The following is a 56,604-nucleotide window of genomic DNA, read 5'->3' as shown; positions in this document are numbered from 1 at the left end:
GTGAACAACTCAGATTGAACACATATGCGCCGGACCATCCGGCATTTCAGGCGCCGCGCCCTGCCCGGCTTGTGCGGGCGGACGAGGCACTGAGCCTACGCGAGGGCCTTGACCACGGCCTCGCCCATCTGCTGGGTGTTGACCTTGGTGCAGCCTTCTTCATAAATATCGGCGGTGCGCAGACCTTGCGCAAGCACTTTCTTCACGGCGTTCTCGATGCGGTCGGCCTGTTCGGCACGGTTCAGCGAGAAACGCAGCATCATCGCCGCCGACAGGATGGTCGCCAGCGGATTGGCGATACCCTTGCCAGCGATGTCCGGTGCCGAGCCGTGCGAGGGCTCGTACAGGCCCTTGTTGTTGGCATCCAGCGAAGCCGAGGGCAGCATGCCGATGGAACCGGTCAGCATGGCGGCGGCGTCGGAGAGGATGTCGCCGAACATGTTGCCGGTAACGATGACGTCGAAGTTCTTCGGTGCCTTCACCAATTGCATGGCGGCGTTGTCCACGTACATGTGCGACAGCTCCACGTCCGGGTATTCCTTGCCCACTTCGGTGACGACGTCTTTCCAGAACTGGAAGGTTTCCAGCACGTTGGCCTTGTCCACGCTGCACAGGCGCTTGCCGCGTTTGGCCGCGGCCTGGAAGGCGACATGCGCGATACGGCGGATTTCCGGTTCCGAATAGCGCATGGTATCAAATCCTTCACGTGCACCCTTGAAAGGACCGTCCGGCGCTTCGCGCATGCCACGCGGCTGGCCGAAATAGATGTCGCCGTTCAGCTCGCGCACAATGAGGATGTCCAGGTTGGCCACCAGCTCGGGCTTCAACGAAGAAGCACCGGTCAGTTCCGGATAGCAGATGGCGGGACGGAAGTTGGCGAACAGCTGCAGGTGCTTGCGCAGGCCCAGGATGGCCTGCTCGGGGCGCAGGGCGCGCTCCAGCTTGTCGTACTTCCAGTCGCCGACTGCGCCGAAGAGGATGGCGTCCGCTTCCTTGGCCAGCTTCAGGGTGCCATCCGGCAGCGGGTGGCCGTGGGCCTCGTAGCCGGCGCCGCCGACCGGGGCCGATTCCATCTCGAACTTCTCGTCCAGTGCATTGAGCACGCGCACGGCTTCATCGACGATTTCAGGACCGATGCCGTCGCCCGGCAGGATAGCAATCTTCATGGCTTCTCTTTCTCAGTTATGCAGCGAATTCGGGTTATCAATGACAAGGGCGGTCATCTGACCGCCCTTTGCTGTTGTTTCAACGATCCTGTCAGATCGTGTTGCTCAGCCAGGGCTGTTCGTGCAGGTGTTTCTCTTCGTAGGCACGAATGGTGTCGGCTTTGCGTAGGGTCAGGCCAATGTCGTCGAAACCGTTGAGCAGGCAATACTTGCGGAACTCGCTGATCTCGAACGGGAAGGCCTGGCTGCCGTTGGTGGTGCTGACGACCTGCTTTTCCAGGTCGATGACCAGGCGGTAACCCGGGAAGGCCTTGACTTCATTGAACAGGTGATCGACCTGTTGCTCGGTCAGGACGATGGGCAGCAGACCGTTCTTGTAGCAGTTGTTGAAGAAGATGTCGGCGAAGCTGGGCGCGATCACCGCGCGGAAGCCGAACTGGTCCAGCGCCCACGGCGCGTGCTCGCGCGAGGAACCGCAGCCGAAGTTCTTGCGCGAGAGCAGGATCGAAGCGCCCTGATAGCGCTCCTGGTTGAGCACGAAGTCCGGGTTCAGCGGGCGCTTGCTGTTGTCCATGCCCGGCTCGCCATGATCCAGGTAACGCCATTCGTCGAACAGGTTGGGGCCGAAGCCGCTGCGCTTGATCGACTTCAGGAACTGCTTGGGGATGATCGCATCGGTATCGACGTTGGCGCGATCCAGCGGCGCCACCAGTCCTTCGTGCAGGATAAATTTATTCATGGTCTTGACCTTGGGTCGGACGGGCGATCCGGCCGCCCAGTCCTTCCTGATTTCTGTTCAAAAACTGAAGCTACAGGCCACATGGCCCGCTTCCGGCACTTACAGCGAGCGCACATCCACAAAGTGACCGGCAATGCCGGCCGCCGCGGCCATGGCCGGGCTCACCAGGTGGGTACGGCCACCGGCACCCTGGCGACCTTCGAAGTTGCGGTTCGAGGTCGAGGCACAGCGTTCGCCCGGTTCCAGGCGGTCGGCGTTCATGGCCAGGCACATGGAGCAGCCCGGTTCGCGCCACTCGAAACCGGCGTCGCGGAAGATCTTGTCCAGGCCTTCGCGCTCGGCCTGTTCCTTGACCAGGCCGGAGCCCGGCACCACCATCGCCAGCTTGACGTTGGAGGCGCGGAACTTGCCGCGCACCACCTTGGCGGCTTCGCGCAGGTCTTCGATGCGGGAATTGGTACAGGAGCCGATGAAGACCTTGTCGATGCGGATATCCTCGATCGGGGTATTGGGCTTCAGGGCCATGTAGGCCAGGGCCTTTTCCATGCCGTCGCGCTTGGTGGCATCCTTTTCCTTGTCCGGATCGGGGACGCGGGCATCCACGGCCACCACCATCTCGGGCGAGGTGCCCCAGGTGACTTGCGGCTTGATGTCGGCGGCATTGAGCGTGACCACCATGTCGAACTTGGCACCCTGGTCGGAATGCAGCGTGCGCCAATAGGACACGGCGCGCTCCCAGTGCGGGCCGGAGGGCGAATAAGGACGGCCCTTGAGGTAGTTCAACGTGGTGTCGTCGAAGGCCACCATGCCGGCACGGGCACCGGCTTCGATGGCCATGTTGCAGACCGTCATGCGGCCTTCCATGGACAGCGAGCGGATGGTCGAGCCAGCGAATTCGATCGCATAACCGGTACCACCGGCCGTGCCGATCCTGCCGATGATGGCCAGCACGATGTCCTTGGCGGTCACGCCGGCCGGCAGTGCGCCGTCGACCTGGACCAGCATGGACTTGGACTTGCGCGCCAGCAGCGTCTGCGTGGCCAGCACGTGTTCCACTTCTGAGGTGCCGATGCCATGGGCCAGCGCGGCGAAGGCGCCGTGGGTGGAAGTGTGCGAGTCACCGCAGACCACCGTCATGCCCGGCAGCGTGGCGCCCTGCTCGGGGCCGATCACGTGCACGATGCCCTGACGCTTGTCGTTCATGCCGAAGTAGGTCAGGTTGTATTCCTTGGCGTTGCCGTCCAGCGTCTCCACCTGCAGGCGCGAGATGGGGTCGGCGATGCCGTGGGCGCGGTCGGTGGTGGGGACGTTGTGGTCCGCCACCATCAGGTTGGCCGAATTGCGCCAGGGTTGACGACCGGCTAGCTTGAGGCCTTCGAAGGCTTGCGGGCTGGTCACTTCATGGAGCAGGTGGCGGTCGATATACAGGATGGCGGTGCCGTCATCTTCCGTATGAACGACGTGCGACTCCCAGAGTTTGTCGTAGAGCGTCTTGAGCATGTTGCGGTCCGGCGGAACTGGAAAGGGGTGCTGATCGGGAAAAATAGCTTTTGATTATGCCATAAAGCGAAGGGTCTGACCTCCTTGCCGTGTTTTCCGCCGCGTCGCCACAACAGGCAATAATGCTGCAAAGCAGCAGAAAAAGCGCAGAAGTTGCGGCCCACATGAAAAATCCGGCATTTCCCCATTCGGTCGGGGCCATGCCGGATTGCGATACCGTCTGCAGCGAGCTTCAGCGCTCAGCGCTTGCGGGTCTGCTGGTACAAGGGATCGACGCGCTGCGCATAGACCGTCAGGTCGGCAATGCGCTCGCTGCTGGAGGGGTGGGTGGACATGAACTTCATCGGCTCGTCCCCGCCCAGGCTGGCCATCTTCTGCCACAGGGTCACCGCCGCCTTGGGATCATAGCCGCCCCGCGCCGCCAGCTCCACGCCGATGCGATCGGCCTCGGTCTCATTGGCGCGCGAATTGGGCAAGCCCATCAGGCCCATGTAGAGATACTGGCCACCCTGCTTGCCCACGTCGCCCAGCCCCAGCAGGGCCGCACCGATGGAAATGGCCGAATTGGCCACCACCTGCTGCGAGGCGCGCTCGCGGGCATGCTCGCGCAGGGCGTGGGCGATCTCGTGGCCCATCACGGCGGCCAGTTCATCGTCAGTGATCTTGAGCTTGTCGATCAGGCCGGTATAGACCGCGATCTTGCCGCCCGGCATGCACCAGGCATTGGTTTCGTCCGAGGTCAGGACATTGACTTCCCAGTTCCACTTCAGCGCATCGGGGCGGAACACCCCGGTCTGCGGGATCAGGCGATTGGCGATGGCGCGCACCCGCTGCACTTGCGCGGCGTTGCGGTTGAGCAGGCCCTTGCTCTTGGCCTCGGCCAATACCTGCGCATATTCCTTGCTGGATGCCGCTTCCATCTCGGCCGAGGACACCAGCATCTGCTGCTTGCGCTCGATGCCCACGGCACCGCCCTGGGTGGTCTGTACGGTCTCGCATGCCACCAGGCCCACCAGGGCTGCGGCCAGCAGACTGTTCTTGATGATAGGTTTGAGCTTCATGCCCGCCTCCATTGAATAATTGATCTTGATTCCGGGTCAGCCGGTGGGCAGGCCTGCACGCGCCCGCCCACCGTGAGCGGCTTCGACCCGGACAGCCGCAAATTGTTTCAGGCAGGAAAAAGCCGGCGACCGCTTGCGCGATGGCCGGCTTGCGCTCGGTCCTGCCCGGTTCAGCGCAGCGCCGGTGTATCGACCTTCACATCACCGCACTGGGCGCGGTTGCGCAAGGCGTGGTCCATCAGCACCAGGGCCAGCATGGCTTCGGCGATGGGCGTGGCGCGGATGCCCACGCAGGGGTCATGGCGACCGAAGGTTTCCACCGCGATCGGCTGGCCGTTCTTGTCGATGGAAGGGCGCGGGGTGCGGATGCTGGAAGTGGGCTTGATGGCAATGGAGGCCGTGATGTCCTGGCCGGTCGAGATGCCGCCCAGGATGCCGCCGGCGTTGTTGCCGACGAAGCCTTCCGGCGTGAGCGCATCGCCGTGCTCGGACCCCTTCTGCGCCACCGAACGGAAGCCGGCACCGATCTCCACGCCCTTGACGGCGTTGATACCCATCAGGGCAAAGGCGATCTCGGCGTCCAGCTTGTCATACAGCGGCTCGCCCAGGCCGACCGGCACGTTCTGCGCCACCACGTCGATGCGCGCACCGATGGAGTCGCCGTCCTTGCGCAGGGCATCCATGTAGTCTTCCAGGCGCCCGATGATGCTGGCATTGGCGGCGAAGAAGGGATTGTGGGGCACATGCTCCCAGGATTCGAAGGGGATCGCGATCTCGCCCAGCTGGCTCATGCACCCCTTGAAGGTGGTGCCGTACTTCTCGAACAGCCACTTCTTGGCGATGGCCGCCGCGCCCACCACCGGTGCGGTCAGGCGTGCCGAGGAACGACCACCGCCGCGGGGATCGCGGATGCCGTACTTGTGCCAGTAGGTGTAGTCGGCGTGACCGGGACGGAAGGTGTCGAGGATATTGCCGTAGTCCTTGCTGCGCTGGTCCTGGTTGCGGATCAGCAGCGCAATCGGGGTACCGGTGGTCTTGCCCTCATAGACACCGGAGAGAATCTCGACGGTATCGGGCTCCTGGCGCTGGGTGACGTGGCGCGAGGTACCAGGCCGACGACGATCCAGTTCCGGCTGGATATCGGCTTCCGACAGCGTCATGCCCGGGGGGCAGCCATCGATCACGCAGCCGATGGCCGGGCCGTGGGATTCGCCGAAGGTGGTGACGGTGAAGAGCGTGCCGAAGGTATTGCCGGACATGATGGAATTCGCGCAAAAGGGGAGAAAGACGCGATTTTACCAGCCTCGGGCGCCGCCGACGAGCCACGGCACCCTCCCCGCCTGCCGCCTACTTCCAGTCGCCGCGCAGTTCGCGCACCTTTTCCTGCAGCAGCTCGGGGCTGACCTGCTCGGCCGGGATGGGCTCGCCGGCCACCAGTTCCAGCCGCGAGAACAAGCCGCGCCGGAAGGTGCGCGTGACCGGGTTGCTGGGATCGCGCGAGAACAGGCTACCCCACAAGCCGCGCAAGGCCAGCGGCACCACCGGCACCGGGCTGCGGTCGATGATCTTCTGCACGCCGCCCCGGAAGGGGTTGAGCTCGCCATCACGCGTCAGTTTTCCCTCAGGGAAGATGCACACCAATTCACCCTCGTGCAAGGCCTGGGCGATATCGACGAAGGCCTTCTCGGTCAGCCAGGGGTCGGCCTTGACCGGTGCAATCGGGATCGCCCGCACATTGCGGAACAGCCAGGCCATCACCGGTATCCGGAAGATCTGGTAATCCATCACGAAGCGCACCGGGCGCGGGCTGGCCGCCATGATGGCGATGGCATCGACATAGCTCACATGGTTGCACACCAGCACCGCCGCGCCCTGGTCGGGAATGGCCTGGCCATTGACGATGCGCACCCGGTAGAAGGTATGGATCAACAGCCAGGCCAGGAAGCGGATCAGGAATTCCGGCACCAGCGAGAAGATGTAGACCGCCACCACGCCGTTCATGATGGCCGTGGCCAGGAAGATCTGCGGAATCGTCATCCCTGATTTCAGCATGACCATGGCCACCAGCGCCGACACCACCATGAACAGCGAATTCATGATGTTCATCCCGGCGATGGTGCGCGAGACGTGGGCCTGATCGCAGCGGGTCTGGATCAGCGCAAACAGCGGCACGATGTAGAGCCCGCCGAACAGGCCGATGCCCAGGCAATCACCGAGGATGCGCCAGCTGCCGCCGTGTGCCAGGAAACCGCCCAGGTCCAGCATCGCCGCCGGTGTCACGTAGGCCTGGCTGGCAAAATACAGTTCCAGCCCGAAGACCGACAGGCCGATGGAGCCGAAGGGCACCAGTCCGATTTCCACCTTGTGGCCCGACAGCCGCTCGCACAGCAGCGAACCCACGCCGATGCCCACCGAGAACACCGCCAGCAGCAGCACGAAGACGCTGTGATCGCCGTGCAGGTAGTTCTTCGCATAGACAGGGAATTGCGCCAGCATGATGGCGCCATAGAACCAGAACCAGGAATTGCCCAGCAGCGACAGGAACACCGGCCGGTTGCGGCGCGAGAAACCGAGATTGCGCACCGTTTCCGTGAAAGGATTCCAGTTCACCCTCAGCTCCGGCGCCGGGGCCGGCGAGAGCGGAATGCGCAGGCTGGCCAGCCAGCCCAGCACGGCAATGCCGATGGTCACGCCGGCCACCAGGTGCAGCCCCCAGGGCTTGTGCACCACCAGCACCGCACCCAGGATTTCCCCCAGCAGGATGCCGACGAAGGTCCCCATCTCGATCAGGCCATTGCCGCCGATCAGTTCCTCGCGCTTCAACTGCTGCGGCAGGTAGGCATACTTGACCGGCCCGAACAGCGTGGAATGGATGCCCATGCCGACCACCGCCGCAATCAGCAGCCACAGGTGGTGCGTCATCCAGCCGTAGGCGGCGATGCCCATGATGACGATTTCCAGCAGCTTCACGAAACGCGCCACGCGGCCCTTTTCCAGCTTGTCCGCCAACTGGCCTGAGGTGGCCGAGAACAGGAAGAACGGCAGGATGAACAAACCCGGGATGAGGTTGTTGAGCAGGCCCGGATCCATCTCGGTCCAGGACAGGGCGTCGTAGGTGAGGATGGTCAGCAGCGCGGTCTTGAAGACATTGTCGTTGAGCGCGCCCAGGAACTGGGTCCAGAAGAAGGGAGCGAAACGCCGTTGGGAGAAAAGCGAGAACTGGCTGTTCTTTTGCATGGGCAATCAGGTCAGGGAAACGGAACGCGCAGCCTACGCAGGCCGGGCCGAAATGACAACAACCTCAATGGACAATAAAAAACCGCTCCAGCAGGAACGGTCAGGACCAGGCCGCCTGCGGTAGCAGGCGGCGTCAGCGCAGGAAACGGCAACCGCGACGGCGACGCTCAGGCGTTGCCTTCGCGCTCTTCTTCCTCGGCGGGCCAGTCGCGGATGTAGGCCTTGAGCATCTTGTTCTCGAAGCCTTGCGCATCCAGCACGGCCTTGGCCACGTCGTAGAAGGACATCACGCCCAGCACGGTGCGCGCTTCCATCACGGGCACGTAGCGTGCATGCTTTTCCAGCATGATGCGGCGCACTTCGTTCAGATCGGTATCAGGGGTGACGGTGATGGGAGCGTCGTTCATGTGCTTGCGCACGGTCGAGCCACCCAGGGCGCCGCCGTTCTTGTGCAGCGTCAGCAGCACTTCGCGGAAAGTCAGCATGCCGACCAGGTCGCCATACTCCATGACCACCAGCGAGCCGATGTCTTTCTCTGCCATCGCGGCGACCGCCTCCTGAATCGGGGTGTCCGGCGTGACGGTGAAGAGAATGTTGCCTTTGACCTTGAGGATTTCAGAGACTTTCATGATGTCGTCCTAGTTGTATGAAGCTGTTTTGACTGTAGGCGATGACGCCCGGAAAATCCAATTCATGGGGGCAACAGGATAACTGATCCTGGATGCCGCCGCTGGCGGGGGCGCGATGCATGCACATGGTACGGTCAAGCGCGCCCTTTGGGCAACCGGCAATCGCGCTGCCATGCAGTATTTTCAGCAATCATGCGAAGCTTGCTTCAGCACAAGGTTTGCATATGCGCGCTGCGCTGACTAAGCTGGAATCGTCAGGATCACCTGGAGAAGCCCATGGCCGCCACCCTGCCCGACCGACACTACGCCAGCTTCAGCGAGTTCTATCCGACCTACCTGAGCGAACATGCGCACCGGGTCAACCGGCAGTTGCACTTCCTGGGGTCGACGCTGGCACTGCTGAGCCTGTTGCTGCTGCTCATCACCCACCAGTGGTGGTGGCTGGCGGTGGCCCTGTTCTGTGGTTACGGCTTTGCCTGGGTCGGGCATTTCATGGTGGAGAAGAACCAGCCGGCCACCTTCCGCCATCCCCTATATTCCTTCATGGGCGACTGGGTCATGTACTGGCAGATGCTGACCGGGCAGGTCTCGTTCTGAGCGCTCAGCGCTCCCACATGCGGCGCCGCTCATCCAGCGGCACGGCGGCATAGGGCATGGCAGCCACGGTGCTTTGCGCCTGCGCGTCGACGCTGGCAATGCCTGCGGGGCTGCAGTAGTCATCCAGCGATTGGCCGAGCACGCCGTCAATGGCGTCTTCCACCCGCCTCACCAGCGCCTCCTCGTCACCCGCCTGCGCCAGCACGGCGGGATCGAACACGAACAGCCGATACACCTGGGCCAGCCGGATCGTGCTGGGGTTGGCCACCAGCGTCCAGCGGTCCATGTCATCGGTGATGCGGCGGTTCCAGCCGGTGCGGCGGCTGGTCTCCGGCTTGACCGAGGCCACCCAGCCTTCTTCACTCATCCGGCTCAGCAACTGTTGCAATTCACCCAGCCCCAGCCGCGTGGCACGACGCACCTCATCCATGCTCACCACCGCCGACTCCACCCCCACGCGGGCCGCATGCAGGAATTTCAGGACCTTGACCGCATCGATGAACTCCGCGCCCGGCGAGGCCACATGCCACCAGCGCTCGTAGCGCACCACCGGCAGCGCCGCCGTCAGCAGGGCGCCAAACAGGGTGATCATCCACATCATGTAGATCCACACCAGGAAGATCGGCAGCACCGCCACCGTGCCATAGACCATGGTGTAGGTCGGGAACTGCATGATGTAGACCGCGAAGAGGCGCTTGGCGATTTCCAGGCCGACACCGGCCAGCAGGCCGCCGGCCAGGGCGTCGCGCCAGTCCACGGTCTGGTTGGGTACGGTGCTGTAGAGCAGCGTATAGGCCAGCGTCGAAAACATCAGCGAGACCAGGGTATAGAAACCCGCGCCCAGCCACGGCAGGCTCTTGACCGCACCACCGGTGGCGCTGGAGAGGTAGGAGGTCACGCTGATGGACACCCCGATCAAGAGCGGTCCCAGGGTGATGATGGCCCAGTACACCAGCACCCGCTGCACCAGTGGACGCGACTTCTTGACCCGCCAGATCTGGTTGAACACGCTCTCGATGGTGGACATGGTCAGCACCGAGGTCAGGATCAGCACCACCCCGCCCACCGCCGAAATGCGTGCCGACTTGGCCGCGAACTGGTTCAGGTAGCCCAGGATGGTATTGGCCACCCCCTTGGGCATGAGGTTCTCGACGAAATAGGCTTCCAGCGAAGCGCGGAAGGTCGAGAACAGCGGGAAGGCCGTAAACAGCGCCAGCGCGATGGTCAGCACCGGCACCAGCGAGAGGATGGTGGTGAAGGTCAGGCTGCCGGCCACCTGGGGCAGGCGATCCTCGCGCAGTCGCCGGCCGGCGAAGCGCAACAGATCGCTCAACTGTTCTCGGGTCAGACCACGCATACGGGAAAAGGGAAAACGCAAAGAGGGCATCGGTTCGACTTCATGGGGTGACGGCAAGCAACAGCGCCACACCCGGGTTCTTTCCCGCCGACAGGCGGCGGGATGACAAGTTTGGCGATTATCGCCCAAGCCGCCGGCAAAATCCCGCAAAAATCGAAGCTGCATCCTAAAGTTGCAGTTATGACCTCAATGATGCGAGGCAAAAAGCAGCAGTCGAGGAGATTTCTCTCTTTTTCCCTCACGCTGGGAGGAAAAAAACGGAAATATAATAAGTCACATGATGACCAGCTCCTCCCCCTCTTCCGTGAACGCTCCCTCCAACGCCACCGTCCTGGTGCTCTACTATTCGCGCCATGGCGCCACCCGCAAGCTGGCCGAACTGATCGCCCAGGGCGTGGAAAGCGTCCCCGGCTGCGATGCCCGCCTGCGTACCGTGCCGGCGGTCTCCACCGTCACCGAGGCCGTGGAGCCGGATGTCCCCAGCTCCGGCGCGCCCTATGTGGAAGCGGCCGACCTGGCGCAGTGCGACGGCCTGGCCCTGGGCTCGCCCACGCGCTTTGGCAACATGGCCGCGGCCATGAAGTATTTCTGGGACGGCACCTCGCCGCAGTGGCTTTCCGGCACCCTGACCGGCAAACCGGCCTGCGTGTTCACCTCCACCGGCAGCCTGCATGGCGGCCAGGAGTCGACGCTGCTGACCATGATGATTCCCCTGCTGCATCACGGCATGCTGTTGCTGGGCCTGCCCTATGCGCACCCCGAACTGATGAATACCCACAGCGGCGGCAGCCCCTACGGCGCCAGTCACTGGGCGGGCGTCAACGGCAACCAGCCACTGTCGGACGACTCGCGTACCCTGGCCATCGCGCTGGGCAAACGGCTGGCAGAGACTGCATTAAAACTACGGAGACCATCATGAACAGCAGCGCGCGCTATTTCCACCTGGGAGCCAGTTCCAGCCTGGTCGTCCTGATCCTGCTCTGTGTGGCATGGGAACTGGCGCTGGCGCCGCTGCGCCCGGGCGGCTCGTGGATGGTGCTCAAGGTGGTGCCGCTGCTGCTGCCCTTGCGCGGCATCCTCAAGCGCGATGTCTATACCCTGCAATGGTCGTCCATGCTGATTCTGGTCTACCTGGCCGAGGGCCTGGTACGCGCCACCAGCGACGCCAACCACACCTCGGTCTGGCTGGCCTGGGTCGAGGTGGCATTGACCACGATCTATTTCATCTGCGCGCTGGCCTACCTGCACCCCTTCAAGAAGGCCGCCAAGGAAATCGCCCGCCAGGCCATCCACAAGGCCTCGCGCTGATCTTCGCCAACGCGATCCGCTGCTCCAATCCGCTCCAATACGACGCGCCGCCCCGGTGGCGGCGCGCACCTGTTGCCATGACCGCCATGACCGACACCACCACTGAATTCCTCGCCGCCTGCCGCGCCGCCATCGGCGCCGCCCATGTCCTCACCGAACCGAGCGACACCGGCGGCTACCTGACCGACCAGCGTGGCCGCTACACCGGCCGCGCCCTGGCCGTACTGCGTCCGGCCGATACCGGCGAGGTGGCCGCCATCGTCAAGCTGTGTGCGCACTATGCGGTGCCACTGGTACCACAAGGCGGCAACACCGGCCTGGTGCTGGGCAGCGTGCCGGACCAGCAGGGCAATGCGGTGCTGCTGTCGCTGCGGCGGCTCAACCGCATCCGCGCCGTCGACCCGATCAACAATACGATGACCGTGGAAGCCGGCTGCGTGCTGCAGCATCTGCAGGAGCAGGCTGCTGCCGTGGGGCGCCTGTTCCCGTTGTCGCTGGCAGCCGAGGGCAGTTGCACCATCGGCGGCAACCTCTCCACCAATGCCGGCGGCACCGGCGTGCTGCGCTATGGCAATACCCGCGAACTGTGCCTGGGTCTGGAAGTGGTCACCGCCGAGGGCGAGGTGATGAGCAGCCTGAAGGGCTTGCGCAAGGACAATACCGGCTACGACCTGCGCGACCTCTTCATCGGTTCCGAAGGCACGCTGGGCATCATCACCGCCGCCGTGGTCAAGCTCTTCCCGCAACCGCTTGCGCAGGTGACGGCACTGGTGGCGCTGGACACCCCGGCCCAGGCCCTGCAACTGCTGCAACTGGCGCAGTCACGCTGTGCGTCGGCACTGACCGGCTTCGAGCTGATGTCGGACTTCTGCCTGCAGCTGGTCTGCAAGCACTTCCCCGAGCAGCGCCTGCCCTTCGCCCAGCGGCATGCGCAATACGTCCTGCTGGAACTGTCGGACAGCGAATCAGAAGAGCACGCCCGCGCCCTCTTCGAAAGCGTCATCGGCGACGCCCTGGAACATGCCCTGACCAACGATGCCGTGATCGCCGCCTCGCTGGCGCAATCGCGGGCACTGTGGCAATTGCGTGAAAGCATCTCCATGGCGCAGGCGCACGAAGGCAAGAACATCAAGCACGACATCTCGGTGCCGATCTCGCGCATCGCCGACTTCATCGCCACCACCGACGTACTGGTGCAGCAGGCCGCGCCCGGCTGCCGCATGGTGACCTTCGGCCACCTGGGCGATGGCAACCTGCACTACAACGTCTCGCCACCGGTGGGCGTGGCCGATAGCGCATTCCTCGGCCAGCAGACAGCCATCAACCTGGTGGTGCATGACAGCGTGGACCGCTTCGGCGGCTCGATCTCGGCCGAACACGGACTGGGTGCGCTCAAGCGCGAGGAAATCCTGCGCTACAAGTCGCCGGTGGAACTGCGGCTCATGCGCGCCATCAAGCAGGCGCTGGACCCGCAGCAGCTGATGAATCCGGGCAAGGTGCTATAGCCGCCAGGGCAGTACGGGCCGGCAAACAAAAAGGGACGGACGCTATCACGAGCCGTCCGCCCCAACCTCCCCCTCAGGAGCCTGCCTGAAACGCTTGCCGCAGCAAGGTTTCCCTATGTGGTCATCTTTGCATCTCGCGCTACGTGGCAATCCGAAGAATAGCGAGCAATGCCACGGCCAATTTCCCGGATCAGACGGAGCAGGCCGATCAGGCCGCGCTCTTGTGCTGCTCGCGCATGGTCTGCAGGAACAGGTCGGGCGCCATCGGCCGCCCCCTGAGATAGCCCTGCAGGGCATCGCAGCCCACCGAGGCGAGGAATTGCTGCTGCCGTTCGGTCTCCACGCCCTCGGCCACGATGCGCAGGTTCAGCGTGCGTCCCAGGGCCACGATGGCCGAGACGATGGCCGCATCCTCGGTGCCGTCGCTGAGATCACGCACGAAGCCGCGATCGATCTTCAATTCATTGGCCGGCAGGCGCTTCAGGTACAACAGGCTGGAATAGCCGGTCCCGAAGTCATCGATGGAAATCTCCACCCCCAGGTCGGCAATCTTCTGCAGGGTCAGCAGGCTGGCCTCGGTATCGTGCATGGCGGTCGATTCGGTGACTTCCAGCGTCAGGCTCTGCGGCGGCAGCTGATGGCGTTCCAGCGCGGCGCGCACCACCTCCACCAGATGCGGATCGGCAAATTGCACTGCCGACAGGTTCACCGCGATCTTCCAGTCGGCATAGCCCAGGGTCAGCCACTCATGCATCTGGCGACAGGCCTCGTCCAGCACCCAGGCACCGATGGGGATGATCAGTCCGGAGCGTTCGGCCAGGCCGATGAATTCATCCGGCCCCACCAGGCCACGTTCGGGATGCTGCCAGCGCAGCAGCGCCTCGGCGCCCAGCACCGGGCCATCGGGCAGGCTGAACTTGGGCTGGTAGACCAGCCGGAACTGCTTGCGCTCCAGCGCCACCCGCAGGTCCTGCAGCCACTGCAGTTGATGGTGGGCATTGGCATTCATCGAAGGCTCGAAGAAGTTGTAGCCGTTGCGACCGGCGCGCTTGGTGTGGTACATCGCGGCATCGGCGTTGATGACCAGGTCGTGACGGGTATTGCCGTCTTCCGGATAGATGGCGATGCCGATGCTGGCCGAGACCCGCAACTCGTGCTCGCCCACACGGAAGGGCTGGTTGACCGCCTCCACCAGCTTCTCGGCCACCGGCATGGCGTCATCGGGCAGCGTCAGGTCGACCAGGATCACGAACTCGTCCCCGCCCAGGCGCGCCACCGTATCGTGGGCGCGGGTGGTGGCCGTGAGACGGCGCGCCACCTCCACCAGCAGGCGGTCGCCCACATGGTGACCCAGCGAATCGTTGATGGCCTTGAAGCCGTCCAGATCCATGAACATCAGCGCGAAATGGCCGTTGCTGCGGGCCGCCTTGTTGATCGCCTGGGTCAGGCGGTCTTCCAGCAGGGTGCGGTTGGGCAGCTTGGTGAGATGGTCGTGCAGCACCATCTGTGTCAGTTCTTCATTGGCCTCGGCCAGCGAGCGGGCCAGCTTGGCGGTGCGCGACTCCAGGCGTGCATCCAGCACCGAGGTCAGCAAGGCAATCGTCAGCACCGCCAGCGTGACCACGATGATCAGGATTGCCAGCCAGCCGATGCCCACACCTTCGCGCGCCGACATGCAGACCGAGCCGCTGGGGAAACTGGCCGCCGCCATGCCGGTGTAATGCATGCCGACGATGGCCACGCCCATCACCACCGAAGCACCGGCGCGCGCGGCCTTCACATGCGGCGTATTCTTGCGCAGGCTGAAGGCGATCCACAAGGCCGCAGCCGAGGCCGCGATGGCGATGAATACCGACACCACGAACAGCGCCACGTCATAATCGATGCCCGGTTGCATGCGCATGGCGGCCATGCCGGTATAGTGCATGCCGGCGATGCCCACCCCCATCAGCAGCGCACTGCCGAACAGGCGCCGCAGGGGCAGGTCCCTGCGGGTGACGATCCACAGCGCAAAGCCGGAGGTGCCGATGGCGATCAACAGCGATACCGCCGTGATCCACGCGTCATAACCCAGGGCGATCGGCAGGCGGAAGGCCAGCATGCCGATGAAGTGCATGGACCAGATCCCTACACCCATGGCGATGGCGCCGCCGGTCAGCCAGAAGCGGGCCACGCGCGGATGCTGGTTGCTGGTGGTATTGATACGCTCGGCCATGTCCAGCGCCGTATAGGAGGCGAGGATGGCAACCAGCAGTGAGACGACAACCAGCAACTTGTCGTAGGTGGCGATGAGCATGGCGAACGGTACGGCGTATCAGTATCAGGACAGGAACAGGACGAAAATCACGGAAGACAACCGGGAAGATCAGGGAAATTCAGTCAATATCAGGAGCTAGCAGCCGATATCAGTGACCCAGTATGCCCGTGGAACCAAGCTTAGAAGGCGCAGCATTGTCCCACAATCAGGAAATACCCGTTGTCACACTGATATCTTTCGATGACCCTTCTCAGCTCTTGAGTAACAAGCTGCAAGCTATCGGCAGCTGATCCGCATGTGATTGGCAACTTTATCGGGCGCAACCGATCTGTTCTCACTGCAGTGCGCCTGCCGGCCAGCCTTTGCGTCCCTGTTTCCCGTTTTTTCTGGAGGGCGCTGGCCTCCCCGGCCCGCCCGCGCAGCAAGACAACATGCAAAATGAAAACAAAACACAACAAATCGACAACAAGGACATCATGCTGAGCTTACCCCAAACCCGTCCGCGCCATCGGAAAAACTGCCTGACCCCACGCTGGAAACGCACTTCCCGCCTGATTGCCCTGGCTTTGTGTGGCATCGGCGCACCGCTGCTCTGGTGCAGCCCGGCCCAGGCCGGCATCTCCATGGTGCAGCCACCCAAGCGCATCGATGCCAGCAAACCCCTGGAACTGACGCTGCTGGTGTCTGAGGACGAACAGGCCGAACGCAGCTACAGTCTGCCGCCCACCCTGCTGGTGGCAGCCTCGGCCGACATGATCCCGCCTCAGCAGATCACCCTGCAGCGGGTCGATGGCGAGGACCGCCTCACGCTGCGGCAAGGCGAGTTTCGCAAGGTGCGCTATCGCGGCGTGCTGCCGGAACGCCTGCGCGGCATGGTGCGCATCGAACCGATCGGCATCGACGCCTCGCCGGTGCTGGTGGCGGTGGTGCGTCCGGATGCCAGCCTGGGGCCGTTGCCGGAGTCGCCCGACCTGATCAACACCCCGCTGGCGGACTCCAGCAGCAAGGTGGCCCCGGTGGCGCCCTCGGCCACGGTGCTCACGCCCGGCACCAATGCCTCGCCCATCGACAGCGCACCGGCGGCCGAAGACATCCTCTCCAATAATCGCCGCCTGTCCTTCAACGAGCCGATGTACTTCACGGTCGGGCATAACCACGGCGATACCAATGCCCGCTTCCAGTTCAGCTTCAAGTTCCGTGTCTTCGTGCCGGACGATCCGCGCTCGCGCGGCCTGCTGGACAATCTCTACCTGGGCTACACCCAGTTCTCGCTGTGGGACCTGTCGGCGCCTTCCGCGCCCTTCCGCGATACCAGCTATCGCCCCAGCCTCTACTACTACCTGCCGGACCTGGGCATCCAGAACGGCGTGTTCAGCCGCATCGGCATCGCCACCGGCCTGGAGCACGAGTCCAATGGCCGCGACGGTCCCGAATCGCGCAGCATCAATACCTATTTCATCGAACCGACCTTCAACTTCGGCAACCTCAACGACTATCACTTCAAGGTCGCGCCCAAGGTCTACGCCTATCTCGGCCCGACCCGCGACAATCCGGACATCGCCGACTACCGCGGCCACCTGGACCTGAAGCTGGCCTATGGCAAACCGGACGGGGTGGAAGTGGCGACCATGCTGCGCAAGGGCAGGCTGGGCGGCAAGTACAGCGCCGAGACGCAGATTTCCTATCCACTCTCGCGCCTGCTGCCCGGTACCGCCGGCTACCTGATGGCCAGCTACTTCTCCGGCTACGGCGAAAGCCTGCTGACCTACAACCAGAAGGACAGCCCGCAACTGCGCATCGGCTACGCCTTGTGGCGATAGGACCGGGCCCGAGCACTGGCCACTAACAGCACAACGGGGATGCACTGCATCCCCGTTGTTCATTGTTGCAGCGGACCTGGGTCGCTCGTCAGGCCACCGGCGTGCGCATGGTGACGAACTCCTCGGCCGAGGTCGGATGGATGCCGATGGTGGTATCGAACTGCGCCTTGGTGGCACCACACTGCAGGGCCACGGCGAAACCCTGGATCACTTCGCCGGCGTCGCCGCCCACCATGTGCACGCCCAGCACCCGGTCAGTGGCGGCATCGACCACCAGCTTCATGAAGGTTCGTTCAGTATTGCGCGAAAGCGTGTTCTTGAGCGGCTTGAAATCGGTCTTGAAGATCTTCACCGCGCCCACTTCCTTCCTGGCCTCTTCCTCGCTCATGCCGACGGTGCCGATGTTGGGATGGCTGAAGACAGCGGTGGGGATGTTGCGGTAGGACATGCTGCGCTCGCCCTTTCCGAACAGGCGCGCCACCACCACCATGGCTTCGGCCAGCGCCACCGGGGTGAGCGCCACGCGGTCGATGACATCGCCCACGGCCAGGATGGAGGGCACGCTGCTCTCGAAGTTGTCGTTGACCGGAATGGCGCCGTTCTTCGCCAGCGCGATACCGACCTTCTCCAGCCCCAGCCGGCCCGTATTGGGCGTGCGGCCGGTGGCGAACAGCACGCACTCGGCCTGCAGGGTCTCGCCATTGGTCAGGCGCACCTGCTTGACGCTGTCCTCCGTGGCGCCTGCGGCATCCTCAGCTTCGATGGCATCGATGCTGGCGTTGAAGACCAGGCGGATGCCCTTCTTGGCCATCTCGTCGGCCAGGTGCACGCCGAGGTCGGCATCCATGTTGCGCAACAGGCGCTCGCGGCGATAGACCAGGGTCACCTCGCTGCCCAGGCCGTTGAGGATAGAGGCCAGTTCCACCGCGATATAGCCGCCCCCCAGCACCACCGCGCGCCTGGGCAGGCCCTTGAGGTGGAAGAAGTCATCCGAGGTGATCCCCAGTTCGCTCCCCGGAATCTGCGGCTTGTCTGGATGGCCGCCGGTGGCCACCAGGATGTGGCGGGCGGTGAAGCGCTGGCCATCGACGTTGACCGTATGCGCATCCTCCACCGTGGCAAAGCCGCGATGCAGCTTGACGTTGGCCCCATCCAGCAGGCGCTGGTAGATGTCGTTGAGGTGGGCGATCTCGCGATCCTTGTTGGCGATCAGGGCCGACCAGTCGAAGCTGGGCTTGCCGTTGAGGGTCCAGCCATAGCCGGCGGCGTCGGCGAAGTCCTCGTGGTAATGCGCACTGTAGGACATCAGCTTCTTCGGAATGCAGCCCACGTTGACGCAGGTGCCGCCCAGGTCGCCCTTCTCCGCCAGGCCCACGCGGGCGCCGGTCTGGCCGGCGAAGCGCGCAGCGCGTACGCCACCGGACCCGCCGCCGATGGTGAAGAGGTCGTAATCGTATTGGCTCATGGTTTCTCCATTGCATGGACGCTGCCCCCTGGCGGCGCCCGTGTTCTATCTGCTCGGTCTGACCGTTATGCGGGCGTACTGCCGCTTTGCAAGGGCGCCCGGCGCCGACCGTCCAGCGCGCGCATCACCAGCAGCACCGGTGCCAGCCCCACCAGCACGATGGACAGCGCCGGCAAGGCCGCTTCGCCCAGACGCTCGTCACGCGCCAGGTTGTGCGCGATCACCGCCAGGGTGTCGGTATCGAAGGGACGCAACAGCAGGGTCGCCGGCAATTCCTTGACCACATCGACGAACACCATCAGCGCTGCCACCGCCAGCGAACGCCACAGCAAGGGCAGGTGCAGACGCCAGGCGATCGCCGCGCGCGAACTGCCCAGGGTACGCGCCGCTTCATCGAGACTGACCGGGATGCGGGTATAGCCGGACTCCACCGACTGCACCGCAACCGCCGTGAAGCGTACCAGATACGCATAGATCACGCCCAGGGAGCTGGCCGTGAGCAGCACACCCAGACCGGCGGCCGGCCACCGCGCCTGCAACCAGGCCACCGGCAGCAGGATGCCCACCGCGATCACCGATCCGGGAATCGCATAGCCCATGCCGGCCAGCCGCGCCGTCAGGCGCAACATCGCCCCCTGCAGACGCGGCAGACCACTGGCACGTAGCGCAAAGCATAGGGCCAGCGCCAGCACGATGGCCGCCAGCGCCGCCATGCCCCCGAAGCGGAAACTGTTCCACACCCAGCCGGCATAGCGAGCGAGATCGAAGGCGACGCTGGTCCCACTGTCCGCATCACGGCCCACCTCGCCCCACCACAGGTGTAGCAGGATGCCCACCGGCAGCAGGAACCCCGCCACCACCGGCAAGCCGCACACCAGCCAGGCCAGCACCGTCGGGCCGGCTGCCAGCGGCGGGCGCGCGCCCTCGGCGCTGTCAGCGGCATCGGCACTGCGCGCGCCACGGGTGGCGGCAAAGCGCATGCGGCCCTGCTCGCGGCGTTCCAGCCACAGCAGCACCGCCACGAACAGCAACAACAGCGAGGCGTACTGGGCCGCGGCGATGCGGTCGTCCAGCACCACCCAGGCCTTGTAGATGCCGGTGGTAAAGGTGGTCAGGCCGAAATAGGCCGACACGCCGTAGTCCGCCAGCGTCTCCATCAGCGCCAGCGCGGCCCCGGCCGCCAGTGCCGGCCGTGCCAACGGTAGCGCCACGCGCACGATGCGCTCGGCCAGCGGCGTACCCAGCATGCGGGCCGCCTCCATCAGATGGTTGCCGCGTTCGGACAGCGCATTGCGCGCCAGCAGATAGGCATAGGGATAGAGCGTGAAGACAAACATGCAGATCGCCCCCGGCAGACCGCGCACATCCATGCGCCAGCCCGGGAACCAGCCGCGCAGCGTGCTCTGCACCAGCCCGGCGTATTGCAGGAAATCGGTATAGGCATAGGCCGAGACATAGGCCGGCATTGCCATGGGCAACAGCAAGGCCCAGGACAGCCAGCGCCGTCCGGGAAATTCGAACAGGCTCACCGTCACCGCCGCCGCACCGCCCACCAGCACCACGCCCAGCGGCACCATCAGCGCCAGCCAGCCGGAGGTGGCCAGGTAACCGGGCAGGACGGTCTGCATCTGCTGGCGCAGGCTGTCCACGCCGGCCGCGTCCAGGCCCAACCAGGCGGCGAGGATGCCCAACAGCGGCAAGGCGATCAGGACTGCAAGCAAACCGATGATATGCATAACAAGGAAACGGTGAAAATGGACTACCCAGGTGGAAGACGCGAGGGCTTGCGCTACACTGCACACCCTCAGGCAATCGCGAATTGTAACCATTTCACCGGGCATCTCCATGTTTCTGGAAGTCGAGCACCTCAGCATCCGCTATCCCCGTACTCCCTCCGCCGCCGTCGACGACGTCTCGCTGCGCCTGCAGCCGGGCGAGCTGGGGGCGCTGATCGGTCCCTCCGGCAGCGGCAAGACCAGCCTGCTGCGCGCCGTGGCCGGGCTGGAGCCGGCACAGGCCGGCCGCATCCGGCTGGCCGGGACGTTGCTGGAAGGCGATGGCATCCGGGTGGCGGCCGAGGAGCGCCGCATCGGCATGGTGTTCCAGGATTTCGCGTTGTTCCCGCATCTGGATGTGGCAGCCAACATCGGCTTCGGCTTGCGCGGCATGGCACGCGGCCAGCGTGAACAGGTGGTGGCGGCCATGCTGGAGCTGGTCGGTCTGTCGGGTTCGGGTGGCAAGTTCCCGCACCAGCTTTCCGGCGGCCAGCAGCAACGCATCGCCCTGGCGCGGGCGCTGGCACCGCAGCCACGCCTGCTGTTGCTGGACGAACCGTTTTCCAGCCTGGATGTGGAATTGCGCGAACGTCTGGCGCACGATGTGCGCGACATCCTCAAGCGCACCGGCACCACCGCCCTGATGGTCACGCACGACCAGATGGAAGCCTTTGCCGTGGCCGACGTGGTGGGCGTGATGCGGCAAGGCCGCCTGGAACAGTGGGATAGCCCCTACGCCCTCTATCACCGCCCGGCCACCCGCTTCGCGGCCGATTTCATCGGGCACGGCGTGCTGCTGCAGGGAACACTGATGCCGACATCTGCCCCGACCTCAGGCAGGGACGGGAGCGAGGGAGAAATCGAAGTGCAGACCGCAGCCGGCCTGTTGCGCGGCATGCCCTTGCACGATCAGCCCCAGCCGGCAAATGCGCAGGTGGACGTGCTGCTGCGGGCTGACGACGTGATGCATGACGACGCCTCACCCTTCAAGGCAAGAGTCGTTCGCAAATCATTCAGGGGAGCGGAATTTCTCTACACGCTGGCGCTGGAGAACGGGCAGCAACTGCTGTCGCTGGTCCCTTCCCACCACGATCACGCGGTGGGCGAGTGGATAGGCATCAGGCTGGACGTCACGCATCTGGTGACCTTCCCCAGCATGGAGTCGTCGTTGGCAGCGGGCGCAGAGGCCGGCACCGCCAGTGCTGGAGTGGGCACACGCTGATCCACGCAGGCCGTCCGGCCCAGCGCATCCACCACCAGCCAGTCGAGGGCGCGCCGCATCAGTAGCGGGCTTTCGACAGCACCACCAGCCAGCGGCGCAGCAGCAGGATTTCCAGATGACCGGGCTCGATGCCGGCGCTGCACTCGATCACCGGATTGACGCGATAACGGCGCACATAAGTGTCACGGCAGATGAAGATTTCGCGACGACCCAGGCGGATCGCCAGCGAAGACGGGCTGGAAGATGCAACAGCGAAGCGAGCGTCGGAAGCAAGATCAAAGTGTGTCATGGCAGCGATTCCTCTTCTTGTCGATTGGAGGCTTCACTTTAGCACAAGCACTGTATGAATACACAGTATTTTTTATACAGTACTGTATGCACCATGGCGAGCATACAACAGCCGGCCCATCCTGCATTTCCCGCCGTGGCGCCTAAGCCACACCGGCCGCCAGGCGCGCCCGCACGAAGCCGATGTGTTCCCGCAGCACATAGAACTGGTCGGCAAAGGCCAGCGGCATCTTCATCCGGTTCACCGCGATCTCGATCTCGTCCAGGCGCCTGAGCATCTCGGCCTGCTCTTCCGGCGATTCGCGGGACAAGCCGCGTTCCAGCGAGATCAGCTCGCCATACCAGCGATAGATGCGCGAACGCACGCGCCAGCCATAGAGCATCGGCACCAGGCGGATACCCGGGATGAGCAGCAGGATCACCGGCAGCACGATCACCACCGCCCGGTCCACCAGGCTGGCCATCCAGAACGGCAGGGTGCGGTAGAAGAAGGTCTTGCCGGACTTGTAATAGCGCGCCGCATCGTCACTGATCGGATATTCATGCTCCAGCGGCGCCGGGAATTCCCCCGCCTTCTGCATCACGTTGGCCTTGCCATGCACTTCGCGGGCGGCCGCGATCAGCAGGTCCGACAGTGCCGGATGCAGGTCCTCGCGCGCCACCAGTTCGGCCGTGGGTGCGATCAGCTGGGTATCGCGGGCCGGCAGGTTGCGCGCCAGGTCGAACACGCCCATGGGCATCTTCAGGGTATTGAGATAGCGGAAGCGCCGCACATAGGCATCGGCCTGGGAAAAATCCAGCAGGCGGATGCCAGGGGCGCGCAGCAGCTTGCCCATGGTCGCCACCGATACCGAATCGCCCATCAGGAAGGCCGCATCGATCTTGCCACCGGTCAGCGCCTGGGCCGCCTCATCGCCGCCAATGTTCAACAGCTGGGTGCTGCCGCCCTCTTCCACACCGTTGGCCTTGAGCAGGGTCGCGGCCAGCACGCTGGAACCGCTACCGGCACCGCCGATGGCGATGCGCTTGCCGGCCAGCTCCGACAGCTGGCGCAGCGGCGGGACCGGCTTGCCGTCCTCGCGCGGCGGCGGCGTGCGGTAGTACACCGACACCGGCACATAGGAAATGCTGCCCAGCGACACCAGCGGCGCCAGCGCCTCGGCCGGTACCGCGCCGGCCAGGCCGCCCTGCACGAAGCCGACGTCCAGGCTCTGGTCGGGATCGGCCAGGCGTTTCAGGTTGTCCAGCGAGCCCCCGGTCTCGACGATATCGAGGCGGATGCCATCGCGCGCCAGGATGGCCTTGTAGCGTTCGGCCACGCGCCAGAAATTGCTGTCCTTGGGACCGGCAGCGATCGTGATCGAAGACGGCGGGGCCGGGCGGATCAGCCAGATCACCAGCCAGGCGCCGATCAGGATCAGCAGGATGATGGGACCGAAGCTGACGGCCAGGTCGCGCCAGGAGATGGCCACGAAGCGCGCCCGGATGCGGGTCGCCGACGGGGCGTAGGCGGAGAGTTTCTTGTCTTTGAGCATGCGCGCTATTCTAGCCGCGCCGCCCCGCTTTGGGCTTCACTGCCTTGTAACGTGATGTGACTCTCCGCGTCAGTCGCTCAGTAGGTCTTGTACGGCAGGAACTTACCCGACAGCATCACGTTCACGCGATCCCCATTGGGGTCGGCCTGGCGCTGGATATCCATCTTGAAATCGATGGCGCTCATGATGCCGTCGCCGAATTCTTCGTGGATCAGTTCCTTGATGGTGCTGCCATAGACGCTGACGATCTCGTACCAGCGGTAGATCAGCGGATCGGTCGGTACCGGGGTCGGCAGCGAACCCTTGTAGGGCACGATCTGCAGCCACAGGGTTTCTTCATCGGTGAGTTCGAACAGCTCCTGGGCGGTGGCGGCCTGCTTGGCGGTGAGGGTCATCTGGCCCAGCATGGCAGCGGTGGTCCACTCCTTGCTCTGGCCGATGCGCTCGGCGATCTGGGCCCAGGTCATCTTCTTGCTGACCTTGGCGGTAACGATCTTCTGGGTGACTTGGTTGCGGTCCATGGCTATCTCCTTTGGGTGGACGGGATGAAGATCGACGACACACCTCTCAGTGCGCGTCATCGATCGTGACGAATGCTTGCGACACAATGACGAAATCTCTGGGGCTGCCCTGCCGGTTTTCAGGCCACCGCCTGCTCCAGCCCCGGCATCACGATGCGCGTGGGAGGACGCGGTACGCCGCTGGCCTGGGCCGCCTGGATCTGGCGCGAGCGGTGTACCAGGAAATCCACCAGGTGATTGCGGATGCGATAGAACTGCGGATCGTGATGCATGGCTTCCCGGCTGCGGGTCTTGGGCAAGGTGTTGATGACCACTTCGGCGATGCAGGCCTGCGGGCCATTGGACATCAGGAATATCTTGTCGGCCAGCAGGATGGCCTCGTCCACGTCATGAGTGATCATGAACACGGTCTGCCCGGTGGCCGCGCAGATCTTCAGCAGCTCGTCCTGCACCACGCCGCGTGTGAGGGCATCGAGGGCGCCAAAGGGTTCATCCATCAGCAGCATCTTGGGCTCGATGGAAAAGGCCCGGGCGATACCCACCCGCTGCTTCATGCCGCCCGAGAGTTCGGAGGGCTTCTTGTGCTCCGCTCCCTTCAGACCCACCATCGCGATGAAGCGGCGCGCATGTTCCTCTGCCTTGGCGCGCGACCAGTCGGGCCAGCGCGAACGTACCGCGAACACCACGTTGCCCAGCACGCTGAACCAGGGCATGAGTGCATGGCTCTGGAACACCACGCCGCGATCCAGGCTCGGCCCCTTGATCTCGCGCCGGTCCATGATGACCACACCGTCGCTGGCCGCCTCCAGCCCCGCCAACACGTTGAGGATGGTGGTCTTTCCGCAGCCGGAGTGGCCGATCACGCAGACGAATTCACCGCGATCGATACCGAAGGAAACCTGTTCGAACACCGGCGGCGCGCCCGCCGCATAGCGTTTGGAGAGCCCCTGCACGCTCAGGAAATTGTGGTCCATGCTCTTGCCCTCTTCATTCGATGTACTCGATTTACTCGACATAGGTCACCAACCTTTGCAGCCGGGCGAAGATCAGGTCCAGCACCATGCCGGTCACGCCGATGACCAGGATGGCGAAGATCACGCTGGTCAGCGACAGGTTGTTCCATTCGTTCCAGACGAAGTAACCGATGCCGGTGCCGCCCACCAGCATCTCGGCCGCCACGATCACCAGCCAGGCGATCCCCATGGAAATGCGCATGCCGGTCAGGATGGTGGGTGCCGCCGCCGGCAGGATCACCAGGAAGGCGCGCCGCAACGAGGACACCTCCAGCGTCTTGGCCACGTTGAGCCAGTCGCGCCGCACCGAGGCCACGCCGAAGGCGGTGTTCATCAGCATCGGCCAGACCGAGCAGATGAAGATCACGAACACGCCCGAGATCGACGAATCCTTGATCGTGTACAGCGCCAGCGGCATCCAGGCCAGCGGCGAGATGGGCTTGAGGATTTGGATGAAGGGATTCAAGGCGCGCTGCATCAGCGGCGACATGCCCAGCAGGAAACCCAGCGGAATCGCCACCACCGCCGCAATTGCAAACCCCAGTCCGACCCGTCCCAGCGAATAGGCCAGCTGGATGCCGATGCCCTTGTCATTGGGACCGTTGTCGTAGAAGGGATTGGCCAGCTCCTTGCGGATGGTCTCGCCCATCTGCGCCAGCCCGGGAAAGCCGTCGCGCTTGGCCGCGCCACTGCTCTTGCCCATCAGCTTGGCGTATTCATCCTGGGCGGCACTGGCCGTGCCCTCCTGCGGCAGCGTCGCGAAATGCCACACCATCAGCAACGCCGCCAGCAGCAACAGCGAGATCAGCGCGGCGCGCCAGCCGAGATGCCTGGCCGGCATCATGCGCTCCTCTTGATGGCGAAGCTGTTGACGTAGGCCTCGGCCTTGTTGGCGTCGAACTCCTTGCCCATGATGGAATACTTGCGATAGGCGCCTTCCGGCACCGGCTGGCCCAGTTCCTTCATGTGTTTCTTGGCCTCGGTCAGCAGCAGCACCTTCTCGGTGATGGCCTTGTAGTCGATATCACCCTTGATGTAACCCCAACGCTTCATCTGCGTGAGAATCCACACCCCCATCGAATCCCAGGGCACCGGGTCGAAGTCGGCACGGCCCGGCACGTTCTTCACATTGCCCAGACCATCGGCAAAGCGCCCGGTCAGCACCTGTTCCACCACCGTCTCGGGCTGGTTGAGGTAGGCTGCCGGCGAGATCACCTTGGCCACCAGCGAGCGATTGGACGGGTCGCGCGCCATCGCGGCGGCGGTCAGCACGGCGCGGAACAGCGCGGCGAAGGTGTTGGGGTTCTGCTTGATGAATTCTTCCGACGTACCAAAGGCACAGCAGGGGTGGCCGTCCCAGATGTCGCGCGAAAGGATGTGGATGAAACCGATCTCGTCATACACCGCGCGCTGGTTGAAGGGATCGGGGCCGAGGAAGCCGTCGATGTTGCCGGCCCGCAGGTTGGCCACCATCTCCGGCGGCGGCGTGACGCGGATCTGTACATCGCGGTCCGGGTCCAGGCCATGTTCGGCCAGGTAGTAGCGCAACAGGAAGTTGTGCATCGAATACTCGAACGGCACCGCGAACTTGAAGCCCTTCCACTGCCGGGGATCGCGCTTGTCCTTGTGCTTGTTGTGCAGCGTGATGGCCTGGCCGTTGATGTTCTGGATGGTCGCCACGCGCATCTGGGTGGCATTGCTGCCCACCCCCATGGACATGGCCATGGGCATGGGCGAGAGGAAGTGCGAGGCGTCGTGTTCCTTGTTGATCATCTTGTCGCGGATCAGCGCCCAGCCGGCCGTCTTGTTGAGCGACACGTTCAGGCCCTGCTTGCGGTAGAAGCCCAGCGGGTCGGCCATGATCAGCGGCGCCGCGCAGGTGATGGCGATGAAGCCGATCTTGAGGTCCTTCTTTTCCAGGGCACCATTCTTTTCCTGTGCCATGGCCTGCAGCGAACCCAGCGGCAGTACGCTGGCAATGGCCGCCCGCGCCGCATTGCGGCCCACCGCCCGCAGGAAGTCGCGGCGCTCGGCTACCCGCGGGAAGAGCGAACGCATCACGGCTTCTTCCACCACGTCGTTGGTGAGGGCTTCCACATCCTGACCGCGTTGCTGGCGCAGTGCTTCGACCTCGACATCGTGTTGCTGCTGGCTGCCGTGGCGGCCACAGGAACAGCCCTGGCCGGCGCGCTCGGCGTCATAGGTGTGGAACAGATTGGTGTCTGCTGCGTTCGGCATGATTCCCCCGTTTGGTGAGTGTGCGGTGATTTCTTTGCTTCACCATCCACCATTGCAAGGGACTTGCCAGCCTCATGGGCTACGTCATGCTGTCACGACATCCTGTAGTGCTGACACTACAAGCCGGGGCCAAACCCGCGTCAGACCGGCAGCAACTGATGACGTACCGCATACATGGCGATGCCGACGTCATTGGCGGCGCCGGTCTTTTCCAGGATGCGGCTGCGATAGGTGCTCACCGTATTGGGGCTCAGTTCCAGCTGCTCGGCGATCTCCCGCACGCTGCGGCCGGCGGCGATCAGCTGGAACACCTGGTATTCACGGTGCGACAGGCTCTCGTGCGCGGCCCGCGGCGCAGCACCAGCGTGCTGGGCCAGGCCGGAGGCCAGCGTCTCGGCCATCTGCGCGCTCACGTAGAGGCCACCGCCGGCGGCCTTGCGGATGGCGTCCACCAGTTGTTCGGGATCGGCGCTCTTGTTGAGATAGCCGGCCGCGCCCAACTTGTAGCAGCGCGCCGCATATTGCTTTTCGGGATAGGTGGACAGCATCAGCACCGGCAGGCGCGGCATCTCCTGCTTGATCTGGCGCAGCACGTCCAGTCCGTCCTGCTGGGGGATGGCGATGTCCAGCAGCACCAGGTCGATGGCCTCCACCCGGGCCCGGTGCAAGACCTCCGGCCCGCTGGCACATTCGGCGGCGACCTCGATATCGGGGGTATCGGCCAGGATCTGCTTGAGACCCTCGCGCACGATGCGATGATCGTCGCACAAGAGAATGCGGATGGTCTCGGCGCCGGCACTCATGCCGCCTCCCGGCCGCCGTGACTGGGCAGGCGCAGGCAGACCAGGGTCCCCGGCCTGCCGCTCTCTGGTGCAAGACGCGCACCAGCAATGCTCAATGCGCCGCCAAAGTGCAAGGCCCGCTCGCGCATGCCCATCACGCCGTAGGAGGTGGCCGCCTCCAGCGCCGCACGGGGTGCGCCCACGCCATCGTCTTCCACTTCCATGCGCAGCTCCGACGGGCTCAGGTGCACGGCGATGCGCACCCGCGTGGCATTGGCATGACGTGCAACGTTGGACAACATTTCCTGGAAGATGCGAAACGCCGCCGTGGCCTTGGCGCCATCCGGGGGAAAGGCTTCGGGTGCGATATCAAACTCGACCTCGCAGGGCAGTTCGGTGGCTTCCGAGAACTCCTGCACCTGCCATTCGAGGGCGGCGATCAGGCCCTGGTGATCCAGGATGCTGGGCCGCAGGTCGGTGATGATGCGCCCCACATTGTCCACCGCCGTTTCGATCAGGCGGCTCATGGCATCACACTTGCGGGCCACCGGTTCCAGGTCGATGACGCGCTTGGCCATCCAGTTCACATCCAGTTTCAAGGCCACCAGCAGGCTGCCCAGTTCATCGTGGATCTCGCGGGCGATGCGGGTGCGCTCATCCTCGCGCACCGAGTGGGCATGGGCCGACAACTGCCGCACTTGACGCAGGGCGGCCGACAGTTCGCGGGTGCGCTCGGCCACCCGCACTTCCAGCTCGGCCTTGGCGCGCTGCAGTTGTTCCTCGGCCTGGCGGCGCTTGGAGATATCGCTGAAGGTGATCACCGCACCGCGTACCTGGCCGCCGTCGATGATCTGGTAGGAAGAATATTCGGTGGGGAAGAAGCTGCCATCGGCACGCCAGAACACTTCCTGATCGACCCGGCAGGACTCGCCCTTGCGGAAGGCCTTCAGGATGGGGCAGTCAGCCTCGGGGTAATGACCGCCGTGCTCATGACTGTGGTGTACCAGATCGTGCATGTTGCGCCCCAGTACCTGGGCCGGAGCATAGCCCAGCATGTCGGCGCCGGCGCGATTGATGAAGGTACACAGGCCATCCAGGTCGATACCGTAGATGCCTTCGCCGGTGGAGTCCAGCAGCAGCGCCAGCTTGTCGCGCAGCAGGCCGCCGGGTGCGGCCAGGGCATCGGAAGCAAAAACGGGCAGGTGGGGATCGTTGTGCATGATCCCCACCTGCCCGCAAGAGGCATGCCAGTGCCCGCCGCCCGGGCCTGGCCCGACAACGGCACCGGCCGGCCCCGCTACGGCATGTACTGCCCGCCGTTGACGTCGATGATCTGGCCGGTCACATAGCCCGACATCTGGTCCGAGGCCAGGTAGAGGAAGGCACCGCTGCACTCGTCCGGGTCGCCGATGCGGCCCATGGGGATGGTCTTGCGGAACCCCTCCAGCTGTTCCGGGGTGGTGAAGCGTTCCTGGAACGGGGTCATGATCACGCCCGGCGCCACGGCGTTGACGCGGATCTTGTCGGCCAGCAATTCCTTGGCCATGCCACGCGTAATGGTGCTCACGAAGCCCTTGGAGGCCGCATAGATCAGCGCACCCGGGCCGCCGCCATGCCGCGCCGCCACCGAGGTCACGTTGATGATGTTGCCGCCGCCCTGGCCGCGCATGACCGGAATCACCGCCCGCGTGAAGGCCACCACCGAGCGGGAATTGATATTGATGATGTCGTCGAACAAGGCATCGGTGACCTGCTCCAGCGGCATGCGCTGGACCAGGCTGCCGGCGTTGTTGATGAGTACGTCGATGCGCCCCATCTGCTCCACCGCCTTGGCCACGGCGGCATTGATGGCAGCGCTGTCGCGCACGTCGGCGCCGATGGTGATGGCCTTGCTGCCGGCGGCGCGCACCTCGGCGGCGACCGCTTCGGCTTCCTTGGCCGAGCTGTTGTAGTGCACCACCACATGGGAACCACGGGCGGCGAAGGCACGCGCGGCGGCGGCGCCGATGCCGGTGCTTGCACCACTGATGAAGACGACTTTTCCTGCCAGATCCAGCATGCTGTTCTCCTGTTCATAAACGGTTGATCATTCATGCTCCGGCTTGTGCATGGGGCGGCCCTGCGCGCCCTGCCGGTATCGCTTCTTGTATTCTGGGCGCCGCAGCGGGTCACACTGCGGCTGTCATGCCACGTGGCCGTTGTGGAATGCCACCGGCATTGGGCCAGCGGCAACGGTCACGCTTGCTGCCTGATCAGTCGTGCACCGATTCGTCGCGGTTGCGACCGGCGCTGCGGTAGGCGTCGCGCACATTCATGAGGTGATTGCGCATGGCTTCGGAGGCCTTCTGCGGATCGCGGGCCTTGAGCGCATCGAGGATGTCGCGATGGTCCTGCAGGCTACGCTCCAGCGTGGCCGGAATGCGCGAGGTGATGGAACGGCTCTTCTTGCCCAGCATGTAGAGGCTGCCGGCCACGCTCTGCAGGAAGGGGTTGTTGCAGCCCTCGATGATGGCTTCGTGGAACTCCACGTCGGCCGCCGAGAAAGCGGCCGGGTCCGACAGCAGGCGCGCCTCGTCCTCGACGTTGCGCACCAGCCGGTCCAGCTCGGCCTGCTCCATGTGCGTGGCCGCCAGCGCCGCCACCCCGGTCTCGATGATGAGGCGGGCGTCGAACAAGGCTTCCAGGGTGCCGGGATTGAGGTCGATGATCATCTCCAGCGGCTCCAGCAGTTCGCGGGTTTCCAGCGAACTGACGAAGGTCCCCTCACCTTGGCGGATGCGCAGCAAGCCCAGCAGTGCCAGCCCGCGGATGGCCTCGCGCACGGCCGGCCGGCCCACGCCCAGCATGGCCGCCAGCTCGCGCTCGGGCGGCAGTTGCTGGTCGGGCTTCAACAGACCGCTGCGGATCATGGTCAGCAAGCGCTGCGCGACCTGCTCGGAAATCGATTTCTGGACGATGGGATCAAAGGACATGCTGTCGGGAGTGAAGACCTGTAGGGATGATTCGTTGCCGCATCGGCAACGTCTTGCTGGCCTGGGACGCATGCGTCGCAAAGGTAAGACCAATGGCTGTGGAGGATAGGTATCAGGGCGGGATGTGTCAAGCGGCGGGAACATTGGTGCGGCGCGCAAGAAACTGCCGCAGGATGGCAGTTTCCTGGGCAGCAGACGCATCAGGTCGAGACAGGCTTGGGGGGCAGTTGGCACCGGATGGTGCGCAGAGTGATTTTTCCAGAGCGTTCGTTGGCCATGTCTGCCAAGCCGGCCATCAGTTCTTCGAACAAGTTTCTTTTCTTCATGATGTTTGGATAGGGTTGAGATCCGCGCAACATACACAAAACGGGCCGGGCTCTCCACCGTACCATCGGGCTACCCACCCCCCTGGAAACGCATCGCATCTGTTAGGCTAGGCGCGCCTATCGCTTCCCTCTTCTATCCATGAACCTGCGCTTCGTAGAGGCCTTCCACTGGGCCGCCTCGCTCAAGAGCATCACCCGCGCCGCCGAAAAGCTGCATATCACGCAATCGACCATGTCCAGCCGCATCGCCTCGCTGGAAGAAGAACTGGGCGTGGTCCTGCTGGACCGTCGCGCCAAGCAGTTCCGTCTCACCGCCTCGGGCCAGCGCTTCCAGTTGCTGGCGGTGAAGCTGCTGTCGCTGCAAAGCCAGATCCGCCAGGAACTGGGCGGCAGTCCGGCCGGGCCGATGGCGCTGCGCATCGGCAGCATCGAATCGGTGGTGCACAGCTGGCTGCCCGGCTGGCTCAAGGAAATCCGCAGCCGCTATCCCGATTTCGCGCTGGAACTGACCGTGGAAACCTCGCCGGTGCTGATGGAACAGATCGGGCGCGGCGCCCAGGACCTGGTCTTCACCTCCATCGTGGGCAGCGATACGGCGGTGCGCTCGCGCATCATGGCGTCCATGGAGATGGTCTTCGTCGGCCATCGCGATACCCATGGCACGCGTCGCTACCGGCTGGAAGAACTGGCGGCCGACGACCTCATCACCTTCCAGCGCGGCTCGCAGCCACACCAGGGGCTGCTGCAGCTGCTGCAGGAGTCCGGGCTGCCGATGCCGCGCGTGCACGCCATCTCCTCGATTTCGGCCATGGTGCAACTGGTAGAAGGCGGCTTCGGCGTGGCGACCCTGCCCAAGCTGGCCATGCGTGAACTGACCCGCCGCCTGCCGCTGCGCATCCTGCGCTGCGAAGAAACGCTGCCGCCGCTGCAGATCCACGCCAGCTATCGCGAGGAGCCGGGCTCCAGCGTGGCCGAACTGGTGCTGGATTCGGCCCTGGAACACGCCCGGCGCGCCCAGGGCAAACGGCGCGGCGCTTCCACGGCGGACGAAGACTGAATCCCGCCCCTGGCCATCGCCATCAGGCAACATGTTTCGCACCAGTCGGGAAACGCCTACCAGCTGACGGGAACAACAAAAAGTCAATCAACAAAAACGCTGACGTCATCGAAAAAATCGATAACAAAAGATATAAATTTTTTGTTGGACGCGTGCTGGATGCCCCTCCTACCATCGGTGGCATTCCCATCCCATCATCAAGCGCCAGCACGACGCAGGAGACCGCCATGCCTGAAACGCCCACCATGCCGCACGCCCCCCGCAGCATTTCCCTCACCGCCGATTCGACCGCACTGGAAGTGCGACTGGCCGCCCGCCATGGCGACTTCACCGGCCACACCAGTGGCGTGGCCAGCGCCCATGTGCAGGTCAACCTGGCCATCCTGCCGGCCGCGCTGGCCGATGACTTCCGCCGTTTCTGCGAACTCAATCCGGTGCCCTGTCCGCTGCTGGGCGTCTCCGAGCCAGGCTCGCCGGCCATCCCGGGACTGGGCCAGGACCTGGACATCCGTACCGACGTGCCGCGCTATCACATCTGGCGCAATGGCGAACGCGTGGACGAGGTCACCGACCTGCGCGCCTACTGGCGCGACGACCTGGTGACCTTCGCGCTGGGCTGCTCGTTCTCCTTCGAACACGCGCTGCTGGCCGAGGGCATCCCGCTGCGCCATGTCAGCGAAGGCCGCAACGTGGCCATGTATCGCACCAACATCCCGACCAGGCCGGTGGGTGTCTTCTCCGGCCCCACGGTGGTCTCCATGCGTCCGCTCAAGGCCGCCGACGCCATCCGCGCCGTGCAGATCACCGCCCGCACACCACAGGTGCATGGAGCACCGATCCACATCGGCGACCCAGCCCTGATCGGCATTAGCGATATCAACCAGCCCGACTACGGCGATGCAGTGGCGGTCCACGACGATGAGCTGCCGGTGTTCTGGGCCTGCGGCGTCACGCCGCAGGCGGCCATCGTGGCGGCCCGCCCGGCCTTCTGCATCACCCACGCGCCCGGCTACATGCTGGTCACCGACAAGCTCAACAGCGAACTCTGACACCCCGCCCCGGAGAGAACCATGTGGCTCAAAGAAACCAGCAGCGCGGAACGACGCACCCTGACGGCGACCTTCACCGGCTATGCGGTGGACGGCTTCGATTACATGATCTACACCTTCCTCATCCCCACGCTGCTGGCGGCGTGGAGCATGAGCCGCGCCGAGGCCGGCTACATCGCCACCGGCGCCCTGCTGACCTCGGCCGTGGGGGGCTGGGCCGCCGGCATCCTGGCTGACCGCTACGGCCGCGTGCGGGTGCTGCAATGGACGGTGCTGTGGTTCGCCTTCTTCACCTTCCTCTCCGGCTTCACCGATTCCTTCGGCCAGCTGTTCTTCACCCGCGCCATGCAGGGCTTCGGCATGGGAGGCGAGTGGGCGGTCGGTTCGGTGCTGATCGCCGAGACCATCTCTGCGCGCCATCGCGGCAAGGCCTCGGGCCTGGTGCAGAGCAGCTGGGCGGTGGGCTGGGCGGCGTCGGCGCTGGCCTTCTGGGGCATGTACGCGGTGCTGCCGCCGGAAAAGGCGTGGAAGGTGCTGTTCTGGATCGGCGTACTGCCGGCCCTGCTGACGCTCTACATCCGCCGCGCCATCAGCGAGCCGGCGGTGTTCGTGGCGGCCCAGGCGAAGATGCGGGAAAGCGGCCAGCGCGGCAACTTCCTGCGCATCTTCCATCGCGACCTGCTGCGCACCACCATCCTGGCGAGCCTGCTGGCTACCGGCATGCAGGGTGCCTACTACTCGGTGACCACCTGGCTGCCGACCTTCCTCAAGACCGAGCGTCATCTCTCGGTGCTGGGCACCAGTACCTATCTGCTGGTGCTGATCGGCGGCTCCTTCTGCGGCTATCTCACCTCGGCCTGGCTATCCGACACCATCGGTCGCCGCCGCTGCTTCATGCTGTTCGCGGCCATGGGCATCCTGCTGGTGCTGAGCTATACGCAGATGATCATCACCGACGCCTGGATGCTGGCGCTGGGCTTCGTGCTGGGTTTCTTCCTGTCGGGGATCTTCTCTGGCATGGGCGCCTACCTGTCCGAACTGTTTCCCAGTGACGTGCGGGGCTCGGGCCAGGGCTTCTGCTACAACTTCGGTCGCGCCATCGGTGCGATCTGCCCGGCGCTGGTGGGTTATCTCAGCAACAGCATGCCACTGGGACAGACCATCGGCTGGATCGCCGCCGGCTGTTACGGACTGGTGATCGTGGCCTGCCTGATCCTGCCGGAAACGCAGGGCAAGGAGCTGGAGGCGGCGGTCACCACTGCCTGACCGTTCCCGCAGGGCAGCAAGCACAGGCCGGCGCCAAAACGCTGGCCTGTTTGCATTGCGCCCTCGTATGAGACGGGTCGGGGTCGCTCAATAGGCGCTGGCCTGGTCGAGCGCGGCGATGTCTTCGCGGCTCAACTGCAAGCGCGTGGCGGCCACCAGTTCGTCGAGCTGCGCCAGCGAGGTGGCGCTGGCAATCGGCGCGGTCACGCTGGGGCGCGCAATCAGCCAGGCCAGCGCGACGGCCGCCGGGGTGCTGGCGTGACGGGCGGCGACCGCATCCAGCGCAGCCAGGATCTGGAAGCCACGCGGGTTGAGATAGGACTTCACCTTGCCGCCACGGGCGGCGCTCTTGCCGAGGTCGGCCTCGCTCCGGTACTTGCCGCTGAGGAAGCCGCTGGCCAGCGAATAGAAGCCGATCACGCCCACGCCCTGCTCCAGGCAATACGGCTCCAGCGTACGTTCGAACCCTTCGCGGGCGACCAGGCTGTATTCGGGCTGCAGGGTCTGGTACAACGGCAGACCCAGCTGGCGACCGATGTCGCGCGCCTGCGCCAGCCGGTCCACCTCGTAGTTGGAGGCCCCGATGAGGCGCACCTTGCCGGCCTTGACCAGGGTGTCGTAGGCGGCCAGCGTTTCTTCCAGCGGCGTGCTGCGATCATCGTCGTGCGACTGGTAGAGGTCGATATGGTCGGTCTGCAGGCGACGCAGCGAATCTTCCACGGCGCGCAGGATGTAATCCTTCTTCAGGCCCACGCGGCCCTCGCCCATGTCCTTGCCGACCTTGGTGGCGATCACCACCTTGTCGCGCCGGCCACCCTGGGCCAGCCACTTGCCGATGATGGTCTCGGATTCGCCGCCCTGGTTGCCGGGCGCCCAGCGCGAATAGACGTCGGCGGTATCGATCAGGTTCAGGCCGGCCTCGACGAACTTGTCGAGAATGGAGAAAGAGGTCTTCTCATCAATGCTCCAGCCGAACACATTGCCGCCGAAGGCCAGCGGCGCCACGGTGATATCGGATTGACCCAGCTTGCGTTGTTGCATCGGAATCTCCTTGTCATGATGGTCGGAAACAGTGGCGACCATTGTAGGCGCGGCCCGCAAACTCTGCTGGCGGGCATCTTCCAAGCAAAGCCGACAGCGCGTTAAGATAGCCGCCACGACATTGCATGCAGCGCACCTGCCCGCCCGCTACCCTCATGAAGCCTCGCATCGCCTCCACCGAACTGGCCCGGCACCGCACCGGCAAGCTGACCGATACCGTGTACGCCAGCCTGCGCGACGACATCTACGCCTTCCGCCTGCTGCCCGGCGACCGCTTCGCCGAGAATGACGTGGCCGAACGCCTGCAGGTCTCGCGTACCCCCGTGCGGGAAGCGCTGATGCGACTGCAGAGCGAGGGACTGGTGCGCGGCCATTTCCGCAACGGCTGGGAAGTGGTGCCGATCGACCTGGCGCGTTTCGCCTCCCTCTATGAATTGCGTGAGATGCTGGAACTGCACGCGGTGCGCAAGCTGTGCTCCCCGCGCGTCGCGCCCGAACGTCGCCAGCAACTGGTCGCGACACAGGGCGCCATCTGGCAGTGCGCCGCCACCGACCGCCTGCCGGACGGCCTGGCCGTAGCGGCCCTGGATGAAGGCTTCCATGCGGCGCTGGTGCAGGCAGCCGGCAATGGCGAGGCCGACAGTGTCTATCGCCAGCTGACCGACCAGCTGCGCATCATGCGTCGGCTCGACTTCGCCTATGGCGACTGCATCGACGATACCTACGCCGAGCACTGCGCCATCCTGGACGCCATCGCCAGCGCCGACGCCGAACTGGCCGGCGCCCTGATCGCCCGTCACATCGAGGACAGCCACACCGTGGTCGAGCGCCTCACCATCACCCGCCTGGAACAGGTGCGCGCCGAGTCGGTGCAGGCCGCACCGCCGCAAGGCAATCTGGGCACCGGCGGAGCACCGGCACGACGCAAGCGCTTCGGCTGAGCAAGGCCGCACACCCTCCCCGCTTGCCCTGTCCCCCTCTGTGTGAACCTGTAGCGGACGGTTTTTTCCGCATGCGCGCTTGCCGCCAGGCAAATGGCATGAAAGCTGCTTTTGCGAGCCCAGGATTTATGCATACATAAATTCAGGCACGCGGCCCGCTGCCTCATCCGGCAGTCCCTGGCCTCCCATCCGGCTTTCTGTACAGGAGAAACGCATGACCACCCTCACCCAAACCGCCCCGGCGAGCACCCAGGGCTTGCTGCGCAACCGCTGGTTCCAGTTGCTGATCGGCCTGATCTGCATGATGGCCATCTCCAGCCCGCAATACGTCTGGACCCTGTTCACCAAACCCCTGACCGCCAAGCTGGGCGTGCCGCTGTCGGAACTGCAGATCACCTTTTCCATGCTGATCGTGCTGCAGACCTTCTTCTCGCCCTTCCAGGGCAGCCTGATCGAGCGCTTCGGCGCACGTCGCCTGATCGCCATCGGCACCTTCATGTCCGGCCTGTCCTGGGTCCTGGCGGCGCAGGTCTCCAGCATCGGCATGTTCTACCTGGCCTATGGACTGGTGGGCGGGCTGGGTACCGGCATCGTCTATGTCGGCGTGGTCGGCCAGATGGTGCGCTGGTTCCCGGACCGGCGCGGCTTCGCCGTGGGCATGGTGGCGGCCGGCTATGGCATGGGCGCGATCCTGACCACCTTCCCGATCTCGGCCTCGCTGGCCAGCGCCGGACTGGAAACCACGCTCTGGCAATTCGGCCTGGTGTTTGCCGTGATCGGCGTGATCGCCTCGCAGGCCCTGCGCTCACCCGATGCCAGCCACGCCGCCGCCATGCCGGCCCCGGCCATTGCCGCCAGCACGCATGACCTGGCGCCGCGCCAGATGCTGCGCACCCCGCTGTTCTGGCTGATGTTCGCGATGATGACCATGATGTCGACCTCGGGCCTGATGGTGACCTCGCAGATGGCCACCTTCGCCCGCGACTTCGGCGTGGCCAACGTGATGGTGTTCGGCCTGGCCGCGCTGCCGCTGGCGCTGACCATCGACCGCCTCACCAATGGCCTGACCCGCCCCTTCTTCGGCTGGATCTCGGACCGCTACGGTCGCGAGAACACCATGTTCTTCGCCTTCGCGCTGGAAGGCGTGGCCATGGCGCTGTGGCTGGCCACGCGCGAGAACGCGGTGCTGTTCGTGCTGCTGTCGGGCGTGGTGTTCTTCGGCTGGGGTGAGATCTTTTCGCTCTTCCCCTCCACCCTGACCGATACCTTCGGCACCCGCAATGCCACCGCCAACTACGGCTGGCTGTACATCTCGCAGGGCATCGGCTCCATCTTCGGCGGCCCGCTGGCGGCGATGATGCATGAGAAGACCGGCAGCTGGCATCCGGTCTTCGGCACCGCAATCACGCTGGACATCCTGACCGCCTGCCTGGCGCTGATGGTCCTGAAACCCTGGCGCGCGCGCTACCTGGCCAAGGTCGCAGGCTGAGATCGCTACCGTTCCTCTGCTGAATTCCTCCGAACCATGATGCCGCCCGGTGCCACGCCGGGCGGCATTTTCTTTTGAGGACACAGGCCCGCTTCCCGCCCGGGCGACGGATTGCCCCCTCCTGCCGTATACTTCCCGTTCTCCTGCATCGCCTGGCAAGCCATCTGCAACCGGCTTGCAAGCCTTTGTAACTCCCCTGCAACTCAGTGCGGTCAAGCGGGTCTGACCCTCCCGCGCCTCATCACAAGAACACACTACCGCTGCCTCATGGAAATCGTCTTTACCGTCCTGATCCTGCTGCTGGCCGTCGCCGTCTCCGGCGTGGTGGCAAGGCTGGCACCATTCAAGCTGCCCCTGCCGCTGTTCCAGATTGCCCTGGGTGCCGTGCTGGCCCTGCCCATGTTCGGCCTGCGCATCAGTTTCGATCCGGAACTGTTCCTGCTGCTGTTCATCCCGCCACTGCTCTTTACCGATGGCTGGCGCATGCCCAAGCGCGAGTTCTTCCGGCTCGCGCGCCCCATCCTGGCCCTGGCGCTGGGTCTGGTGATGTTCACCGTGGTCGGGGTGGGCTATTTCATCCACTGGATGATCCCGGTCATCTCGCTGCCCTCGGCCTTCGCCCTGGCGGCCGTGCTCTCGCCCACCGATGCGGTGGCGGTCTCTTCCATCATCGGCAAGGGCCGCCTGCCAGCTTCGATGCAGCATGTGCTGGAGGGCGAAGCGCTGATGAACGACGCCTCCGGTCTGGTGGCCTTCAAGTTCGCCATCGCCGCCGTCATCACCGGCAGCTTCTCGCTGCTGGATGCCAGCATTTCCTTCGTGCTGATCGCCGCCGGTGGTATCGCGGTGGGCCTGATCGTGGCCTGGGGCTTCGGCCTGATCCGGCGCAAGATCATCGAATGGGCCGGTGACGAACCGGGCATCCAGGTGGTGCTGCTGCTGCTGATCCCCTTCACCGCCTACATCTTCGCGGAACACTTTGGTCTCTCCGGCATCCTGGCTGCGGTCGCCGCCGGCATGCTGATGCCCTACCTGGAAACGGCCGGCGGCGAATCGGCCGCCACCCGGCTGCAGGGACGCAGCATCATGACGATGCTGGAATTCGTCTTCAACGGCATGTCCTTCCTGCTGCTGGGCCTGCAGTTGCCGGGCATCGTCAGCCTGGCTCACGTGGATGCGCAGATGGCCGGCAACGTCCCGGTCTGGCACCTGTTCGTCTATATCCTGGCCATTACGCTGGCGCTGATCGTGCTGCGTTTCGTGTGGGTGTGGATCAACCTGCGCATGCGCCGCTTCGCGTCGGCACTGCGCGGCCAGAGCGGACGCAATCGCAAGTTCGACCTGCGCCTGATCAGCATCACCGCGCTGTCAGGCGTACGCGGCGCCATTACCCTGGCCGGTGTGATGTCGATCCCGCTGCTGCTGAAGGAACATACGCCCTTCCCGGCGCGCGACCTGCTGATCTTCCTGGCCACCGGGGTGATCGTCTGCTCGCTGCTGTTTGGCAGCTTCCTGCTGCCGTGGATGCTCAAGGACCTGCAGCTCGATGCCGAGGTCAAGCGTCGCCGGGCCGAGGAGATGATGGCGCGTCTGCGCCTGTCGGAGGCGGCCGTGCGCAGTATCGAGACCGCCCAGGAACGCATCGGCGTGACCCTGGACGAAAACGACCTGGCGCTGCTGACCGAAGTCAGCGGCAGCCTGCTGGCCACCTACCGGATGCGGATGAATGCGGAGAGCGATTCGGAAGACACCCAGCGCGCCGCCAACCGCTTCAAGCAGTTCGAGCGCGAACTGCGACTGGAGGCGATCCGCGCCGAGCGCCTGGAGGTGCACTACCTGCGCGCCGAACAGCGCATCAACGATGAAACCTTCCTGATGCTGATCAACCAGATCGACATGGCCGAGACCTGGCTGCTGGGCTCACTGAACGGCCCCGGCCAGCATCACTGAGGAGGAGCGGCAACGACAAAGCCCGCGCTGCCATTGGCAGGGCGGGCTTTGTCGTTGCCCTACGGACTGAAGCGGCTCAGGCCACCGAATTGATGGTGGTGCCGATGATTTCGCCGGTGGAGTTGCGCGAAGCCTGTTCGCGGCGATTGCGTTCTTCGTTGGCGGTCTCGGCACGGGTCTGGTCGGCCTGGATTTCTTCCTGGCGGCGCATTTCGGCCTTGGCGGCGGCGGCGGCCTCTTCGGCACGGCGCACGGCGACCGGATCGTTGGCTTTGCCCGTGGTGGGCGTATTGCCGTTGGGGTCGGAGACGACGGCGTTGACGGCGGAGGAAATGTCGATGGGCATGTTGGGCTCCCTGTGACTGCGAAGACTGAAGACGGATACTGGACCGGATCGGGCGTACCGCTGCCGGTACGAACTCGCTATGTTACGCCCATTGTCACGCTCTGCCACAGGGAAAATCCTGAGTCGCGCAGATTTACGGGGATGCCGTGCGGAAACTGTGATGAATCTGGCAAATAAACCGCCCTGGCCCGGCGTACATCGATGTCAGGGTGGCAAGTGATTGCCGTACAGACAAGCCAGATGGAACCTTACCGTAGCGCTCGGCGGATGGCTCCCGCCTGTTGGGCAGGCCGCAGCAAGCGTCGCGCTTCCTCCCCACTGGCCGAAAGTGACACTTACGAATTGCAATGCCCCCAGTGTCGGTATTGCTCGCAAACCGGGTCAACACTAGATTGACCGCTGGCGTCGGCATTCCAGATGAAGCAGCGGGTAAGGCCGTCCTTGACCGTCCAGTTCTGATCGCCCTGTCTTGATGAAGCCCAAGTGCAAGTAAAAAGCGGATGCTTGCTCGTTCTGTTCGTTGACATCCGTCGTCAGAAAAGGCGATAAGCCCAATGCGTATTCGACCAGGCCACGACCAATGCCTTTGCCATGATGGGCAGGATCGATAAACAACGCCTCCATGTGCGCGTCATTCAACGACATGAAGCCCAACGGTCTGTCGTTCTCGTCAACGGCTAATAGCAATGGAGCATCTGGAAGAAAATCCCGGACCTCATTGGCAATTTCCGCATAGTCAGTCGGACTCAAAAAATCATGCGTGGCCAGTACGGCATTGCGCCAGATGTCCAGCACTCGATCACCATCGTCGCGATGTGATTTTCTAATATTCATCATATGTCTTCAGGCAAGAGGCGGCGCTATCGGGCTAGCGCTGACGAAATCGATATCGAATTCTTCACACTCAAATTCATCCGGCGGCTCCCAAAGTGCGCTCGCGATCTCGAATATATGATCCGGCACGAGCATTGAGAATGTGGGACCTTGCTCCTCATTCCTCCGCCGGACACGTTCGCGACGAAGTTCCAGAGGGGCATCAAGCACATGGATACGAAGTGAAAATCCCTGGTCCACGATGCGCCGGCAAAACGCCATTCGAGGTGTTTGTTGGATCAAGCCGAGTTCCAGCACGACATCTCGCCCTGAATCCAGTATTTTTTGGCTATGAATCCAGATCAGGTCCAACAAGCGCTCTTTGCGCTGGACATACCAAGAGACGAAATCACCTTCGGGGCGATCAGGACTAAAGAGCCTGGCGAACCACTCGTCGAGCGCAATATGTACACCCCCGACATTTTCCGCCAAGACGGTGCTGAAGGTGGATTTGCCAGCCCCGACAGGGCCTTCAACGAGATGTACTTGATTCATTGCGTGAGTGTTCATTAAGGGGATACGCATTGTATGCGGACAATTGGATGTCTGGAACTGCCCGCTTCGGAGCTTGCACCGGCCACTAACTCGCGGGATGAGTTTTCTGGAAACTCCATTCACGAAGTCCCACTGATGTTTGGCAATGCTTCGGATAGTGCAGAAAGAATTCAGCATAACTCGGGGGCGAAGCGCTATGCAAAGGAGACCCATCTATCTGGACGATGTCTGGGCCCACGCCACGAATATTTCTCCCACCTCTCTGAGGGCGGCTTCGCGGCGCGACATATCCAACGTCGGCGCATCATAGTAAGCAGCGACAAATAGCGGATTACGCTGCGGTGGACGCACGATCGCGTAGTCATTGGTCTGCCGCTCCACGCTGGTGCCGGGGCGGTCGCCTGCCTGCCAATCCGCCGGCAGGGCCGCACGCAGGCGATTGCGTCCCGGGCGGCAAGCGATCATCCAGTCTTCCAGTTGCTGGCGCGCATCCGGACTCAAGACATCGCCCGTCAGGATGGCGCGTGCATTGCCGACGATGGCCCGCGGCGTGGTTGTGTCCCGCTCACCACTGTACTGATTGGACATCGGCTCATAACGGTCGGAACGCGTCACGGTGTCGCCCAGGCTTCGCAAGAAAGCAGTCAAGCCCTCCGGGCCGCCAGCATTGCGCATCAGCAGGATGGCGGCAGTGTTATCACTCAGTTCGACGGTCGCCTGACACAGCTCGCCTACCGTCATGCTGCCGCGCCCGACGTTGGTCAGGGTGGTCGGCGAGGTGAAGATCAGATCCTTCCTGGTATAGGGTATTGATCGTTGCAAGCTCTCCTTGCCTTGATCGACGCGGGCTAGCACCTGTGCAGCGAGCATGCCCTTGAACGTGCTGCACATCAGGAAACGTTCGTCGGCCCGATGCGCCAGTGTCTTGCCCGAACCGGTATCGACCGCGAACACGCCCAGGCGCCCGCCATAGCGGTGTTCCAGTTCGGCTAGCGGCGAGGTAGCGGCGCGCAGGTCAAAGGCGATACCGCCGAGACCGAATGCCAGGGGAAGGCCGATGCTGAGTTGACGGCGTTTGAAGGAAATGGTCATGGGGAAATTTTCTCGTCAGTGCAAGGAGATGGGAAAAGGGTGCAACTCGCCCCGGCAGGCATCGGCGCTACCAGAACGAGATCCGCGATCGGGAAAAGTGTCAGCCGTTCTGCTGCGGTTGCTGCTGCGGAATCGCGGGGAGCAAGCGGCGAATACTGCGGGCGTCACGTTCCATGGCGTCAGGCCTGGCGCCGTCGAGCAAGACCAGCGTGACATCCTGCTGTGGCGACTTCAGCCGCATGATGAGGCAGCGGCCCGCCGCTGCCGTGAAGCCGGTCTTGGACAAGGCGATGTCCCATCCCTTTTGTCCGACCAGCTGGTTGGTGTTGCGATAGGTGACGCGCTGCCCGGCGATCATGATCGCGCCCGCCGGGGCTGTCGTATAACGTGCGATGTCCGGATAGCCTGCGGCCGCGCCGGCAATGGCAGCCAGCTCCAGCGCAGTCGAGGTGTTGCGCGGCGAGAGCCCGGTCGGATCATCCAATGTGGTGTGCGCCAGGCCGAGTTCCGTGATCTTGGCACTGGCCGCTCGCCTGAACGCAGGCAGACCACCCGGATAGCTTTGAGCGAGCGCATAGGCAGCACGGTTATCCGAAGAAGCCAGTGCCAGTTGCATGAGCGTGCGCAGGCTGACGCGGGCCCCTTGCGGCAGACTGGAACTGACCTGCCGCAAGGCGCTGACGTGCTGCTGTTCGATGCGAACCAGTCGATCCAGATCAGGCTTTGCATCGAGTACGACCATCGCCGTGACCAGCTTGCTCAGCGAGGCGATCGGCACCACCGCATCGGCGTCCTTTCGCAGCAGCACGCGACCGGAATGGCTATCCAGAACCGCCACATGATTCGACTCCAACAGCCGTCCCAGCATAGAGGCTTCCCCCTCCAGAACGGCATCCGGCAAGGTGCCGGCTTGCCGATGCTCCGACGCGGCGCGCGTGGCTGCCATCGATGATGGCGTAGCCGGCACAAACTGCAGACCAGCCGCGAGCGCGGCAGCCATCGTCAGGGCCAGCATCACCGCCGGCACCGTGGATATCATGACCGTGGGAGGGATCCGTGTTGACGGCCGCGCCAGCCGCTTCACGCGCTCCAGCAATTCCCCGCTCGCCGCTTGCAGCGACACGGCTACCGTATTGTCCCGCGTCTGGCATTGACTCAGGCGCTCCAGCGCGAGCGCCAATTGCCGCGGCTCGCCGGTCAGCGTACCGGCCAGATCGTCGGCGATCAACTCGCGCTCCATACGGATGTGCCGGGAGAGCCACCACACCACTGGATGGAAGAAGAGCAATGCCTCGATCGCGTTCTGCAACAGATTGATGAGGTAGTCCAGGCGCTTGATGTGGGCGATCTCATGAGCCAGCAAGGCTTCCAGCATCTGCGGTGGCATGCTCAGAAAAATCGCCCCCGGGACGATGATGACTGGCCGCCACCATCCCGTCGTCAGCGGTCCATGGTTGCCATGCGCCACACGTAGCAACACCGGTCGGCGGACGCCGCAACATATCGCCAGGGAGCTGGCGCAGGCCTGCCAACGCGTGGGCGCTGCGCCGGTCTGTACTGCGATATTCCTGCTCCAGTACAGCCCGGATGCCAGCCGCGCTCCCATTGCGATCACGCCGACCGACCAGCAGGCAACCAGCCATGGCATTGCGGAGGTGAGGAAGATGGAAAAGGGCTGGCTTCCGATCATCCCGGCCAGACCGTGGCCGGCGCCTGTCGATGCTGTGGTCATTGCAATAGACAGGCCTGCCTCCAGCAACACCGACGCCAGGCACGACAGTTGCGCCAGACACAGCATCAGATAACGTTGCCTGCAAGCCGCAGTGGGGAGCAGGCGCAGCAGCACGACGGCGACGGCACCGATCAGTGCCCCTTTCCAGAGGAAATTCAGAAGCGCCCAGCCGATTGCCGTGACCACGGTAGATGATTCCGCGATCACCGCTCATCTCCGTGCAGTAGTCTCCTGATCTCGTCTTTCTCTTCTTGCGTCACGTGATGGCGCAATGCCGCCATCACCAGCGCCTTGCCCGATCCCGAGAACGCCTTCTGGATCAGATCCTTCAGCAGGGTCGCCTGCAGCGACTTCTGCCGCTGAGCCGGCGCATAGACGTGAGAGCGCTCGCTTTCATCGCGCGTCAGCATGCCTTTGCCGTGCATGACCTGCATCTGCCGCAACACGGTGGCATAGGAGAGATCGGGCCGCTCCGGCAGCATGGCCTCATGCACTTGCTTGACGGTGGCATCGCCCAGCTGCCACAGCACACGCAACAGGTTCAATTCGGCCGCGGTGGGCCTGGATTTCTTGTGGGCTGGTTCCATATCGGATTCCAAAAGGCATGATCGTTGCGAAGTAGAATATATTTTCTAGACCAAAGTGTCTAGACTAAAATGTCTATACATCTGAAAGGCCAACATACCCTCGATGCCCTCCACCGATTGTCACGACCGCATGCTGACGACGCATAATCCCCGGATCGATGTACTCAGAGGCATCGCGATCCTGCTAGTACTGTTTCACCATTTCAATATTGCCTATCGGCTTGAAGAGACATGGCTGGCGGACGTGTTCGGATGGCCGGCATTACGCGCCTTGGCGCGCAACGGCAACTACGGCGTCACCATCTTCTTCGCCATCTCGGGCTTCCTGATCACGTCCAAAGTCTTACAGCGCCGGCGGGAGATCGGCCAGATCGACCTGGCCGGCTTCTACCGTCTGCGCATCGCACGCATCCTGCCTTGCCTGCTGCTCCTGCTATGCCTGGTGGATCTGCTGGCTATGGCGGGGCTGACCATCTTTCAGAACCGCGTCGTCGATGGAGGCAGCGTGTCGATGTGGCGCGTCAACCTGGCCGGGGTGGCTTTCCACATGAACGTGCTGATTGCGCGGCATGGATGGGTGAACTATGCGCTCGGCGTGCTGTGGTCGCTTTCCGTAGAAGAGGTGTTCTATCTGGTGTTCCCGCTGGCCTGTCTGGTGTTGAAAAGCGAGCGCCGGCTTCTGGTCTTCATGGCGGTGATCATCGTGGTCGGGCCGGTCTATCGTTTTGCGCACCCCGGCGACGAGGGGCAATTCCTGTATGGCTATTGGGCCTGCTTCGACAGTATCGCGATCGGCTGTTGTGCTGCGATCTTTTCCAGGCGCGGCGGGTTCGCATGGCTGAATCACCCTGTCGTGCGGGTCGCGCTCGGACTATCCATGGCGGTGTTATATCTGGCTTGGCCGATCGCGCAGAGCAAGGTGCTGGGTTGCACGGTCATGGCTGCAGGGACGGCTCTTATGCTGGTCGCCGCGCAATACAGGCCCGCACGCGGCACGACAGTCGTGTGCCGTGGGCTGGCTGCATGCGGGCGCTTGAGCTATGAGCTCTATCTTTTTCATCTGATCGTACTCGGCCTGATGCGCGCAGGATTCCCACCGCAAACCATTTCAGGAGGAGCAAAGATGGTGCTCCTGCCCGCTTACTTCATGATGTCGGCTGCGCTGGCCCAGGTCATCTCACGCGCCTTTTCCGCACCGATGAACCGTATCATCCGGGGGACATAGCCATTCATGGTTCGCTCGCAGGATGAGCCGCTCCACCTGACCCTCTTTCATTGCCTTCCGGAGGGTGCCACGTGGTCATACGAAAGTCGGCCATTCGCTCATTCAAGTCCGGCCAACGGTCTCGCTTCTTCAAGAATCCATTGTGCGAACGCCCTGAGGGGCTCACTGCCAAGTTGCAACGGCTCAGGGAGCACAAGGCAAAATGTCTTGGAAATGCTGCTGTCCTGCGGCCACGGTGCGACCAGGCGACCTTGCGCCAGCTCGACTTCCACATACAGACGGGGCACCAGCGCGACGCCCAGCCCGGCCAATGCTGCCTCAATCAGCATTCCATGCAAGTCATAGCGGGGCCCTTGCGCAGAATGGCTCAGGCTAATCCCTGTCTGCGCGGCATAGCGATTCCAGGCATCGTGATTCTGACGTCGATGCAGGCGAGGCAGCGTGTCCAAGGCAGGGGTCCCTGTCGCTCCTTCCAGTAATGCAGGATGACATACCGGCACCAGCACCTCATCGAGCAGACGATAGGTGTGCATTCCGGTCCAGGCCGGATGTAAGAAATGGATCGCCGCATCCAGGCCACTGCCAGGCAGCAGGAACGGCTCCATGCGTTCGGAGAGATGCACCGTGATGTGGGGATGCAGGGCAGCAAAGCGCGGCAGGCGGGGGATCAGCCAGCGCATCGCAAACGTAGGGCTGACCGCGATATCCAGGCTGGCCCCGTTGGGAGGCTGGGACATCAGATGCTGGCTGTCTCGGTCCAGGCGCTCCAGCGTTTCCCGGACGTGGCTGGCATAACGTTGGCCATGCGGCAGCAAGCGCACGCGGTTGCCGATCCGCTCGAACAGGGTCACTCCCAGAAATCCCTCCAGGCGGCCAATCTGCCGGCTGATGGCGCCTTCGGTCAAGGCCAGTTCTTCGGCGGCACGTGCAAAGCTGCCGTGACGCGCCGCAGCCTCGAATGCCATCAGTGAGCTGTTGCTGGGAATCCTGCGCCGCATCGTATTCCTCGTATTCCATAAGCGGGTTGATGACGTGAGCTTTACCTTATGTCAGTGAAGCTTGCCTAAGTATCGATTTATTGACCGGGATTGGCTGCCTATCATGACAACTCCTCAACCAAGCAGGCCGCCACAAGGGTGGCCGTGGCCCATCATCATTATGATCTATACCGTCGAATGCAGCTTCGCCGACCCCGTCAGCGAAGCAGAATGGAACGATTTCTACAGCCTGGAAAAGTTACCCGCCCTCATCTCCGTGCGCGGCTTTCACACTTCGCAGCGATTCAAGGCTTTGAGGGAAGGCTGCCCGGTCTATCTCGCGCTGCATACGATTGACCATCACGACGTGCTTCTCTCTGACGAATACCGGCGAAAAGGCGGTGGCAATTTCGCGCGATGGCAGCAACACATCACCGACTGGCATCGCAATCTCTATGAAACATCGGCTACGGCCCCTGCGGTGCGTAGCGGGGAGTACCTGCTGCTCAGCGCGCGTGGCCCCGATCCCTTGGTGGCGATGGGGCTGTCGCCATCGATCCTGCATGCCGTCGCCCTGGAGAAATTCCCGGAATGGAGATGGATGGCAGTCCTGTCCGATCCCGTCGATATCGACGGTATTGCCCTACCCGAAGGGCTGCATCTCTATGCTCCGATGACTGCGCAACTGCGCAGCGGTAGCGAGCCAGCCATCGTCAGCGCGAGCTAGCACGATGCCCAATCTCACTTTCTACATCCGCCAGGACCAGATGCCCGCCGCGCAATCCCTGGATCGGCTCACCGCGCGCTGCATACAGCTCTGCACGAAGATTCTGGAGGCGCGGCCCGAGAACATCCACGTCATCTACGTCGCGGTCGGTCATGGGACAGGCCATCCTGCATTCGCCGACGTCCGTTATCGGATGTCGGCAAACAGGACGCCGGCCATCATGGAAGATTTCATGCAGCAGCTGGACGAGGCCATCCAGGACCATACCGGACTGCTGCCGCGCATCCGCTGCTTTGCCTATGCCGCGCAGTCCATCAGCGCAAGGCATTGACTCCTACCCACAGCAAACGAGACGAAAATGCATTTCCCCAGTCAGCAAATCGGTGATTTCTCCGTCACCGCCATCAGTGATGGTTTTCTCAGCGCACCTCTGGAGCTGCTGTCCAATATCGATCCTGCAGAGGCGACCAGGCTCCAGCATGCGGCAGGAATGAGCGACCCCTCTGCCATCCATATCAATTGCTATCTGATCCGCAGCCCGACGCAAACCGTGTTGGTCGATGCCGGCGCCGGTGGCTTCAAGCAATGGGGTGGCCGATTACAGGACAATCTCAAGCAGGCCGGAGTGCTGCCTTCCGACATCGATACCGTCCTTCTGACCCATGCTCATCCCGACCACATTGGTGGCCTTCTCGATAGCGCAGGAGACCGCGCCTTTCCCGATGCGGAGTTGGTAGTACAGGGGCAGGAACTGGACTTCTGGGAGAACGACGCCAATTTCTGCCGCGCCAGCGAGCGGGCGCGCGGAAATTTCATCTTCGCGCGCCGGGTATTCGGCAAGTATCGGGACAGGCTGCGCACCTTCGCCGGCGGCGAGGTCCTTCCCGGCATTAGCGCCCAGCCGCTGCCCGGACATACCGCCGGACATTGCGGCTATCACATCAACTCAAATGGGCAGGGCCTGTTGATCTGGGGCGATATCGTGCATTTCCCGCACCTGCAGATCGCTCGCCCCGACGTCTCCATCGCATTCGACCTCGATCCGCATCTGGCGACGGCAACCCGGGTTCACTTGCTGGATATGGTGAGTGCGGACCAACTACTTATCGCGGGTATGCACCTCGGTGAGGAAGGCTTCGTCCAGATTGTTCGCACGGGAAAGAGTTATCGGGTTGTAGGCAAGCGTTGATAGCCCTGATGTTACCCGCCCCGACGAGCATGCAATCCCCTGTTTATATTGGCGCACGGGGTATTGTCATTCAGACCCTTGGCCAAGATCCGGCGGAAAACAGCAGGCGTCCAGCCCACATGCCGGGGATGGCGTACCTCATATCGATGTGGTCGTCTCAACCGGTTCTCACGACTGTTTATAAAATAAGTTCTAAAATGACTCCGCCCGCCAGGATGGATCGGCGGCCGCTGACCTGTCAGACCGTGGGCTGCAAGCGTGCGTCCAGCCCACGCACAATGAAGTTTTATCGGAGATCACAAACTCATCATGAACATCATCGACTCGATTGATAAAAATGCCACCTATCCGGGCAGTGGTTCGACACAAGGCGGGGGCAACGCATCGGGATCTTCTTTCGAGAGCAGGCTGCAGCTGGCCAAGGCCAGTGGCTCGCTGTCAGCCTCGACGAAGTCCGATCCGGCGCGGGAACTGCAGGAATGGGCGGCCATGTCGCCGGATCAGCGGCTGTTCTATATGGTGCTGCAGTCCCTGGGGGTAACGAAAGATCAATACGAGCAGATGTCGTCCGACGACAAGCAGAAACTGGCAGAGAAGGTCCGCGAGCGGATCAAGGAGATGGCCAAGAACGGCACGCTCAATGCGGCCACGATGGCCTAGACCGGCTTCCCGGTCGTCGACATAATACGGTCAGACGGTCTCTGGTTCCCGATCCAGCAGACAGTCGATGAACGCACCGAGGAGAGCTGGTCGATGCCGCCTGTTCGGGTAATAGAGGAACAGCCCCGGGCGCGAAATCGACCAGTCCGCCAGCACCTGGACCAGCCGCCCCTGTTCCAGAAGTTCGGCCACGCCATCCCGTTCAAAGTGATAGGCAATGCCAAGCCCGTCGAGTGCTGCAGCGATGCCGATATCGGCATGGTTGGTGACGATGGGGCCGTCCACCGCGACCTCCATCTGTCGCCCACGTTTCTTGAATTCCCAACGGTAGTGCCTGCCGTCCATCTGGAGCCGCCAGTTGATGCAGGTGTGCTGGTGCAAGTCGGCAGGTGTCCTGGGCGTTCCGCGACGGGCGAGATAGTCCGGAGACGCCACGGCCACCATGTTCAGGTCCGGTGTGAGGCGGACCGCCACCATGTCTTTCTCGAGCCGGTTACCGACGCGGATACCGGCGTCGAAACGGCCCTCCACGATGTCGGTCAGCGCGTCGTCCACCACGATGTCGAGGACGACGTCCGGGTGCGCCTGATGGAAACGTGAAAGCCGGGGCGCAATGAGGGTTCGCGCCGCGATCCCCAGCGTATTGATGCGCAGCGTGCCACTCATCTTGCCTGTGGCCTCGCTGGCTTCAGCGACTGCAGCAGCCATCTCCCGAAACAGCGGTGCCACACGTCTGTAGAGCAGTTCACCACTCGCCGAGGGCGCGACGCTGCGCGTGGTCCGGTTTAGCAGACGAGCGCCAATGCGGCCTTCGAGTTGCCGGATGGTCTGGCTCAGGGCCGACGGCGAGAGTCCCAGATGCTCCGCCGCGCGGGCAAAACTCTGCCGCTCCACGACAGCGACGAAGGCCTTCAACTCAGCAAAATCGGATCCACGCATTATGTATTATTTTCTACATAGAACATACGAATTCTAGGATATTAACTAAATTCACATTGGCGCGCATCCTGAGGCCTTTACCAACCTCATCGAGCCAAGCACATGGACGCCCTGCCCCTTCCTGAGCCAATTGCCGCGTACTTCGCGGCAGAACACAATCCCGAAGCGCTGGCGCGCTGCTTCACGGCACAGGCCGTCATGAGGGATGACGGCCATACCTATACCGGCGTCAACGCCATCACGGCCTTCATGGCCGAGGCATCGGCCAGGTTCAGCGCGACCAGCGTGCCGTTTTCCGTAGAACTGGACGACGGCGTCCAACTCGTGCGTGCCAAGGTCTCCGGCAACTTCCCCGCTAGCCCTATCGTGTTGACCTATCGCTTTCGCCTGGAGCGTGGCCTGATCGCCTCGCTGGAGATCAGCGCATGAGCTTCGACCTTCATCTCAAGGGCCTGCGGGCCGTGGTCACTGGCGGCACGCAGGGCCTTGGCGCTGCCGTCGTGAAAACCCTCGCCCAGGCTGGTGCCCGGGTGATGACATCGGCGCGCTCCCTGCCTGCGCAGCCAGTCGAGGGAGTGAGCTACCTCGCTGCCGACCTTTCCACCGCGGACGGGAGCGATCACCTCGCCCACGCCATCCTGCAGGACTGGGGTGGCGTCGACATCGTGATCAACGTCCTCGGAGGATCAAGAACGCCCGTCGGTGGTTTCGCTGCGATCAGCGATGAGCACTGGTTCGCCGAGCTCAACCTGAACCTGATGCCGGCCGTGCGTCTGGATCGTGCACTGTTGCCCGCCATGCTGGCGCAAGGCTCCGGGGTCATCATTCACGTCAGCTCAATCCAGCGCGTGCTGCCCCTGCCCGAGTCGACCACCGCTTATGCCGCTGCCAAGGCGGCGCTCACGACCTACAGCAAGTCACTGGCAAGAGAGGTGACGTCAAAGGGCGTGCGCGTCTTGAGTGTCGCCCCGGGCTGGATCGAGACCGAGGCTTCCGTGACGTTCGCGCAGCGGATGGCAACGCAGGCCGGGACGGACTACGAGGGTGGCAAGAAAATCATCATGGACTGGTTGGGAGGCATCCCGGTAGGCAGGCCCGCACCACCGCAGGAGGTCGCCGATCTGATCGCATTTCTGGCATCCCCGCGAGCGGCTTCGATGGCGGGAACCGAGTATCGGATAGACGGCGGTACAGTGCCGACTGTGTAGCAAAAACACAATAATCGCTGCAAGCTGGGCGATGGCAAGCTCATGAGACTTGCCATCCTCCGTGGAGAGGATGTCCTGACCGTCAGCTGTCAGCCACCGGAACCATGGGACTTCGACGACTGCCGCAACACGACAATATTGCCCAACAACGCAATGCTGGTTCCAGCGAACAGGGGGAGTGTCACCACCACCCCCTCTCTGATGACGGACATGCAGATCGCTACCACCGGGACCAGGACAAACGAAAATGACGCCCTGGCCGGGCCAGTACGCTTGATCAGTTCGAAGTACAACAGAAATGCCGCGACCGATCCCGCCACGACCAGATAAGCCAGCCCGGCCAGGTAGGAATCCGAATACCTGGACACGATCGCCGAGCCCTCCATCGCCGCCACCGCCAGGCACACCACACCGCTGAACAGCAACCCCCAGCCAACAGTGGCGACACCCCATATTCCATGTAGGCGATTTCGCGCACCGATGGCCGTGCCTGCTGCCGTCGAGAAGGCGGCCATCAATGCCCATGCCAGACCAAGCATCAGTTCATGCCGATAGGAGTGATTGAAAATCAGTGGTCCCGTCCCGCCACCGAAAACGATGCATATCCCCAGTAGGCCACAGCCCATGCCGATCTTATCGGTGGTCGTCGGGATATCCCCGGTCAAGAGCCGTGAGAGAAACGCCGTGATCATCGGCGAGACCGACAGCACCAGGGCGACCAGTCCGCTGGGAATGTGGAGTACCGCATTGTAGAAGGCAACGTAGGCCAGCCCGAACATGGCTATGCCCTGCATGGCCACCCAGAGGATGTGATGACGTGCAAGGCGCAATCGCTTCCCGCTTCCCCATGCGATCAACAGCAGAATCACCCCTGCCCCCAACATGCGATGACCCACCCCGATTACGGGGGTAACCTCCGCGTTTTGCGACAGAACCATTGAAGAGCCTAGCCCGACGAGCAAGGCGTTGAAGAAGAGAAGTAAGGTATTCATGCATGCAGAATACGCTCACAGCGATAGAGAATTTAGCTAAGATACACCTCTTGTATCGCCATTTCTGGTGAAAATCACCAATAACGAGGGCTCCAGCCATATATGAATCTGGACAAATTCAACATACAGATCCTGCAGGCATTGCAGGAGAACGCGCACCTGACGATCCAGGAACTGTCGGAACGCGTGGGCCTGTCGCCCACGCCTTGCGCGCGCAGGGTCAAGCAACTGGAAGAAGACGGGATCATCAAGCGATACGTGGCACTGGTCGATGGCCCCAAGATCGGCCTCGGCCTGACCGCTTTCATCCACGTACGGCTACGCACCCAGAGCAAGAAGGCGGTGGATGCGTTCGAGGCTGCCATCAGAAACATGTCGGAAATCATGACCTGCCATCTGGTCACGGGAAACTACGACTATCTGCTGATGCTGCGCGTGGAAAGCGTCGACGCCTGCCGCAAGTTCATCCGCGACAGGCTGATCATCATCGATAGCGTGGGGGAGACTGAAACCAGTATTTCCCTGGAAGAGACAAAACTGACGACCGCCCTTCCCTTGCCTGGATGGAGATGAGATTTCCGATTCGGGATTCGCCTGCGCTCAGTGACAATCCGGAACGTTCTGATCCAGATAAACCTCGAAGGCCACGCTATTGACCCACTTCTTGATGGCATTGCCCCAGAACGCCTCGTTCCAGCGCGCCGCCACTTGGCGTGCCGCGGCCAGATCGGCCGGGTCGCCGCTGCGCACCTGCAGTACCAATGCCTGGCGGGAGGTGGGCGGCAACTGGGCGGAAAACTTCTTCCACTCCGGCAGCTTGAGCAGGGCCTTCATGAGCGTGTCGTCATGCACGGCTGCATCACACTGGCCGATACGTACTGCCAGCAGGGAATCGGCCGGGGCCGGCATCACTTTTTCGATGGCGCCGTAACGCGCAGCGAGCGTGCCGACATAGGGGGAACCAGCCGAGACGCAAACGCTGCGGCCCTGCATGTCTTCCCATTTGCGGATGGTGGTGTCGGTGCGCATGATGGCCATGCCGCCGGCGCTGTAGCCGGTGGGGATCTCGACCACATCGCTCAGCGCGGCCTGTCCGGGCAGCGTGCGGGTGAACACCAGCTCGGGCCGCATCCCTTTCAGGGCGGCACGTTCTGCACCGTTGGTCTGGAGTTCGGCCTTCAGCTTCCACTTCGCGGCCAGGTCATCGGCCAGCACGGTGGCGATGTTTTCCGGCGTGCGGAATTTCATGCCGCCCTTGTACGTCGGCGGAACGTGATCCAGCCCGATGCGCAGTTGCCCGCTGCGACGGGCGTCATCCAGCACACCGGCTTGCAGGCTGCATGACAGCAATGCCGCCAGCGCAAAAATGAAAGAATGAAGACCGCGCATCGTGAGTCCAGATGACTTGAATACTTGGTGTTGGATCAAACCCGGATCAGGAGTTTTTCTCAGACATACTGATAGCGCAGCAGTCGATGCTTGAGGTTTTCCAGGATGACCTGGTCGATCAGCGCCGCCAGGATGGCAATGGTCAGGATGTTGGCCATCACGCCGATCATGTCCGCAGTCTCCCCCGAGTAGGCCAGCGTGCGACCCAGCCCCTTGCCGAAACCGACCAGCATCTCGGCCGAGATCAGGGCGCGCCAGGCGTTGCCGAAGGCCAGCTGGGCGCCGGTGATCAGCTCCGGCATCACCGCCGGCAGGTAGACCCGGCGCAGCATGGACAGGCGCGACGCGCCCATCACGCGGGCGGCCGAGACATGCACCTGCTGCACGCTCTCGGTGGCGTTCATCACCGACAGCGCTGCCGGGAAGAAGGCGGCGATGGCCACCACCACCACGATGGGCAGGTTGCCGAAGCCCATCAGGATCAGGAACAGCGGTACCCAGGCGATGGACGGGATCGATTGCAGGATCACGATGGCCGACTTCAGCACTTCGCGGAAGAAAAACAATACCGCGCCGATCAGGCCGAAACCGATGCCCAGCACCAGTGCCGAGCCATAGCCCATGCCCAGGCGATAGAGGCTGCCGAACAGGGCCAGGCGGAAATTGCTGGACTGCACCTCTTCAAACAGGCGCGCCGCCACCGACGGCACGCCCGGCATCAGGAAGGACGGCAGCGACCAGGCCGCAATCTGCCACATCAGAAGGATGAAGACGATGGCCAGAACCATGGCCAGCTTCTTGCGGAGACCGGTAACGCGACGCTGTGAGCTCATAAGACAAATAAAAGACGATGGCCGGACTCGCTCCGGCCAGATCAAAAAACATTAAACCTCTTCAACCCGACCTCCAACCGTTCGGACTGAGTAGGCCCGCAGGGCCGTATCGAAGGCGCCCCCGACGCAGTGCCTTCGATATGCGGCTGCGCCGCTACTCAGGGCGAACGGTAGGCAGCACAGTCCTCAGGCATCCAGCCATCCCGACATCACAGCTTGCGGGCGTTCTGCCACGACAGGTCGGTGATGGAGTTCACGTCGAAGGGCTTGCCATCACGGGTCTTGAGCGAGCCCTGGGATTGCAGGATATCGGCGATTTCCTGCATCCGGTCCTGGTCCTTCTTGTTGATCTTGGCAGTGAAGGTCTGGCTCTTGATGGCATCGCGGATCACGTCTTCGCGCAGCATTTCGCCATGCTTCAGGGTCTTCAGGGTCGGCTCGGCGATGAAGTAGCCGGCGATCAGCTTGGATGCCTCGGCGGGCTTCTTCTGCAGCAGGGTGATGGCGTCACGCTGGGCGTCGAGCGACTTCCAGACAGCGTCGCGCTTCTTCTTCAGGGTCTCGCCGGAGGTGATCACCACCATGCAGGGGAAGGGCCAGACTTCGCCGATCTCATAGATCTGCTTGACCGGTGCAATCAGTTGCGCGATGCGGGCCTGCGGTTCGAACAGGAAGGCCGCATCCACGCGCTTGCCCACCAGCGACTGCACCGCCACCTGGGGCGAGACGCCCATGACGTTGACGTCATCCGGCTTGACGCCGGCGTCGCGCAGGACCACGCCCTTGAGTACGGTATCAGCGGTGCTGCCCTCGGCTTGCGAGGCCAGGGTCTTGCCCTTCAGGTCGGCGACCTTGTTGATGCCAGAGTCCTCGCGTGCCACCAGGGCGTGATAGCCCAGTTGCGCACCGCCCACCACCTTCAGGTCGGCGCCCTTGGAGGCCCAGGCCACGGCATTGGAGAAGCCGAACACGCCGCTGTCGAGCTGGCCGCCGACGATGGCCTTGACCAGGTCGGTACCGGACTTGAACTCGATCAGCTCCACATCCAGGCCGTACTTCTTGTAGAGGCCGGCTTCATAGGCGGCCATGGCCTGGGCATCGTCCATGACGCGCAGGTAGCCGATCTTGAATTTTTCCAGGGCAAAGGCATTGCCGGGGAAGGCCAGGGCAGCGGCGGCGATGGCCGGTGCCAGGACGCGTGCGAGTTACAAACTCCAACCCCACCAGTGTTTAG

The 56,604-nt window shown here is 63.4% G+C and carries 54 protein-coding genes; 20 read left to right on the top strand and 34 right to left on the bottom strand.

Features of this window, described 5'->3' with window-relative positions:
- Positions 1–95: 95 nt before the first annotated feature.
- The 7 genes from leuB to HWE04_RS17555 all read right to left on the bottom strand — a co-directional run bounded on the left by leuB (position 96) and on the right by HWE04_RS17555 (position 8,332).
- Positions 96–1,166, bottom strand: a complete 1,071-nt coding sequence (gene leuB, locus HWE04_RS17585; RefSeq protein WP_006462721.1) for a 3-isopropylmalate dehydrogenase — start codon at positions 1,164–1,166, stop codon at positions 96–98.
- A gap of 91 nt (positions 1,167–1,257) precedes the next feature.
- Positions 1,258–1,905 (bottom strand): 3-isopropylmalate dehydratase small subunit, encoded by a 648-nt coding sequence (gene leuD, locus HWE04_RS17580; protein ID WP_006462722.1) that lies wholly within the window; start codon positions 1,903–1,905, stop codon positions 1,258–1,260.
- Between the two features lie 99 nt (positions 1,906–2,004).
- Complete coding sequence (gene leuC, locus HWE04_RS17575) at positions 2,005–3,405, bottom strand: 3-isopropylmalate dehydratase large subunit (protein WP_102663378.1); 1,401 nt, start codon at positions 3,403–3,405, stop codon at positions 2,005–2,007.
- Between the two features lie 239 nt (positions 3,406–3,644).
- Positions 3,645–4,466: a M48 family metallopeptidase gene (locus HWE04_RS17570; protein WP_241813225.1), complete on the bottom strand. Its 822-nt coding sequence runs from the start codon at positions 4,464–4,466 to the stop codon at positions 3,645–3,647.
- Between the two features lie 170 nt (positions 4,467–4,636).
- Complete coding sequence (aroC, locus tag HWE04_RS17565; RefSeq protein WP_077236330.1) at positions 4,637–5,725, bottom strand: chorismate synthase; 1,089 nt, start codon at positions 5,723–5,725, stop codon at positions 4,637–4,639.
- An 88-nt stretch (positions 5,726–5,813) separates the two neighbouring features.
- Entirely contained in the window at positions 5,814–7,703 is a 1,890-nt protein-coding gene (locus HWE04_RS17560; RefSeq protein ID WP_241813224.1) for an MFS transporter, read from the bottom strand.
- Between the two features lie 167 nt (positions 7,704–7,870).
- Positions 7,871–8,332: a CBS domain-containing protein gene (locus HWE04_RS17555; protein WP_006462727.1), complete on the bottom strand. Its 462-nt coding sequence runs from the start codon at positions 8,330–8,332 to the stop codon at positions 7,871–7,873.
- A 276-nt stretch (positions 8,333–8,608) separates the two neighbouring features.
- On the opposite strand from HWE04_RS17555, the gene HWE04_RS17550 reads away from it, so the two are divergent.
- The gene (locus HWE04_RS17550; RefSeq protein ID WP_006462728.1) at positions 8,609–8,929 is read left to right on the top strand and encodes a DUF962 domain-containing protein; all 321 of its coding nucleotides are present in this window, start codon (positions 8,609–8,611) and stop codon (positions 8,927–8,929) included.
- Positions 8,930–8,933: 4 nt separating this feature from the next.
- On the opposite strand, the gene HWE04_RS17545 is transcribed toward HWE04_RS17550, so the two are convergent.
- A complete protein-coding gene (locus tag HWE04_RS17545) occupies positions 8,934–10,286 on the bottom strand; it encodes a YihY family inner membrane protein (protein ID WP_241813252.1) in 1,353 nt (450 codons plus the stop codon).
- 280 nt (positions 10,287–10,566) lie between these two features.
- On the opposite strand from HWE04_RS17545, the gene wrbA reads away from it, so the two are divergent.
- From wrbA to HWE04_RS17530, 3 genes are all read left to right on the top strand, one after another.
- On the top strand, positions 10,567–11,205 hold the full coding sequence (gene wrbA, locus HWE04_RS17540; protein WP_102663420.1) for an NAD(P)H:quinone oxidoreductase: 639 nt from the start codon (positions 10,567–10,569) through the stop codon (positions 11,203–11,205).
- Positions 11,202–11,594: a DUF2069 domain-containing protein gene (locus HWE04_RS17535; protein ID WP_006462731.1), complete on the top strand. Its 393-nt coding sequence runs from the start codon at positions 11,202–11,204 to the stop codon at positions 11,592–11,594. Before wrbA ends, HWE04_RS17535 begins: the two co-directional genes overlap by 4 nt.
- Positions 11,595–11,671: 77 nt before the next feature.
- Positions 11,672–13,099: an FAD-binding oxidoreductase gene (locus HWE04_RS17530; RefSeq protein WP_241813223.1), complete on the top strand. Its 1,428-nt coding sequence runs from the start codon at positions 11,672–11,674 to the stop codon at positions 13,097–13,099.
- A 208-nt stretch (positions 13,100–13,307) separates the two neighbouring features.
- On the opposite strand, the gene HWE04_RS17525 is transcribed toward HWE04_RS17530, so the two are convergent.
- Positions 13,308–15,395, bottom strand: coding sequence for a putative bifunctional diguanylate cyclase/phosphodiesterase (locus HWE04_RS17525; RefSeq protein WP_077236326.1), 2,088 nt, complete (start codon positions 15,393–15,395; stop codon positions 13,308–13,310).
- A 437-nt stretch (positions 15,396–15,832) separates the two neighbouring features.
- Between HWE04_RS17525 and HWE04_RS17520 the strand changes: the two genes are divergently transcribed.
- Positions 15,833–17,176 carry a phospholipase A gene (locus HWE04_RS17520; protein WP_241813222.1) on the top strand — a complete coding sequence of 448 codons (1,344 nt, stop codon included), beginning with the start codon at positions 15,833–15,835 and terminating at the stop codon, positions 17,174–17,176.
- Positions 17,177–17,264: 88 nt separating this feature from the next.
- Here the strand turns inward: HWE04_RS17520 and gorA are convergent, their stop codons facing one another.
- Positions 17,265–18,641: a glutathione-disulfide reductase gene (gene gorA, locus HWE04_RS17515; RefSeq protein WP_241813221.1), complete on the bottom strand. Its 1,377-nt coding sequence runs from the start codon at positions 18,639–18,641 to the stop codon at positions 17,265–17,267.
- Between the two features lie 65 nt (positions 18,642–18,706).
- On the bottom strand, positions 18,707–20,377 hold the full coding sequence (locus HWE04_RS17510; RefSeq protein ID WP_241813220.1) for an ABC transporter permease: 1,671 nt from the start codon (positions 20,375–20,377) through the stop codon (positions 18,707–18,709).
- Between the two features lie 109 nt (positions 20,378–20,486).
- Here HWE04_RS17510 and HWE04_RS17505 point away from each other — a divergent pair, with 109 nt between their 5' ends.
- Positions 20,487–21,638, top strand: coding sequence for an ABC transporter ATP-binding protein (locus HWE04_RS17505; RefSeq protein WP_241813219.1), 1,152 nt, complete (start codon positions 20,487–20,489; stop codon positions 21,636–21,638).
- Positions 21,639–21,696: 58 nt separating this feature from the next.
- On the opposite strand, the gene HWE04_RS17500 is transcribed toward HWE04_RS17505, so the two are convergent.
- The 10 genes from HWE04_RS17500 to HWE04_RS17455 form a co-directional block, all read right to left on the bottom strand.
- Positions 21,697–21,927: a hypothetical protein gene (locus tag HWE04_RS17500; RefSeq protein ID WP_182992628.1), complete on the bottom strand. Its 231-nt coding sequence runs from the start codon at positions 21,925–21,927 to the stop codon at positions 21,697–21,699.
- Positions 21,928–22,069: 142 nt separating this feature from the next.
- Positions 22,070–23,461: a TAXI family TRAP transporter solute-binding subunit gene (locus tag HWE04_RS17495; protein WP_241813218.1), complete on the bottom strand. Its 1,392-nt coding sequence runs from the start codon at positions 23,459–23,461 to the stop codon at positions 22,070–22,072.
- 77 nt (positions 23,462–23,538) lie between these two features.
- The gene (cynS, locus tag HWE04_RS17490) at positions 23,539–23,982 is read right to left on the bottom strand and encodes a cyanase (RefSeq protein WP_006462740.1); all 444 of its coding nucleotides are present in this window, start codon (positions 23,980–23,982) and stop codon (positions 23,539–23,541) included.
- 119 nt (positions 23,983–24,101) lie between these two features.
- Positions 24,102–24,956, bottom strand: a complete 855-nt coding sequence (locus tag HWE04_RS17485; RefSeq protein WP_006462741.1) for an ABC transporter ATP-binding protein — start codon at positions 24,954–24,956, stop codon at positions 24,102–24,104.
- Positions 24,957–24,987: 31 nt separating this feature from the next.
- On the bottom strand, positions 24,988–25,839 hold the full coding sequence (gene ntrB / locus HWE04_RS17480) for a nitrate ABC transporter permease (RefSeq protein ID WP_241813217.1): 852 nt from the start codon (positions 25,837–25,839) through the stop codon (positions 24,988–24,990).
- Positions 25,836–27,233 carry a CmpA/NrtA family ABC transporter substrate-binding protein gene (locus HWE04_RS17475; protein WP_006462743.1) on the bottom strand — a complete coding sequence of 466 codons (1,398 nt, stop codon included), beginning with the start codon at positions 27,231–27,233 and terminating at the stop codon, positions 25,836–25,838. Before HWE04_RS17475 ends, ntrB begins: the two co-directional genes overlap by 4 nt.
- Before the next feature lie 140 nt (positions 27,234–27,373).
- Positions 27,374–28,036 carry a response regulator gene (locus HWE04_RS17470; RefSeq protein ID WP_006462744.1) on the bottom strand — a complete coding sequence of 221 codons (663 nt, stop codon included), beginning with the start codon at positions 28,034–28,036 and terminating at the stop codon, positions 27,374–27,376.
- On the bottom strand, positions 28,033–29,235 hold the full coding sequence (locus HWE04_RS17465; RefSeq protein WP_234294217.1) for a sensor histidine kinase: 1,203 nt from the start codon (positions 29,233–29,235) through the stop codon (positions 28,033–28,035). Before HWE04_RS17465 ends, HWE04_RS17470 begins: the two co-directional genes overlap by 4 nt.
- Positions 29,236–29,312: 77 nt before the next feature.
- Positions 29,313–30,074, bottom strand: coding sequence for an SDR family NAD(P)-dependent oxidoreductase (locus tag HWE04_RS17460; RefSeq protein WP_077236318.1), 762 nt, complete (start codon positions 30,072–30,074; stop codon positions 29,313–29,315).
- 193 nt (positions 30,075–30,267) lie between these two features.
- Entirely contained in the window at positions 30,268–30,987 is a 720-nt protein-coding gene (locus HWE04_RS17455; RefSeq protein ID WP_006462747.1) for a FadR/GntR family transcriptional regulator, read from the bottom strand.
- Positions 30,988–31,452: 465 nt separating this feature from the next.
- Here HWE04_RS17455 and HWE04_RS17450 point away from each other — a divergent pair, with 465 nt between their 5' ends.
- From HWE04_RS17450 to HWE04_RS17440, 3 genes are all read left to right on the top strand, one after another.
- Entirely contained in the window at positions 31,453–32,370 is a 918-nt protein-coding gene (locus HWE04_RS17450; RefSeq protein WP_102663363.1) for a LysR family transcriptional regulator, read from the top strand.
- A gap of 227 nt (positions 32,371–32,597) precedes the next feature.
- Complete coding sequence (locus HWE04_RS17445; RefSeq protein WP_241813216.1) at positions 32,598–33,419, top strand: putative hydro-lyase; 822 nt, start codon at positions 32,598–32,600, stop codon at positions 33,417–33,419.
- Positions 33,420–33,440: 21 nt separating this feature from the next.
- Positions 33,441–34,685, top strand: a complete 1,245-nt coding sequence (locus tag HWE04_RS17440; RefSeq protein ID WP_006462750.1) for an MFS transporter — start codon at positions 33,441–33,443, stop codon at positions 34,683–34,685.
- An 87-nt stretch (positions 34,686–34,772) separates the two neighbouring features.
- Here HWE04_RS17440 and HWE04_RS17435 read toward each other — a convergent pair whose 3' ends face one another.
- On the bottom strand, positions 34,773–35,726 hold the full coding sequence (locus HWE04_RS17435; RefSeq protein ID WP_006462751.1) for an aldo/keto reductase: 954 nt from the start codon (positions 35,724–35,726) through the stop codon (positions 34,773–34,775).
- 155 nt (positions 35,727–35,881) lie between these two features.
- Here HWE04_RS17435 and HWE04_RS17430 point away from each other — a divergent pair, with 155 nt between their 5' ends.
- The 3 genes from HWE04_RS17430 (at position 35,882) to HWE04_RS17420 (ending at position 40,106) form a co-directional block, all read left to right on the top strand.
- A complete protein-coding gene (locus HWE04_RS17430; RefSeq protein ID WP_241813215.1) occupies positions 35,882–36,667 on the top strand; it encodes a GntR family transcriptional regulator in 786 nt (261 codons plus the stop codon).
- A gap of 214 nt (positions 36,668–36,881) precedes the next feature.
- Complete coding sequence (gene oxlT, locus HWE04_RS17425; protein WP_006462753.1) at positions 36,882–38,156, top strand: oxalate/formate MFS antiporter; 1,275 nt, start codon at positions 36,882–36,884, stop codon at positions 38,154–38,156.
- A gap of 267 nt (positions 38,157–38,423) precedes the next feature.
- Complete coding sequence (locus HWE04_RS17420) at positions 38,424–40,106, top strand: Na+/H+ antiporter (protein WP_006462754.1); 1,683 nt, start codon at positions 38,424–38,426, stop codon at positions 40,104–40,106.
- 76 nt (positions 40,107–40,182) lie between these two features.
- On the opposite strand, the gene HWE04_RS17415 is transcribed toward HWE04_RS17420, so the two are convergent.
- From HWE04_RS17415 to HWE04_RS17390, 6 genes are all read right to left on the bottom strand, one after another.
- Positions 40,183–40,452, bottom strand: a complete 270-nt coding sequence (locus HWE04_RS17415; RefSeq protein ID WP_077236311.1) for a hypothetical protein — start codon at positions 40,450–40,452, stop codon at positions 40,183–40,185.
- 387 nt (positions 40,453–40,839) lie between these two features.
- The gene (locus HWE04_RS17410; RefSeq protein ID WP_241813214.1) at positions 40,840–41,289 is read right to left on the bottom strand and encodes an acetyltransferase; all 450 of its coding nucleotides are present in this window, start codon (positions 41,287–41,289) and stop codon (positions 40,840–40,842) included.
- A 6-nt stretch (positions 41,290–41,295) separates the two neighbouring features.
- On the bottom strand, positions 41,296–41,820 hold the full coding sequence (locus HWE04_RS17405; RefSeq protein ID WP_241813213.1) for an AAA family ATPase: 525 nt from the start codon (positions 41,818–41,820) through the stop codon (positions 41,296–41,298).
- A gap of 213 nt (positions 41,821–42,033) precedes the next feature.
- A complete protein-coding gene (gene bla / locus HWE04_RS17400; RefSeq protein WP_241813212.1) occupies positions 42,034–42,912 on the bottom strand; it encodes a class A beta-lactamase in 879 nt (292 codons plus the stop codon).
- A gap of 100 nt (positions 42,913–43,012) precedes the next feature.
- Positions 43,013–44,830, bottom strand: a complete 1,818-nt coding sequence (locus tag HWE04_RS17395) for a M56 family metallopeptidase (RefSeq protein WP_241813211.1) — start codon at positions 44,828–44,830, stop codon at positions 43,013–43,015.
- Positions 44,831–44,847: 17 nt separating this feature from the next.
- Positions 44,848–45,231, bottom strand: coding sequence for a BlaI/MecI/CopY family transcriptional regulator (locus HWE04_RS17390; RefSeq protein WP_241813210.1), 384 nt, complete (start codon positions 45,229–45,231; stop codon positions 44,848–44,850).
- 103 nt (positions 45,232–45,334) lie between these two features.
- On the opposite strand from HWE04_RS17390, the gene HWE04_RS17385 reads away from it, so the two are divergent.
- A complete protein-coding gene (locus HWE04_RS17385) occupies positions 45,335–46,456 on the top strand; it encodes an acyltransferase family protein (RefSeq protein WP_241813209.1) in 1,122 nt (373 codons plus the stop codon).
- A gap of 98 nt (positions 46,457–46,554) precedes the next feature.
- Here HWE04_RS17385 and HWE04_RS17380 read toward each other — a convergent pair whose 3' ends face one another.
- Entirely contained in the window at positions 46,555–47,454 is a 900-nt protein-coding gene (locus HWE04_RS17380) for a LysR substrate-binding domain-containing protein (RefSeq protein WP_241813208.1), read from the bottom strand.
- A gap of 160 nt (positions 47,455–47,614) precedes the next feature.
- On the opposite strand from HWE04_RS17380, the gene HWE04_RS17375 reads away from it, so the two are divergent.
- From HWE04_RS17375 to HWE04_RS17360, 4 genes are all read left to right on the top strand, one after another.
- Positions 47,615–48,160 carry a sugar ABC transporter gene (locus tag HWE04_RS17375; RefSeq protein ID WP_241813207.1) on the top strand — a complete coding sequence of 182 codons (546 nt, stop codon included), beginning with the start codon at positions 47,615–47,617 and terminating at the stop codon, positions 48,158–48,160.
- A gap of 4 nt (positions 48,161–48,164) precedes the next feature.
- Positions 48,165–48,491, top strand: coding sequence for a hypothetical protein (locus HWE04_RS17370; RefSeq protein WP_077236303.1), 327 nt, complete (start codon positions 48,165–48,167; stop codon positions 48,489–48,491).
- Between the two features lie 27 nt (positions 48,492–48,518).
- Positions 48,519–49,349: an MBL fold metallo-hydrolase gene (locus tag HWE04_RS17365; RefSeq protein ID WP_077236302.1), complete on the top strand. Its 831-nt coding sequence runs from the start codon at positions 48,519–48,521 to the stop codon at positions 49,347–49,349.
- A 309-nt stretch (positions 49,350–49,658) separates the two neighbouring features.
- Entirely contained in the window at positions 49,659–50,009 is a 351-nt protein-coding gene (locus HWE04_RS17360; protein WP_006462767.1) for a hypothetical protein, read from the top strand.
- Positions 50,010–50,039: 30 nt separating this feature from the next.
- Here HWE04_RS17360 and HWE04_RS17355 read toward each other — a convergent pair whose 3' ends face one another.
- Positions 50,040–50,948: a LysR family transcriptional regulator gene (locus HWE04_RS17355; protein ID WP_241813206.1), complete on the bottom strand. Its 909-nt coding sequence runs from the start codon at positions 50,946–50,948 to the stop codon at positions 50,040–50,042.
- Positions 50,949–51,050: 102 nt separating this feature from the next.
- Between HWE04_RS17355 and HWE04_RS17350 the strand changes: the two genes are divergently transcribed.
- Complete coding sequence (locus tag HWE04_RS17350; protein WP_241813205.1) at positions 51,051–51,377, top strand: nuclear transport factor 2 family protein; 327 nt, start codon at positions 51,051–51,053, stop codon at positions 51,375–51,377.
- Positions 51,374–52,156, top strand: a complete 783-nt coding sequence (locus HWE04_RS17345) for an SDR family oxidoreductase (protein WP_241813204.1) — start codon at positions 51,374–51,376, stop codon at positions 52,154–52,156. The genes HWE04_RS17350 and HWE04_RS17345 overlap by 4 nt, the downstream gene beginning before the upstream one ends.
- A gap of 89 nt (positions 52,157–52,245) precedes the next feature.
- Here the strand turns inward: HWE04_RS17345 and HWE04_RS17340 are convergent, their stop codons facing one another.
- Positions 52,246–53,148 (bottom strand): DMT family transporter, encoded by a 903-nt coding sequence (locus HWE04_RS17340; protein ID WP_241813203.1) that lies wholly within the window; start codon positions 53,146–53,148, stop codon positions 52,246–52,248.
- A gap of 102 nt (positions 53,149–53,250) precedes the next feature.
- Between HWE04_RS17340 and HWE04_RS17335 the strand changes: the two genes are divergently transcribed.
- Positions 53,251–53,721: an Lrp/AsnC family transcriptional regulator gene (locus HWE04_RS17335; protein ID WP_006462772.1), complete on the top strand. Its 471-nt coding sequence runs from the start codon at positions 53,251–53,253 to the stop codon at positions 53,719–53,721.
- Between the two features lie 27 nt (positions 53,722–53,748).
- On the opposite strand, the gene HWE04_RS17330 is transcribed toward HWE04_RS17335, so the two are convergent.
- The 3 genes from HWE04_RS17330 to HWE04_RS17320 form a co-directional block, all read right to left on the bottom strand.
- Positions 53,749–54,537 (bottom strand): transporter substrate-binding domain-containing protein, encoded by a 789-nt coding sequence (locus tag HWE04_RS17330; RefSeq protein ID WP_241813202.1) that lies wholly within the window; start codon positions 54,535–54,537, stop codon positions 53,749–53,751.
- A 59-nt stretch (positions 54,538–54,596) separates the two neighbouring features.
- Positions 54,597–55,370, bottom strand: a complete 774-nt coding sequence (locus HWE04_RS17325) for an ABC transporter permease (RefSeq protein WP_077238312.1) — start codon at positions 55,368–55,370, stop codon at positions 54,597–54,599.
- Between the two features lie 209 nt (positions 55,371–55,579).
- The gene (locus HWE04_RS17320) at positions 55,580–56,563 is read right to left on the bottom strand and encodes an ABC transporter substrate-binding protein (protein ID WP_241813251.1); all 984 of its coding nucleotides are present in this window, start codon (positions 56,561–56,563) and stop codon (positions 55,580–55,582) included.
- Positions 56,564–56,604: the final 41 nt, after the last annotated feature.

Origin of the sequence: Herbaspirillum sp. C7C2, from assembly GCF_022627865.1 — a bacterium.
GTDB lineage: Bacteria > Pseudomonadota > Gammaproteobacteria > Burkholderiales > Burkholderiaceae_D > Herbaspirillum > Herbaspirillum frisingense.
Note: the sequence above shows the minus strand (reverse complement) of the source record. Positions and strands in the feature narration are given on the sequence as shown.

Bases quoted from the DNA above. Each gene is read 5' to 3' on its own strand.
- HWE04_RS17405 (WP_241813213.1), bottom strand. From the start codon at position 41,820: ATGAATCAAGTACATCTCGTTGAAGGCCCTGTCGGGGCTGGCAAATCC.
- aroC (WP_077236330.1), bottom strand. From the start codon at position 5,725: ATGTCCGGCAATACCTTCGGCACGCTCTTCACCGTCACCACCTTCGGC.
- HWE04_RS17380 (WP_241813208.1), bottom strand. From the start codon at position 47,454: ATGCGGCGCAGGATTCCCAGCAACAGCTCACTGATGGCATTCGAGGCT.
- HWE04_RS17355 (WP_241813206.1), bottom strand. From the start codon at position 50,948: ATGCGTGGATCCGATTTTGCTGAGTTGAAGGCCTTCGTCGCTGTCGTG.
- HWE04_RS17350 (WP_241813205.1), top strand. From the start codon at position 51,051: ATGGACGCCCTGCCCCTTCCTGAGCCAATTGCCGCGTACTTCGCGGCA.
- HWE04_RS17430 (WP_241813215.1), top strand. From the start codon at position 35,882: ATGAAGCCTCGCATCGCCTCCACCGAACTGGCCCGGCACCGCACCGGC.
- HWE04_RS17330 (WP_241813202.1), bottom strand. From the start codon at position 54,537: ATGCGCGGTCTTCATTCTTTCATTTTTGCGCTGGCGGCATTGCTGTCA.
- HWE04_RS17385 (WP_241813209.1), top strand. From the start codon at position 45,335: ATGCCCTCCACCGATTGTCACGACCGCATGCTGACGACGCATAATCCC.
- HWE04_RS17335 (WP_006462772.1), top strand. From the start codon at position 53,251: ATGAATCTGGACAAATTCAACATACAGATCCTGCAGGCATTGCAGGAG.
- HWE04_RS17465 (WP_234294217.1), bottom strand. From the start codon at position 29,235: ATGCACAACGATCCCCACCTGCCCGTTTTTGCTTCCGATGCCCTGGCC.
- HWE04_RS17375 (WP_241813207.1), top strand. From the start codon at position 47,615: ATGATCTATACCGTCGAATGCAGCTTCGCCGACCCCGTCAGCGAAGCA.
- HWE04_RS17410 (WP_241813214.1), bottom strand. From the start codon at position 41,289: ATGATGAATATTAGAAAATCACATCGCGACGATGGTGATCGAGTGCTG.
- HWE04_RS17530 (WP_241813223.1), top strand. From the start codon at position 11,672: ATGACCGCCATGACCGACACCACCACTGAATTCCTCGCCGCCTGCCGC.
- HWE04_RS17470 (WP_006462744.1), bottom strand. From the start codon at position 28,036: ATGAGTGCCGGCGCCGAGACCATCCGCATTCTCTTGTGCGACGATCAT.
- ntrB (WP_241813217.1), bottom strand. From the start codon at position 25,839: ATGATGCCGGCCAGGCATCTCGGCTGGCGCGCCGCGCTGATCTCGCTG.
- HWE04_RS17445 (WP_241813216.1), top strand. From the start codon at position 32,598: ATGCCTGAAACGCCCACCATGCCGCACGCCCCCCGCAGCATTTCCCTC.
- HWE04_RS17570 (WP_241813225.1), bottom strand. From the start codon at position 4,466: ATGAAGCTCAAACCTATCATCAAGAACAGTCTGCTGGCCGCAGCCCTG.
- HWE04_RS17455 (WP_006462747.1), bottom strand. From the start codon at position 30,987: ATGTCCTTTGATCCCATCGTCCAGAAATCGATTTCCGAGCAGGTCGCG.
- HWE04_RS17545 (WP_241813252.1), bottom strand. From the start codon at position 10,286: ATGCGTGGTCTGACCCGAGAACAGTTGAGCGATCTGTTGCGCTTCGCC.
- HWE04_RS17505 (WP_241813219.1), top strand. From the start codon at position 20,487: ATGTTTCTGGAAGTCGAGCACCTCAGCATCCGCTATCCCCGTACTCCC.
- HWE04_RS17525 (WP_077236326.1), bottom strand. From the start codon at position 15,395: ATGCTCATCGCCACCTACGACAAGTTGCTGGTTGTCGTCTCACTGCTG.
- HWE04_RS17500 (WP_182992628.1), bottom strand. From the start codon at position 21,927: ATGACACACTTTGATCTTGCTTCCGACGCTCGCTTCGCTGTTGCATCT.
- HWE04_RS17535 (WP_006462731.1), top strand. From the start codon at position 11,202: ATGAACAGCAGCGCGCGCTATTTCCACCTGGGAGCCAGTTCCAGCCTG.
- HWE04_RS17495 (WP_241813218.1), bottom strand. From the start codon at position 23,461: ATGCTCAAAGACAAGAAACTCTCCGCCTACGCCCCGTCGGCGACCCGC.
- HWE04_RS17420 (WP_006462754.1), top strand. From the start codon at position 38,424: ATGGAAATCGTCTTTACCGTCCTGATCCTGCTGCTGGCCGTCGCCGTC.
- HWE04_RS17370 (WP_077236303.1), top strand. From the start codon at position 48,165: ATGCCCAATCTCACTTTCTACATCCGCCAGGACCAGATGCCCGCCGCG.
- leuD (WP_006462722.1), bottom strand. From the start codon at position 1,905: ATGAATAAATTTATCCTGCACGAAGGACTGGTGGCGCCGCTGGATCGC.
- HWE04_RS17520 (WP_241813222.1), top strand. From the start codon at position 15,833: ATGCTGAGCTTACCCCAAACCCGTCCGCGCCATCGGAAAAACTGCCTG.
- HWE04_RS17460 (WP_077236318.1), bottom strand. From the start codon at position 30,074: ATGCTGGATCTGGCAGGAAAAGTCGTCTTCATCAGTGGTGCAAGCACC.
- HWE04_RS17485 (WP_006462741.1), bottom strand. From the start codon at position 24,956: ATGGACCACAATTTCCTGAGCGTGCAGGGGCTCTCCAAACGCTATGCG.
- HWE04_RS17365 (WP_077236302.1), top strand. From the start codon at position 48,519: ATGCATTTCCCCAGTCAGCAAATCGGTGATTTCTCCGTCACCGCCATC.
- gorA (WP_241813221.1), bottom strand. From the start codon at position 18,641: ATGAGCCAATACGATTACGACCTCTTCACCATCGGCGGCGGGTCCGGT.
- HWE04_RS17435 (WP_006462751.1), bottom strand. From the start codon at position 35,726: ATGCAACAACGCAAGCTGGGTCAATCCGATATCACCGTGGCGCCGCTG.
- HWE04_RS17550 (WP_006462728.1), top strand. From the start codon at position 8,609: ATGGCCGCCACCCTGCCCGACCGACACTACGCCAGCTTCAGCGAGTTC.
- HWE04_RS17560 (WP_241813224.1), bottom strand. From the start codon at position 7,703: ATGCAAAAGAACAGCCAGTTCTCGCTTTTCTCCCAACGGCGTTTCGCT.
- HWE04_RS17450 (WP_102663363.1), top strand. From the start codon at position 31,453: ATGAACCTGCGCTTCGTAGAGGCCTTCCACTGGGCCGCCTCGCTCAAG.
- HWE04_RS17475 (WP_006462743.1), bottom strand. From the start codon at position 27,233: ATGCCGAACGCAGCAGACACCAATCTGTTCCACACCTATGACGCCGAG.
- HWE04_RS17510 (WP_241813220.1), bottom strand. From the start codon at position 20,377: ATGCATATCATCGGTTTGCTTGCAGTCCTGATCGCCTTGCCGCTGTTG.
- cynS (WP_006462740.1), bottom strand. From the start codon at position 23,982: ATGGACCGCAACCAAGTCACCCAGAAGATCGTTACCGCCAAGGTCAGC.
- HWE04_RS17555 (WP_006462727.1), bottom strand. From the start codon at position 8,332: ATGAAAGTCTCTGAAATCCTCAAGGTCAAAGGCAACATTCTCTTCACC.
- HWE04_RS17340 (WP_241813203.1), bottom strand. From the start codon at position 53,148: ATGAATACCTTACTTCTCTTCTTCAACGCCTTGCTCGTCGGGCTAGGC.
- HWE04_RS17440 (WP_006462750.1), top strand. From the start codon at position 33,441: ATGTGGCTCAAAGAAACCAGCAGCGCGGAACGACGCACCCTGACGGCG.
- HWE04_RS17325 (WP_077238312.1), bottom strand. From the start codon at position 55,370: ATGAGCTCACAGCGTCGCGTTACCGGTCTCCGCAAGAAGCTGGCCATG.
- HWE04_RS17360 (WP_006462767.1), top strand. From the start codon at position 49,659: ATGAACATCATCGACTCGATTGATAAAAATGCCACCTATCCGGGCAGT.
- bla (WP_241813212.1), bottom strand. From the start codon at position 42,912: ATGACCATTTCCTTCAAACGCCGTCAACTCAGCATCGGCCTTCCCCTG.
- oxlT (WP_006462753.1), top strand. From the start codon at position 36,882: ATGACCACCCTCACCCAAACCGCCCCGGCGAGCACCCAGGGCTTGCTG.
- leuC (WP_102663378.1), bottom strand. From the start codon at position 3,405: ATGCTCAAGACGCTCTACGACAAACTCTGGGAGTCGCACGTCGTTCAT.
- HWE04_RS17415 (WP_077236311.1), bottom strand. From the start codon at position 40,452: ATGCCCATCGACATTTCCTCCGCCGTCAACGCCGTCGTCTCCGACCCC.
- HWE04_RS17345 (WP_241813204.1), top strand. From the start codon at position 51,374: ATGAGCTTCGACCTTCATCTCAAGGGCCTGCGGGCCGTGGTCACTGGC.
- wrbA (WP_102663420.1), top strand. From the start codon at position 10,567: ATGACCAGCTCCTCCCCCTCTTCCGTGAACGCTCCCTCCAACGCCACC.
- leuB (WP_006462721.1), bottom strand. From the start codon at position 1,166: ATGAAGATTGCTATCCTGCCGGGCGACGGCATCGGTCCTGAAATCGTC.
- HWE04_RS17390 (WP_241813210.1), bottom strand. From the start codon at position 45,231: ATGGAACCAGCCCACAAGAAATCCAGGCCCACCGCGGCCGAATTGAAC.